Source organism: Sphingomonas trueperi, assembly GCF_040545665.1.
In the GTDB taxonomy this organism is placed as follows: domain Bacteria; phylum Pseudomonadota; class Alphaproteobacteria; order Sphingomonadales; family Sphingomonadaceae; genus Sphingomonas; species Sphingomonas trueperi_B.
On sequence record NZ_JBEPMH010000001.1, the window covers coordinates 455,086 to 510,475 of the forward strand.

A 55,390-nucleotide genomic window follows, 5' to 3' on the forward strand; every position below is an offset into this window, starting at 1 on the left:
AGGAAGACCGCTCGCGCTTCCTGTCCGCGCTCGATGCGGCGCTGGTGCGGGCGAAGCGTGCCGCTGCCGGATAATCTGGAATATAGCCGGCTAAGCTGTTGATCAATTACGGGACAGCGACGCAATCGCTTGTCTTGACTCCACCATGGTTTGGGATACTCCGCCGTTAACTATCGATGCATGGGGATGCATTCCGGGGAGGTTCTGCGATGCAAAGTCGAGTTCTGGCGAGCGCAGCGTTGCTGCTTGCCGCCATTGGCACCACGCCCGCCATGGCGGCGGACTTCTACCTCTTCAACAATTCGCCCAGCGGCTCGGTCAAGCTCACGGTGAACGGCGCCGGCAGCATCAATGCCTTCCAGACCGGTTGGTTCGACAGCAACGGCACGCACTATAACGCGTGGACCAATTACTTCACCGGCAGCGCGACCAGCTGGGGCTCGACGACGGAATATCGCTCCTTTTTCAGCTTCTTCCCGACGGGGACGGTGACCAGTGCATCGCTGACCATCGGCAACGCGCTCGCCGGCGGCTATGGCAATGCGACCGGGCGGCCGCTCGAGCTGACGCTGTACGACGTGACCAGCTCGATCGTCGGGCTGCAGCAGTATAATGGTGCCAAGGGGATTTTCGACGATCTCGGCTCGGGCGCGGTACTCGGCAAGATCACCGTAAGCGCCGCGGCGTCGGGCTATACGATCGAGCTGAACCAGGCCGGCGTCGACGCGATCAACGCGGCCTATGCCGGCGTGGGTCCGTTCACCGTCGGCGCGCGCCTGACCGCCAGCCCGGTACCCGAACCTGCGGCCTGGGCGCTGATGCTCGGCGGCTTCGGGCTGATGGGCGGCGCCCTGCGCGCACGGCGGCGGCGGACGACGGTCCGCTACGCCTGAGCGGGGCGACCCGCCCGGCCGCTCAGTGCAGCTTGGCGATCGACAGCCCGTCGAGCTTGGCGCGCTCCTTCACCGATTCCTCGCTGCGGGTCAGCGCCTTGGCGATGGCGCGCAGCGGCATGCCCTTCTTGGCGAGGGTGTGGAGCTTTTGCAGTTCGTCGGGGCGCCAGGGCTGGCGATGTCGTTCGAAGCGTTCGGCCATGGGGCGTCTTAGTCGATCTTTGCCGCCGGTTCCATGCGGGCGCGCAACATCGCGGCGACGCGCTCTGCGCCCGCCTCGCTCGCGCTGGCGATGTCGATCGGGCGGCCGCCGAGCGTCTCATCCTCGCTGTTGAGGAACAGCAGCGCGGTCTCTCGATCGGGCAGCGACTGAAAGGCGAGCAGCGCGACCCGCGACTGGCGCGCGATGACCTCGGGCGCCAGCTTGGTCTTGGTGGAGCCGCGGAAGCGCTTGCGGTCGATCTCATCGGACGTTGCGCCCACCGCGACCTTGGTGATCGCGCCCATCAGGCGGCGACCGTCATGGCATGCGCTTGCCGATAGGCCGAAATTCGATCGGCATAGATAGCTGCGAACGCGCGGTGCGCCGCGCGCGAGGACACGCACGCGGCAGTGCCAGCGAGCGTCATGGCGTTCTGGTGGCGGGAGAGAAGATAGGCGAGATCCATCGGCATATCCATGCTGTGCAAGCGAGAACATGATGGACCCAGCCGCCGGCGCTTACGGGAGGGGAAGCCGGCGATAGTTCCTAAATGGGGATCGCAAGGACGTTTCGCAACCGTGGCGATCAGTGCAGCGCGCGTTCCCCCTCGCGCAGCGTGAGCACCTCGACTCCGGTCGCGGTCACCGCGACGGTATGCTCGAACTGGGCAGAGAGCTTGCGGTCGTTGGTCACCACCGTCCAGCCGTCGTCGAGCGTGGTCACCTTGCGGGTGCCCTGGTTGAGCATCGGCTCGATCGTGAAGGTCATGCCCTCGCGCAGCTTCATGCCGGTGCCGGGGCGGCCGAAGTGGAGGACCGAGGGCTCCTCGTGCATCTCGCGGCCGATGCCGTGGCCGCAATAGTCGCGCACGATCGAATAGCCGTGCTGCTTGGCGTGGCGCTCGATCGCGGCGCCGATGTCGCCGAGCGTGGCGCCCGGGCGGACCTGGGCGATGCCCTTCCACAGCGCCTCCTGCGTCACCTTCACCAGCCGCCGCGCCTGGGGCGAGACTTCACCCACCATATAGGTCTTGCTCGAATCGGCGATGAAGCCGTTCTTTTCCAGCGTGATGTCGAGGTTGATGATGTCGCCGTCCTGCACGATCGTCCCGGCATCGGGCACGCCGTGGCAGACGACATGGTTGATCGAGCAATTGAGCACGAAGCCATAGCCGTACTGCCCCTTGCTGGCGGGGCGGGCGTGGAGCTCGTCGGTGATGTAGCGCTCGACCAGCGTGTCGATCTCGAGCGTCGACATGCCGGTGAGCGGCTGGCGGTCGAGCATTTCAAATACCTGGGCGAGCAGCCGACCGGCCTCGCGCATCAGGTCGAGTTCGGCGGGCGTCTTGACCATCTCAGGCGGCCTCGAGCGCGGCGGCGCCGACCTGCGCCTCGGCCAACTGGCGGCGGACGAGCTCGTGAAAGGGCAGGGTGGGGTTCGCCTCGGCGAGCATGCCGATCTTCATCCAGTACTCCGCCTGGGCGTTGATCGAGCGGCACATCACCGCGCTGGCGCGGCGGGCCTCCTCGTGGAGGTCGTCGGCGATTTTCACAATGCCCATGGGTGCTCCGGCTTGGTGGTGCTACGGAGCGTATATGGTTCGTATATCGGCAAGGGCAAGTGTTCAAGAAAGCTCAAGCCCCTCCCCTTTAGGGGAGGGGGTTGGGGTGGGGCTGTGTCTCGCAGAGACCAACCAGCGTTCTGGAATCCCTCCACCCCAACCCCTCCTCCAAGGAGGAGGGGCTTAAGAAGTGCGAATTACCGCGGCAGCGCCGCCGCCTCGCGGGCCTTGGCTTCGACCTCTTCGAGCGAGCCGCTGCTGATCCAGCTGCCGCCGACGCAGAGCACCGGATCGAACGCCAGCCATTCCGGGGCGCTCGCCAGGCTGATGCCGCCGGTGGGGCAGAACTTCGCCTGATAGAAGGGCGCGGCGAGGGCCTTCAGCGCCTTGAGGCCGCCCGAGGTCTCGGCCGGGAAGAACTTGAAGTGGCTCAGGCCGAGATCCATGCCGCGCATGATGTCGCCGGCATTGGCGATGCCCGGCAGATAGGGCACGCCGCTGCGGACGATCGCGTCGCCCAGCTTGTCGGTCAGGCCGGGGGAGACGATGAACTCGGCGTCCTCCTTCATGACCTGCTCGAACTGCTGGGTGTTCACGACGGTGCCCGCGCCGACGATCGCGCCGGGGACCTTCTTCATCTCGCGGATCGCTTCGAGCGCCGCGGGGGTGCGCATCGTCACTTCGAGCACGCGCAGGCCGCCCTTCACCAGCGCCTCGGCAAGCGGACGCGCCTTGGCGGCGTCGTCGATCACCAGCACCGGGATGACCGGTGCGGTGCGCATGATGGCTTCGATCGAAAGGCGGGGTTCGCTCACTGTGCATGCTCCTGGGCGAAGGCGGCGGCAGCGCCGTACAGGCCCGGCTGGGGATGGGTGATCAGTTTGACGGGGATCGTCGCCATCAGGGAGCGGAAGCGCCCCTTGGCGACGAATCGCTCGCCGAAGCCCGATTGCAGCAGATGGTCCTTCAGGCGCAACCCCAGACCGCCCGCGATCACCACCGCCGTCGGGCCATGGCCGAGCGCGAGATCGCCGGCGACGGCACCGAGGCTGAGGCAGAACCGGTCCAGCGCGGCCACCGCCAGGCTGTCCTTGCCCTCCAGCGCGAGCGTCCAGATCGCCTTGTCGTCGAGGCGCGCGACCGGCACGCCTTCGAGATCCGCCAGCGTCTCGTAGATCGAGACGATCGCGGGACCGGCGACGATGCGTTCCTTCGAGACGCGCTGATAGGTGCGGCGCAGGCGCTTCACCAGCGCATCCTCGATCGCGTCGAGCGGCGCGAAGTCGCTATGGCCGCCTTCGGTAGCGATGATGTCGTAGCCGCCGCGATGGCGGAACACCTGGGCGACGCCGAGCCCGGTGCCCGGCCCGCAAACGGTGATCGAACCCTTGTCGGGCAGCGGCGCCTCGGGCCCGCAGAGGTGCAGGAACGCCTCGTCGTGCAGCTGGGCCACGGCATGACCGATCGCCTCGAAATCGTTCACCAGCGTCCAGGTATCGGCGCCGAGCCGCTCCGGAATCAGCGGCGGGCGGATGATCCAGGGATTGTTGGTGAGCTTGATCAGGTCGCTGTTGATCGGCGATGCAACCGCGATCGCGGCAGCCTTGGGCAGCGGCCGGCCGAGCTGCTCGCCAAAGGCGCGCCAGGCGAGCTGGAGGCTGGGATGTTCGGCCACCTTCTGGGTGATCGGCTCGCTGAGCGAGACGACGCGGCCATCCGCGACCTCCGCCACTGCGAAGCGCGCGTGGGTCCCCCCGATGTCGACGGCGACGACTTCCATCCGATTCCGATCCTCTCTCTGGCGCCCCTGTCAACGTTGCCAGTGGGCGGCCGTCCTTCTTCCCGTCCGCCGCGCGGATGTAAAGTCCGCGCGGTCGACCCGGGTATGATTTACATACGTTACAGGTTTACAGGCCCGCTTCGTGCAGCATCGCCGACGCGCCCTTTTCGGCCTCGTCGCAGTGATGGCGCAGCATCGCGAACAGCTCGCGGCCGGTGCCGACCGCGGGGGGCGGGGCGACGGCATGCTCGCGCGCGTCCCACTCGTCCGCGGGCACCACCGCCTCCAGTATGCCGTTCTCGGCATCCAGGCGGAGGATGTCGCCGTCGCGCACCTTGCCGATCGGGCCGCCGCCCAAGGCTTCCGGCGACAGGTGGATCGCCGCCGGCACCTTGCCGCTGGCGCCCGACATCCGCCCGTCGGTGACCAGCGCCACCTTGAAGCCGCGGTTCTGGAGCACGCCGAGCTGCGGGGTGAGCTTGTGCAGTTCGGGCATGCCGTTGGCGCGCGGGCCCTGGAAGCGGACCACGACGATCACGTCGCGCTCGAGTTCGCCGGCCTTGAACGCTTCCAGCACGTCCAGCTGGTCCGAGAAGACCCGCGCCGGGGCCTCGATGATCCAGCGCTCGCGCTCGACCGCCGAGACCTTGATGCAGGCGCGGCCGATATTGCCCTTGAGGATGCGGAAGCCGCCCTCGGGGGAGAAGGCGGTCTCGACCGTGCGGACGATATTCTCGTCGTTGCTCTTCTCGCCATGCTCGGTCCAGACCAGCGCATCGCCCTCGATGTCGGGCTTGCGGCCATACGCAGCCATGCCGTCCTTGGCGATGGTCAGCGCGTCGCGGTGCATCAGGCCACCGCGCAGCAGCTCCTTGATGACGAAGGACGGGCCGCCGGCATCCTCGAACTGGTTCACGTCGGCAGAGCCGTTCGGGTAGACGCGGGTCATCAGCGGCACGACGCGCGAGAGGCGATCGAAATCCTCCCAGTCGATGGTGATGCCGGCCGCGCGTGCGAAGGCGGGGACGTGGATCAGGTGGTTGGTCGAGCCGCCGGTGGCGAGCAGGACGATCGCCGCGTTCACGATCGCACGCTCGTCGACGACATGGCCGATCGGGCGATAGTCGTCGCCGTTCCAGCCGATCTCGGCGAGGCGGTGGACGGCGTGGCGGGTCAGTTCCTGGCGCAGCTTGGTGCCCGGATTGGCGAAGGCCGAGCCGGGGACGTGCAGGCCCATCGCCTCCATCATCATCTGGTTCGAGTTGGCGGTGCCGTAGAAGGTGCAGGTGCCCTTGCCGTGATAGGCGGCGATCTCGGACTCGAGCAGTTCCTCGCGCGTCGCCTTGCCCTCGGCATAGCGCTCGCGCACCGCGGCCTTTTCCTTGTTGGGCAGACCCGAGCGCATCGGGCCGCCGGGGATCAGCACCATCGGCAGATGGCCGAAGCGGAGCGCGCCCATCAGCAGGCCCGGCACGATCTTGTCGCAGATGCCGAGCAGCGCCGCGCCTTCGAACACGCGGTGGCTGAGCGAGACGGCGGTGGCCATCGCGATGGTGTCGCGGCTGAACAGCGAGAGCTCCATGCCCTGATAGCCCTGGGTCACGCCGTCGCACATCGCGGGCACGCCGCCCGCGACCTGCGCAGTGGCGCCGGCTTCGAGCGCCCAGACCTTCATCTGCTCGGGATAGCGATAATAGGGCGCATGGGCCGAGAGCATGTCGTTGTACGAGGTGACGATGCCGATATTCATCCGCGCGCCGGTCTTCAGTTCCTCGCGCTGCTCCTCGGTGCCCGCATACGCATGCGCCAGGTTGGCGCAGCCGAGCTTGGGCCGGTCATTGCCCGATTCGCGCTCGCGGCGGATCAGCTCGAGATAGGCCGTGCGGCCGGCCTTGGACCGTTCAAGGATGCGATCGGTGACCGCCGCGATTTCGGCGTGCAGATTGGCCATTTACAGGCTCCAGTGGATATCGACGGGCAGTTCGGTTTCGGCGAGCACGCGGCCGATCGGCAGGGTCGAGCCGGCGCCTTCGGCGATGGCGCGCTCCAGCACGTCCTTCTTCTCCTGGCCGGTGATCGCGATCATCAGCGCACGCGCCGAGACGATCGCGGCGAGCGACAGCGACACGCGGGCGACCGGCGCCTCGGGCGGCAGCGGATCGGGCATCACGCCCAGCGCGCGGCGCTCCTTGGGGCCGGTCAGCGCCTCGGCGAGGTCTGGGCCGGGAAAGATCGAGGCGGTGTGGCCGTCGGCGCCCATGCCGAGCAGGCAGAGGTCGAGCGGCCAGTGGAAGTCCTGCAGGCGCGCGTCCGCCGCGCGGCCGGCGGCCTTATAGTCGTCGGCCTTTTCGCTGACGACCGGGATCACCCGCGCGCCGAGCGGCAGGAACACCTTGGCAAGGCCGGTCACGTTCGACATCGGGTCGCCCATCGGCACGATGCGATCGTCGGTCGGGATGATCGTCACGCGCTTCCAGTCGAGCTTGGCCTTGCTCAGCTTGGCGTAGATCGGGCCCGGCGTGCGGCCGCCGGCGAGCGCGATGACGGCGGCGCCGCGCGCGTCGATCGCGCTCTCGATGATGAACTGTACGTCGCCGGCGAGCGCGTCGCCCATCTCGGCAGCGTCTTCATAGTCCCACCATTCGATTTCGGTCGTCATGTAAGCTCCTTCAATTTGGTGGGACCGCGAGGCGGCCAACGGCCGCGCAGGGTCCAATATAGGGACAGGGAGACGCGTGCGCTCCCCTCCCGATCATTCGTGCCAGTGCACCCCGTCGCGCTCGGTGAGCGCGATCGAGAGCGAGGGGCCCCAGCTGCCCGAGGCATAGGGCTTGGGCTTGAGGTCGTTGGCGTCCCAGCCGGCGCGGATCGCGTCGATCCATTCCCACTGCGCTTCCACCTCGTCGCGGCGGACGAACAGCGTGGGATCGCCCTCGATCAGGTCGAGCAGCAGGCGCTCATAGGCGATGCGGCGGGTGGTGCCGGCGAACTCGGCATCGAGGCTGAGGTTGAGCGGCACTTCGCGCAGGCGATAGCCTTCGCGGTCGAGGCCGGGCTGCTTGGCCATCACCAGCAGCTGGACATACTCCTCGGGCTGGAGGCGGATCACCAACGCGTTGGGCTGGAGCATGCCGCCGCGCTCGGCGAAGATCGAGTGCGGCACCGGCTTGAACTGAATGACGATTTCGGAGCGGCGCTCGGCGAGTCGCTTGCCGGTGCGGAGGTAGAAGGGCACGCCCTGCCAGCGCCAGTTGTCGACATGCGCCTTGATCGCCACGAAGGTCTCGGTGCGCGAGTCCTTGCCGAGATCGGTGGCATAGTCGCGCACGATCTGCCCCTTCACCGCGCCGCCGCCATATTGGCCGACCACGGTGAGGTTGGGCGCTTCCGCCGGCGTGATCTTGCGGAGCGAGCGGAGGACCTTGACCTTCTCGTCGCGGATCGAGGTGCCATCGAAGCGGGCAGGGGGCTCCATCGCGATCAGCGCCACGAGCTGGAGCATGTGGTTCTGCACCATGTCGCGCAGCGCGCCGGTATCCTCGTAGAAGCCGGCGCGGCCTTCGAGGCCGACCGTCTCCGAGACGGTGATCTGCACGCTGTCGATGCCGCGCGCGTTCCATACCGGCTCGAACAGCGAGTTGCCGAAGCGCAGCGCCAGGATGTTCTGCACCGTCTCCTTGCCGAGATAGTGATCGATGCGGAAGGTGCGCTCTTCGGGAAAGGCCTCGGCGACGATGTCGTTGATCTCGCGGCTGGAGGCGAGATCGCGGCCGAGCGGCTTCTCCAGGCTGATGCGGACATTCTCGCCCGCCAGACCGGCCGATTCGAGGCCCTTGATCGTCGGGCCGAACAGCCAGGGTGCGGTCGACAGGAAGATGGCGAGGCCGCCGGAGATGTCGCCCAGCTTTTCCTTCAGCGCGCCATAGCCTTCGGTCTGCGAGGCATCGAGCGTCTGATAGTGCACGCGCTGGAGGAAAGAGGCGACAGCGCTGTCGTCCTTCCGATCGACGGGCAGGAACTGGTCGAGCGCCTTGGCGGCGAAGGCGCGATAGCCCTCGTCGTCATATTCGGAGCGCGCGGTGCCGGTGATGGTGAGGCCATCGGGAAGCAGGCCATCGGCGTGCAGCGCATAGAGCGAGGGGAGCAGCATACGCTGCGCCAGATCACCGGTGGCACCGAACAGAAGCAATTTGCCGACGGGCTGCTGCATCATTTCCCTCTCGATTGGTTCGCCCCGCGAGACACCAATGCGGCCGAAAGATCAAGCCGAAGGGGAGGAATAGGTATGCGACGGCGGCAAATTTTGAAGGATTGTTCTGCTCGATAGCAGCGGGCGGCGCCTTAAATCCCCCTCCCGCTTGCGGGAGGGGTTAGGGGCGGGGGCGTGGGGTTCGCGGGCGACGCCATCGCAGCAAGAGCCTCCACGTCACACCCTCCCCCATCCCCTCCCGCAGGCGGGAGGGGGGATAAGAGGAAGGGGAGGGGCTGTTAAAGCACCAGCCCGGCGGTCGGATCGAGCCCGGCCATGATGTTGAGGTTCTGCACCGCGGCACCGGCGGCACCCTTGCCGAGATTGTCGAGCGTCGCGATCAATCGCGCCTGGCGGGTCTCGTCATTGCCGAACACCCGGACCGACAGGCGATCGGTACCGGCATTTTCCTCGATGCTCACCGTCGCCACGTCGGCGGGGAGCACCTGCACCACCGGCGAGTCGCGATAGGCGTCGCGCAGCACGTTCTCCAGCGCTTCGACCGAGGGCTTGCGGGTGAAGGCGAACAGCGGCAGCGGCACCTCGACGATCATGCCGCGATAGGTGCGCGCGACCGAGGGCAGGAAGATCGGCGGATGCTCGATCCGCGCATGCTTCTGCATCTCGGGCACATGCTTGTGCGCGAGTGACAGGCCATAGGGGCGGAAGGCGGTGTCGGTCGCCTCGGGGCCGTCGCTTTCGAACTCGGCGATCATCGCGCGGCCGCCGCCCGAATAGCCCGAGACGGCGTTGACGCTCAGCGGGAAGTCGTGCGGGATCAGCCCGGCGCGGATCAGCGGACGGACGAGCGCGAGGAAGCCGGTGGGATAGCAGCCCGGATTGCTCACCCGCGCCGCCTCGGCGATCGCGGCGGCCTGGCCGGGCTCCAACTCGGCGAAGCCATAGGTCCAGTCGGCGGCGGTGCGATAGGCGGTCGAGGCGTCGATCACGCGCGTCCGCTCGTTCTCGATCATCGCCACGGCTTCGCGCGCCGCATCGTCGGGCAGGCAGAGGATGACGAAATCGGCGGCGTTGAGCGCCTGCGCGCGCTTCTTGGGATCCTTGCGGTCCTGGTCGTCGAGCACCATCACCTCGATCTCGGCGCGGCCGGCGAGGCGTTCGCGAATCTCGAGGCCGGTGGTGCCGGCGGCACCGTCGATGAAGACATGCGCGATCATTCGGTCTCCCCCAAGGCCGATGCGTCGATATAGCCTACCAAAGCCGGGCCCGGGGCGACACCCCAGGCGTGGCTGCCGGCGATTTCGAGAACCTCGAACACGTCGCCCTTCTGGAGCATGGTCAGCGCCGGCTCGTCGCCCTTGGCGGTCGCGCGCAGCGGCGTCTCGAAATGGATCACCCGCGGCATCGGCGATGCATAATGCGGCGCGAAGACGCGGCCGGCGAGGCGGATGTCGGCGATGTCGGGGCGGACGGCGTCCACCCGAGGATCGATCGCGGCCGAACGGCCGTCCAGCGCCAGACGCTTACGCGTCGGCGCGCTCTGGGACTGGCTCGCTGATGTGGTTGCCAGCGAGGAAATGCCCGAACTCTGCAAGAAACTCTGCCCCTTCCGCGGTACGCGCTACGAAGATGTTGCGCTTGTCGGTGTCGTCGCGCTGGCGGCGCAGATAGCCGAGCGTGCCGAGGCGATTCAAGGCGCGCGTGACCACCGGCTTCGAGACGTTGAGCGCTCGTGCCAGACCGCGCACCGTATGGGGGCCGGGGTCCAGATATACAAGCATCAGCAACGCCATCTGCCGATTGGTGAGATCGGGTTCTCCCGACCGCACATAATCGATCAGCGTATTCTTCCACCCCCACAGGGTCTGTTCGGACATAGCGTTCACAAGCACCACTCGTTCGTTTCAGGCCCGGCACGGCATCGAACCGAAGAAACAAACGCGCATTTTACAACTAGGTTTCAGTGCGCGGGCGAAATGTTGTGCGAAAATCGCGATGAAAATGCCAATCTGCCATGGGGTTGCGGAATGGCGCTGGAGTCGGGGGTGGAACAGGCGGTTGATTGCGTCGGGCGGCTCGCCTATGTCGCGCCCTTCGCTAACGGGCACCGGATTTCATGTTCACCTTCCTCCTCGTCGTACAGTTCATCATCGCCGCCATGCTGGTGGGGGTGATCCTCGTCCAGAAGTCGGAGGGTGGCGGTCTCACCTCGGGCGGCAGCCCGGCCGGTCTCATGTCGGCACGCGGCGCGGCCGATTTCCTGACGCGCATGACCGCGATCCTGGCGACCGCGTTCATCCTGATGAGCATCGTGCTCGCCTTCCTGGCGGCCACCCGGCACTCGACCAAGATCGATGCGGGCCTGCAGAAGGCACCCGCCGCGGTCGCCCCGCTGACGGTCCCGACCGCCCCGGCGCCCACCGGCAACGACACGGCACCCACCGGCAACAGCGCGGTTCCGTTCAGCCAGTAAGCATCCGTAGTTCGCCGCGCTTGCGGCGGATTCACCGTAAAAATTGCGCAACCGGCGGATTCGAACGCTTGCCGGTCTGCGCCCTTTGACGTTAGGCGTTTTCTCCCATGGCGCGGTACATCTTCATCACCGGCGGCGTGGTCTCCTCGCTCGGCAAGGGTCTCATGGCAGCGAGCCTCGCGGCGTTGCTCCAGGCCCGTGGCTATCGAGTCCGCATCCGCAAGTTCGATCCCTATCTCAACGTCGATCCCGGCACGATGTCGCCGCACCAGCATGGTGAGGTGTACGTCACCGACGACGGCGCGGAGACCGATCTCGACCTCGGTCATTATGAGCGCTTCACCGGCGTGACCGCGCGCCAGGCCGACAACGTCACCTCGGGCCGGATCTACAAGACGATCATCGAGCGCGAGCGCCGCGGCGACTATCTGGGCGCCACCGTGCAGGTAGTCCCGCACGTCACCGACGCGATCAAGGCGTTCGCCCAGGCCGAGACCGAGGATCTCGACTTCGTGCTGTGCGAGATCGGCGGCACGGTGGGCGACATCGAGTCGCTGCCGTTCATCGAGGCGATTCGCCAGCTCCGCAACGATCTCGGCCGCGGCCAGACCGTCAGCATCCACGTGACGCTGGTGCCGTACATCGCGGCGGCAGGCGAGCTGAAGACCAAGCCGACCCAGCATAGCGTGCGCGAGCTCGCCGCGCTCGGCGTCCAGCCCGATGTGCTGGTATGCCGCTCCGAACGTCCGCTCCCGGCCGGCGAGCGCGCCAAGATCGCCCAGTTCTGCAACGTGCCGACCTCGGCGGTGATCCCCGCGCTCGACGCCAAGAGCATCTATGCGGTGCCGCTGCAGTATCACGGCGAAGGCCTGGACGGCGAAGTGCTCAAGGCCTTCGGCATCGAACCCGGCCCGTCGCCGGATCTCGCCCGCTGGAGCGGCATCGTCGAGCGGCTGCAGAACCCCGAGGGTGAAGTCACCATCGGCGTGGTCGGCAAGTATATGGGCGTGCCCGATGCCTATAAGTCGCTCACCGAGGCGCTGGTCCATGGCGGCATCGCCAACCGGGTGAAGGTCAACATCCGCTGGCTCGACGCCGAACTGTTCGAGCAGGAAGAGGCCGAAGTCGCCGCGATGCTCGAGCCGATGCACGGCATCCTCGTCCCCGGCGGGTTCGGCGAGCGCGGCAGCGAGGGCAAGATCGCCGGCGTCCGGTTCGCTCGCGAGCGCAACGTGCCATTCTTCGGCATCTGCCTCGGCATGCAGATGGCGTGCATCGAGGGCGTCCGCGCCCAGGGCATCGCCGATGCTTCGACGACGGAGTTCGGCCCGACGCAGGAGCCGGTGGTCGGCATGATCACCGAATGGATGACCGCCGATGGCCTGCAGAAGCGCGAGGAGGGCGGCGACCTGGGCGGCACGATGCGGCTCGGCGCCTATCCGGCGAAGCTGGGCGGCAACAGCGTCGTCGCGTCGATCTACGGCACCGATTCGATCAGCGAGCGCCACCGCCACCGCTATGAGGTGAACACCGCCTACAAGCCGGTGCTGGAAGAGGGCGGGCTGGTCTTCTCGGGCATGTCGCCCGACGGCACGCTGCCCGAGATCGTCGAGCGGCCGGACCATCCCTGGTTCGTCGGCGTGCAGTTCCACCCCGAGCTCAAGTCCAAGCCCTTCGATCCCCACCCGCTGTTCGCGGGCTTCATCGAGGCGGCCGTTAAGCATTCGCGGCTCGTCTAAGGGCGTGCTGCGGCGGGTCTTTGTCGCCGGGCTGGCGCTGCTGGCGGTGTCCGCAGCGCCGGCGCCCCAGCAGCCGCGGCCCGTGCCCGGCCAGGTCCGGGTGCGGCTGGTGACGAGCATGGGGGCAATCACGCTGGCGTTGGACGCGAAGCGCGCGCCCAGGACCGTCGCGAACTTCCTCGCCTATGTCGATGACGGGCGGCTGGAGGGCACCAATTTCTACCGAACCGCCCGGCGCAAGACCGAGCCGACCAAGGGCTTCATCCAGGGCGGCGTCGGCACCGATGCGCGGCGCATGCTCGATCCCTTGCCGCTGGAGCCGACCAGCAAGACTGGGCTGAAGCATCTGAACGGCACCATCTCGATGGCGCACGGGCCGAACCCCAATTCGGCCAACGGCAATTTCTCGATCATGGTCGGCGACAATCCGGGGCTCGACGCGCGCGGCGCGAACCTCGGCTTTGCGGCGTTCGGCCAGGTGATCGGCGGCATGGACGTGGTCCAGCGCATCCTCGCGCTGCCGAGCGGCGGCGGGCGCGACGTGATGAAGGGGCAGATGATCCTCAAGCCGGTGACGATCATCCGCGCCGAGCGGCTGGACGGGGTGGCGAAACCGACGGGCCGGGTGCGGCCTTGGCTGCTGGGGTTGAAGCCGGCCAGTTGAATAAGGCGAACGCCCGTCCGCCCGGTCTCTACCCGCGCCTTGCTAGAGCAGTCCTCCGTCCAGCCGTGCTTCAGGAAATCGCGTAGCGAGTCCGTTGACCTTACCGAACCCGGAAGCTGGTGGAGATTTGCGGAAGCCCACCGTCCACAAACACCATATACTCTCCGGGCGCTAGACGTGCAGCCTTCGAGGTCACTTCAAATTCGGGCGGGACTTGCGGAAATCGGACTTCATAGCGGCACTGTAAGCCATCTGTTGCTGGTCGTGCCGCAATTTTCCAGACCGGCGTCGTCCGCCTGCCGTTGCCGACGCGGCCAATCTCGAGCGCGTTGAGGCAAAACCCTTTGCGGCCGCTCTCGGGCACAACGAAGCGCACGTCGGATGGGGAAACAACCGTCACATCGATCTTGCCGCCGGCCGTACAGCCGGCCAGCAAAACTGCGGTCGAGGCAATAATCCGGGAAAAGCTCGCCTTACTTGCCATACGCCCCTGACCCGCTCGACCAGCGCTCAAGCGCGGCAGCGCCGATCGTCTGGCGCTTGCCATCCACCGCATATACCGGAAGCACACCGGTTTCCTTGTACCGCGCATAGTCGCCGACAATCTGACTTTGGCCTTCGAGCGTTTCGTCTCTGTAGGATCGGTCGCGTGTGAAATACTCGTAGGCACCGTTCTGACCGTACCGTGCCGCCTGCCATATGGCATCCTTGAACACGCTGGCCACACCCGATTGCTGATACTGGCGAACATGATTCATCTCATGGGCGAGGGTATGGACACCTTCAGCAGTTCGAGAGAGATCCTGCGCCTGACCGCTGCGAACAAGCTGGCTGGAAGGATTGAGGTAGATGGTGTCGCCGATCGTGATGGCAGGGTTTCCGTTCGAAAGGCACCCGCGGCGATAAGGTTTCCATTGCTGCCGGTCACCACCGTTACATTGGCCAGGTCGATGCTTTTGCCGAAAATACGCTGCACCGCGGTTACCTCGCTCGCCTGGAGGGTGCGGCCATTGTCACCGACGTTGACCTGACCGGCCTCCAACCTAGCTGTCGCGCGGGCGTCGATCACCTTCATGAACACGTCGTCCGCTGCCGCTTGCGGCATGGGTTGGCCCCGCGTCTGCATCGCGAACAGCCGTTGCCGCTCTTCCATGCGGTCGCGCGCAAATGCCACGTCTTGATCCGTCACCAATCCCTCGGCCTTGAGCGTGCCGGCGGCGGACACTGCCTCACGAGACTGTGCCGTGGGCGCTATCAGGAACTCACCTGCGGCTAGTGCTGCCTCGAACCGGGCAGCATCTACCGGCGGTAAGCGTTGCGCAATCTCGTGGCCGACGGCGGTGTATGTTTCGAGATCGGGGAGGTTCAGGTCACGGAGCTCGGCGGCAAGACGATCGGCACCACCGCCTTCTGCTCGCGACAAAACAGCTTCTGCCGCCTAACGGACCGTATTTGGTCCGTTGAAGATGCCCGAGGCAACACCGGTCAGGCTTTGGATCAAGGTCATAGCGTCCTCCTCTGCCAACCCTGTTTTAAGCCTCTGGGAAGCCCTAGCCATACTCGAAACGTTTAGGTCTGCGGCAGTGCGAGCGCGGTCCCGCGCTCTTTCGAGAAGCCCGAATGCGGCGCACCGCGAAGGAAGCGCTCCCTTTCGGCTGGGTGGGGCATGGGCACAAGGAGATCAGCTTCATTTAGCCGATCAAGTCAGGATCTTCATCGTGACCAGCGTTCGAACGCTTGGGGATCTCTCCCAAAAGAAAAGGCGCCCGGGCCGAAGCCCGGGCGCCCCGTCGCGGCGCCTAAGGGAGGGGGACGCCGCGAGCTCTCAGGCTCGGTTACGCTGCGTTGGCCGTGCGATGGTCGATCGCGGCCGGCTCGCTGCCGGTACCCACCTGGATCTTCTTGGGCTTCATCGCCTCGGGCACTTCGCGCAGCAGTTCGATCGTCAGCAGGCCATCGGCCAGGTTCGCATTCTCCACCCGCACGAAATCGGCGAGTTCGAAGCGGCGCTCGAAGCTGCGGTTGGCGATGCCCAGGTGCAGATAATTGCCCTGGTTGTTCTCATTCTCCCCGGCCTTCTTGCCGGCGACCAGCAGCAGGTTCTGCTGCGCGGTGATGTCGATTTCCTCGGGCTTGAAGCCGGCCACCGCGATGGTGATGCGATAGCGGTCTTCGGCAAGACGCTCGAGGTTGAAGGGGGGATAGTTTTCCGAATTCGCCTGGCGAGCGCTGGCTTCGAGCATGTCGAACAGCCGGTCGAACCCGATCGCCGAGCGACGGAAGGGAGTAAAGTCGAGTTGACGCATCTTCAGATTCTCCTGTGAGCAATTTGAACGTCATGGATCTCGATGTCCGGCCAACTGCCGCGACACCGGTGCGAAGCCCTTTTCGGCGCCTCGCCACGCTGATCTGGTGTTGCGGCTTGCAGTTTCAAGAGGTGCCCCAATCCCGGCTAGGCGGGCCTAAACATCTCCTTCCTCGCTAAACCCCATCGACGCAGTGGAGATTGGGGCCAACGAACTAGGGGAACACCATGAGCTTGCCGCTGATTCCGCTGCTGCTGTTATCCAGCGCGATGCCTGCCGCGCACGATCCCGACGTGCCGGCACCCGCCGCCGCGGAACCGCAGCAGCGTCAGGACGGCGACATCGTCGTGACCGCCCGGCGCCGCGAGGAGCGGGTCCAGGAAGTGCCGGTCGCGATCTCGGTGCTGAGCGGCGCGACGCTGGCGGAGGCGGGGGCGTTCAACGTGTCCCGCATCCAGCAGTCGCAGCCGGCGCTGCAATTCTATTCGAGCAACCCGCGCAACACCGCGATCAACATTCGCGGCCTCGGCGCGCCGTTCGGCCTCACCAATGACGGGATCGAGCAGGGCGTCGGCTTCTATGTCGACGGGGTCTATATCGGCCGGGTCGGCGCCTCGACCTTCGACTTCGTCGATGTCGAGCGCGTCGAGGTGCTGCGCGGGCCGCAGGGCACGCTCTACGGCAAGAACACCACGGCGGGCGCGATCAACATCACCACGCGCAAGCCGAGCTTCACCCCCGAGGTGCGCTACGAGGTGAGCGCCGGCAACTACAACTTCCTCCAGATCAAGGGCTCGGCCTCGGCACCGATTGCCGACGACAAGTTGGCGGTGCGGCTGTCGACCTCGGTGACCAAGCGCCAGGGCACGATCTACGACACCAAGTCGGACAGCAACCTTCACCGCCTCGACAATTACGGGGTGCGCGGCCAGCTGCTGTGGCGCGCGGCGCCCAATCTCGACCTGACGCTGTCGGGCGACTTCAACCTGCAGAACCCTTTGTGCTGCGTACAATACTACGTCCGCACCGGCGCGACCCAGCGGCCGCTCAACCGGCAATATGCCGCGCTGGCGGCGGCGTTCGGCTACAAGCCGCCGAGCACCGATCCGTTCGACCGCCGCACCGATCTGGATGCCGACATCAACTCGCGCCAGGAGATCGGCGGCGCCTCGCTGGTGGCGAACTGGGACCTGGGCCCGGCGACGATCACCTCGGTCAGCGCCTGGCGCTATTGGGACTGGCAGCCGGCGAACGACCGCGACTTCGTCGGGCTGCCGATCACCACCGTGTCGCAGAACCCGTCGCAGCAGAAGCAGGTGACGCAGGAACTGAGGATCGCGTCGAACGGCAAGAACAAGCTTGATTACACCGCGGGCGTGTTCGTCTTCCACCAGACGATCGACACGCAGGGCTCGCAGGTGCAGGGCCCGGCGGCGAGCCGCTGGCTGCTCAACCCGACCAGCGCAGCGGCGAACAATCCCGCGACGCTTAACGGGCTGACCTCGAAGAACACGATCGGGTTCGACAACACCAGCTTCGCGGTGTTCGGAAAGCTCAACTGGGAAGTGGTGCCCAAGCTGCGATTCCAGCCCGGCCTGCGGGTGAACTACGACAAGAAGACCGGATCCTACCTCGCGGTCGTCACCAACGGCGCGGGCAGCACCAATCTCACCGCCGACCAGCGCGGGGTGCTGGCGCCGCAGAATTATTCGGCGCGGTTCAGCGACTGGAACGTCTCGGGCGACGCGACGCTTTCCTATGACGTCGCGCGCGACGTGCATGGCTATGCAACCTATGCGCGCAGCTTCAAGTCGGGCGGCATAAACCTGTCCGGGCTGCCGCTCGATGCGAACAACAACCCGATCCTCGGCGCCGCCTCGGTCAAGCCGGAGAAGGTCAACCATTTCGAGCTGGGCCTGAAGACGCAGTTCCTCGACCGCCGCGCGACCTTCAATCTCGCCGGCTTCTGGACCGAGGTGAAGGACTATCAGGCGACCGTGACCAACGGCCAGCTCGGGGTGATCCGCGGCTATCTCGCCAATGCCGACAAGGTGCGGGTGCGCGGCGTCGAGTTCGATTCGAACTTCCAGCCGACCGATCGCTTCAAGGTCTACGTCAACGGCGCCTATACCGACGCGAAGTACGTCCGCTTCCGCGACGCGCCGTGCCCGCCCGAGCTGGCGGGCGGCACCACCGGCGCGACGCCGAGCGCGCCGGGCACGCCGGGCGGGGTGAGCCCGGCCAATTGCGACATTTCGGGCCAGGTGCTGCCGGGTATCTCGAAATGGGCGCTGGGCTTCGGCGGCGAGGTGAACGTGCCGGTGCAGGAGGGGCAGGTCTATCTCGGCTATGATGGCAGCTGGCGTTCGCGCTTCTCGTCCAACCCGTCGCCTTCGGCCTATACTTGGATCGACGGCTATGCGCTGTCCAGCTTCCGGCTCGGCTATCGCAAGGGCAAGGTGAACGCCTTCGCCTGGGTGCGGAACGCCTTCGACAAGCGCTATTTCGAGCTGCTCTCGGTGCAGTCGGGCAATACCGGGCTGATCGTCGGCCAGCCGGGCGACCCGCGCACCTGGGGTTTCACGATCAGCGGCTCGTTCTGATCGTGACACGCACTGGCCTCCCGCCTTGGCCGGGGGAGGTTAGCGGGCGGGGCGGGGCGACCTGCTCCGCCCGATACGCCTTAGATATCTGCCAGCGTGTTGCATGCGGGCGCGGCTTTCCACCCGCGTCAGCCCGGCGAAAGCCGGGATCCATTCGCCTATCGGTCGAAGAAGAGCGGATCCGGGACCGCAATGGATCCCGGCTTTCGCCGGGAGGACGCTCTGGGGTGAGACCACACCGCGACGGGCGCGCAACAAGTCCACGCGAAGATCGTGCCGAGATGAAACAGGCCGCAGCAGCCCCGGAAAAGCAAACGCCCGGGCCGTTTCCGACCCGGGCGCCTGCGTGACGACTGCTCGTCAGCCCCCTTAGTAGATTCCCGCTTCAAACACTTGCGATTGCTCGCCTGTGGAGCTGGGAACCTTCCCCGAACCGTGGCCTTTTTGCGCCTGCGCTTCGACGGTTTCTTGGTAGAAGGCCGGAGCGCCTTTGTCACCGGTCGACAGCTTGGCGTCAGCCGATTGCGGCAAGCCTGTGTCGAATCGGCAACAGAACGCTTCCCACGCCGCGCAACCGGCCCTAGAGGATCCCCATGCTACTCTCGCGCTACGAGCGAATGATCGCCCGCCGCTATCTGCTGCCCGGGCGCAGCGAAGCCTTTATTGCCGTGGTCGCCGGCTTCAGCCTCGTCGCCGTGATGCTCGGCGTCGCCGCGCTGATCGTGGTGATGAGCGTGATGAACGGGTTCCGCGCCGAGCTGTTCGACAAGATCTCCGGGCTCAACGGCCATGCGGTGGTGCAGGGTTATAACGGCCAGCTGCGCGACTGGCGCCGCATCGCCGACGAGGCCAAGGCGATCCCCGGCGTCACCGCCGCCACCCCGCTGATCGAACAGCCACTGTTCGCCAGCTATAACGGGCGGGTCGAGTTTGCGCTGGTGCGCGGGCTCCGGCTGGAGGACATCCTCAACAACCCGACGCTGAAGGGCAAGGAGATCCTCGGCTCGTTCAAGAACCTCAAGCCGGGCAGCGAGCAGATCGCGATCGGATCGCGGCTGGCGGAATCGCTGGGCGCGTCGATCGGCAGCCAGATCTCGATCATCAATCCGCAGGGTTCCGCGACGCCCTTCGGCACCATGCCGCGCATCGTCCAGTATCGCATCGCCGCGATCTTCGAGGTGGGCGTGTACGATTACGACAAGGCCTATATCCTCATGCCGATGCAGGACGCGCAGACGCTGCTGCTGCTCGGCGATTCGGTGCAGATGATCCGCGTCGACACCAACAAGCCGGAGAAGATCGAGGAAGTGACCCGGCCGCTCGCCGACAAGGTCGCCAATATCGGCCAGATCACCGACTGGCGACAGATGAACCGCGAGCTGTTCGAGGCGATCTCGCTCGACCGGACGGTGACGTTCACCGTGGTGTCGATCATCCTGGTGGTCGCGGCGTTCAACATCATCTCGTCACTGATCATGCTCGTCCAGGCCAAGCGCCGCGACATCGCCGTGCTCCGGACGATGGGCGCGAGCAAAAGCGGGCTGATGCGGATCTTCGTCACGGTCGGCACCACGATCGGTGCGCTGGGCGTGCTGGCCGGCATGATCCTCGGCTTCCTGATCGTGAACTACCGCGAGGGCGTGGCGACCTTCATCGGCCTGGTGACCGGCCAGAAGGTATGGGACCCGCAGATGCGCTTCCTCACCGAGCTGCCCGCCAAGACCGATCCGCTGCAGACCATCGCGATCTGCGCGATGGCGCTGCTCTTCACCTTCCTCGCCACCCTCTACCCTGCGTGGAAGGCGGCGAGCACCGATCCCGTCCAGGTGCTGCGCTATGAATGAACCGGTTCTCCAGACCCGCGACCTGCGGCGCAGCTTCGAGCAGGGCGGGGTGCGGATCGACGTGCTGCGCGGGGTCGACCTGGCGGTGCAGCCCGGCGAGATCGTGGCGCTGCTCGGGCCCTCGGGATCGGGCAAGTCTACCCTGCTCCAGGCAGTGGGCCTGCTCGAAGGCGGGTTCGAGGGATCGATCCGCATCGGCGGCGAGGAGGCGGCGCAGCTGCCCGCCGGCGGACGGACCGAGATGCGGCGCGAGAAGCTCGCCTTCATCTACCAGTTCCACCATCTGCTTCCCGATTTCGACGCGACCGAGAATGTCGTGCTGCCCCAGCTGATCCGCGGCGCGACGCGGGCGGCGGCGCAGGCGCGGGCGACCGAGCTGCTCGCTCAGCTCGGCCTCGGCCACCGGCTGACCCACCGGCCCAACCAGCTTTCGGGCGGCGAGCAGCAGCGCGTGGCGGTCGCCCGCGCGCTCGCCAACCGGCCGCCGCTGGTGCTAGCCGACGAGCCGACCGGCAATCTCGACGAGGCGACGTCGGACCGGGTGTTCGGCGAGTTCCTCAACCTGGTGCGCAACGAAGGCTCGGCGGCCTTGGTCGCGACCCACAATGAACGGCTGGCGGCACGCATGGACCGCGTGGTGCGGCTCCACGAAGGCCGCCTGGAGGAAATGGCATGAGCGAGGCGATCACGCAGATCCCGGTGACGCTGCCCGACGGTACCGCCAGCGACTTGTCCAAGTTCACCGGCCAGGTACTGCTGATCGTCAACACCGCATCGAAATGCGGGTTCACCCCGCAGTACAAGGAGCTGGAGCAGCTCTGGCGCGCCTATCGCGATCGCGGCTTTTCGGTGCTGGCCTTCCCGTGCAACCAGTTCGGGGCGCAGGAACCGGGCAATGCCGAGGAAATCGCCAGCTTCTGTTCGCTCACCTATGACGTGACCTTCCCGATCTTCGCCAAGGTCGACGCCAATGGCAGCAACGCGGCGCCGCTGTTCCAGGCGCTCAAGGCGCAGGCGCCGGGGCTGATGGGCACCCAGGCGATCAAGTGGAACTTTACCAAGTTCCTCGTGAACCGCGCGGGCGAGGTGGTGGCACGCTACGCCCCCACGACCGCGCCGAGCACGATCGGCGCGGATATCGAGGCGCTGCTCTAAGCTGCCTGCAAGGGAAAAAGCACGACCGGAGCGGGAGGTGTGTGGATGCTCCGGCCGCGCGCTTCGTTTACCATATCTTCACATCGGCGAAGGTGTAGATCGATCCGTTTCGGCGGTATCGCTCGGCCGAGCGCAAAAGCTGTGGAGAAGCGCGGCTGCGGGTTGGCAATTGGGCGCGCGCGCTCCTAGGTTCGGGCATGGCGCATTCCGGTTTCGTCCCGCTTCGGGTTTTCTCCTGCTACACCATGCTCGAAGGGGCGATCGACCCCAAGGCGATCGCCAAGCACGCCAAGAACCACGGCTTCCCAGCCATCGCCGTCGCCGACCGCAACGGCCTCTATGCCGCGATGAGCTTCTCGGATGCCGCCAAGAAGGCGGGCGTCCAGCCGATCGTCGGCACGCTGCTGGCGGTGAAGCGCTCCAACCTCGCCGAGGGGCTCAACGTGCCGATCGACTGGCTCGCGGTCTATGCGCAGGACCAGACCGGCTATGAGAATCTCTGCCACCTCGTCTCGCAGGCGCATCTCGATCGCCCGATCGAGGAGGATGCGCATGTCCCCTTCGCGGCGCTGGAAGGGCGGACCGATGGTCTGATCTGCCTCACCGCGGGCGCCGAGGGCGCGCTCGCCCGGCTCTATGCCGAGGGGCAGGACAAGACCGCCGAGGCCTATGCCACCCAGCTTGAGGCGCTGTTCCCCGACCGGCTCTATGTCGAGATCGCCCGCCGCAACAACGAGGTGGAGACCCGCGCCGAGGACAAGCTGGTCGACCTTGCCTATGCGCGGAACCTGCCGTTGGTCGGCACCAACCCGGCCTGCTTCGCCGAGGCCGATTTCTACGACGCGCACGACGCGATGCTGTGCATCGCCAACTCGACCTATCTCGAAACCGACGATCGCCCGCGCTCCTCGCCCGAGACCTGGCTCAAGCCGGCCGAGACGATGAAGACCGATTTCGCCGACCTGCCCGAGGCGATCGAGAACACGCTCGTCGTGGCGCAGCGCTGCGCCTATGCCGCGCCCAAGCGCAAGCCGATCCTGCCCAGCCTCGCCGGCGACCGCGAGGGCGAGGCGAAGATGCTGCGCGACCTGAGCTGGGCGGGGCTGAAGGACCGGCTCGATTTCGCCGGCATCACCGATCCATCGGAAGTGGAGGTATATAACAAACGCCTCCAGTTCGAGCTCGACATCATCATCCAGATGGGGTTCCCGGGCTACTTCCTGATCGTGGCCGACTTCATCCATTGGGCCAAGTCGAACGACATTCCGGTGGGGCCGGGGCGTGGTTCGGGCGCGGGCTCGGCGGTCGCCTGGGCGCTGACCATCACCGATCTCGATCCGCTCAAGCTGGGCCTGCTGTTCGAACGCTTCCTCAACCCGGAACGCGTCTCGATGCCCGACTTCGACATCGACTTCTGCGAAACCCGGCGCGGCGAAGTGATCCGCTATGTGCAGGAGAAATACGGCCGCGATCACGTCGCGCAGATCATCACCTTCGGGACGATGAAGGCGCGCGCGGTGATCAAGGACGTCGGCCGCGTGCTGCAGATGAGCTATGGCCAGGTCGATCGCCTCGCCAAGCAGATCCCGAACCACCCGACCGACCCCTGGACGCTGGAGCGCACGCTGAACGGCGTCAGCGAATTCCTCGCCGAATATAATGGCAACGAGGATGTGAAGCGGCTCGTCGACCTGTCGATGCGGATGGAAGGCCTGCCGCGCCACAGCTCGACCCACGCCGCGGGCGTGGTGATCGGCGACCGGCCGCTGGCGCAGCTGGTGCCGCTGTACCGCGATCCGCGCTCGGACATGCCGGTGACCCAGTTCGACATGAAGAATGTCGAAGGCGCCGGGCTGGTGAAGTTCGACTTTCTCGGCCTCAAGACGCTGTCGGTGCTCAAGAAGGCCGTGGTGCTGCTCGCCAAGCGCGGTGTCGACGTCAACTTGGATCGGCTCGATTGGGACGACGAGGCCGTCTATGCGCTTCTCCAGCGCGGCGACACGGTGGGCGTGTTCCAGCTGGAATCAGAAGGCATGCGGCGCACGCTGACCGCGGTGCGGCCGACCAATTTCGGCGACATCGTCGCGCTCGTCTCGCTCTACCGCCCCGGCCCGATGGACAACATCCCGATGTTCGGCGCGCGCAAGGCCGGGCGCGAGCCGATCGTCTATCCGCACGATCTGCTCGAGCCGATCCTGGGCGAGACCTACGGGATCTTCGTCTACCAGGAACAGGTGATGCAGGCCGCGCAGATCCTCGCCGGCTATACGCTGGGCGGCGCAGACATGCTGCGGCGCGCGATGGGCAAGAAGGTCAAGGCGGAGATGGACGCGCAGCGCAGCATCTTCGTCAAGGGCTGCAAGGAAGTGAACGACATCCCGGCGGCCAAGGCGAACGAGCTGTTCGACTTGATCGACAAGTTCGCCGGCTACGGCTTCAACAAGTCGCACGCGGCTGCGTACGCGCTGCTCGCGTACCAGACGGCGTGGCTGAAGGCGCACCATCCGCACGAATTCTTCGCCGCCTCGATGGCATACGACATCCACCAGACCGACAAGCTGGCGGTGTTCGCCGACGATATGCGGCGGCTCGGCATCGAGGCGACCTCGCCCGACATCAACGCCAGCGAGGCCGACTTCACCGTGCAGGCGAGCGGCGAGGGGCTCGCGGTGCGCTATGCGCTCGGCGCGCTGAAGGGCGTGGGCGAGCGGGCGATGGAGCTGCTGGTCGAGGAGCGCGAGAAGAACGGCCGCTTCGCCAGTCTCGACGATTTCGCCAAGCGCGTCGATCCGCGCGTGCTCAACAAGCGCCAGCTGGAAACGCTCGCCTCGGCGGGCGCGTTCGACAGCATCGAGCCCAACCGCGCGGGCGTGCATGCCGCGGCCGAGACGATCCTCGCGGTGGCCCAGCGCGACCATGCCAGCCGGATGAGCGGGCAGGGCGGTCTGTTCGGCGATGCCGAACCGGCGGGCGGCGGGATCACCGTGCCCAAGGACGCCGTCTGGTCGATGTCCGACAAGATCAACGCCGAGAAGGATGCCTTCGGCTATTATTTCTCGGCGCATCCGCTCGACCGCTACGAGCATCTGTTCCGCGGCCAGGGCGTGCGCGACATCGCGTCGCTCCCGGACATGCAGATCCCCGAGGGCGCGCGGGTCAATGCCCAGATCGCCGCGCTGATCGAGGATTGCCGCTACCGCACCTCGGCGCGCGGCAACCGCTATCTGATGGCGACGATCTCGGACCGCAGCGCGCAGATCCAGACCTCCTGCTTCGAAGAGCTGATCGCCAAGGACATGGAGGCGTGCGCCGCCGGCACCGGCTGCGCGATCCTGACGCTGGAGCTCGACAAGCGCCCCGGCGAGGATACCCCGCGCGCGGCGGTGAAGCGCGTGCAGCCCTTCGATACGCTGGCGGGCACCACCCAGCTGATCCTGGAGATCCGCATCGAGGATCCCACGGTGCCGGCGCAGCTGGCCGCACTGGTCGGCGAGCTGCGCGGCGGGGGCAGGGGCGAAATCCTGCTCCACGCGCCGATCGACGGCGGCGAGGCGACGGTGATGCTCGGCCGCGGCTTCCGGCTCGATACCGAGCTGGCGGCGCAGATCGAGACGATGCCCGGCGTCCAGGCCGCGTCGCTGATCCCGGCGAGCATGAAGCTGCAGGCCGCCGCCTGAACCTGATCGCGCCCGTTTCTCAACTCTCCCGGCCAAAGCCTCTATAATACAGGAGGATCGGAACGGGCGCGCCGTCGGTGGGGCGGCGCGCCTCGGGGGAACACGCTTGGCCTATCATCTCTGCCTGGTGCAGCCCGAGGGCTATGCCCATAGCGGCGCGCTGCTCGAACTTGCCGAACTGGTGTTCCACGGCCTCAGCGATCTCGGCCATCCGGTAACGATCGCGCTCAACGAGATCCGCGAGCCCGGGCGCAACATCCTGGTCGGCGCGCATCTGCTCGATCACGGGGTGATCGATCGACTGCCCGAAGGGACGATCCTGCTCAACAGCGAGCAGTTGCAGGCCGAGGACAGCGGCTGGACCGGGGTGATGCTCCACGCCGCGCGGCGTTTCGAGATCTGGGATTATAGCCCGCGCAATATCGCACGGCTGGAGCAGGCGGCGGGGGCGCATACCAGGCTGCTGCCGATCGGCTATCATGCCGCGCTGGATCGGATCGCGCCGGCGGCCGAGCAGGACATCGACGTGCTCTTCTACGGCTCGATCAACCCGCGCCGCCGGGCGGTGCTGGACGGGCTGGCGGCGGCCGGGCTGCGGGTGGAGCATCTGTTCGGGGTGTACGGGCCTGAGCGCGATGCGGTGGTCGCGCGGTCGAAGCTGGTGCTCAACGCGCATTATTATCCGACGCATATTTTCGAGATCGTTCGCGTCTTCTACCTGATGGCCAACGGCAAGGCGGTGGTGAGCGAAGTCGCGGCCGATACCGCGGTGGACGCGGTATATCTGCCCGGCATGGCGGCGTGTCCGTACGAAGAACTGGTCGGGCGCTGCGTGGCGCTGGTCGCCGACGAGGATGCTCGGCACTCGCTTGAAGTTGCGGCGCGGGCGGCGATCCGCAAGGTGCCGCAGGCCGAGCGCATGGCCGCGATGCTGGCGCTGCCGCTGGATGTCCGCCGCGCGGGGTGAGGGATTGCCCCCTCCACCATTCGCCGCGCGAATGGTCCCCCTCCACCGGAGCAAGCTCCGGTGGAGGAAACACTACTTAGCATGCAGAATTGCGTTTCCTCCACCGCGAAGCGGGGGAGGGGGACCGCGCCGCGCCAGCGGCGTGGTGGAGGGGGCACCCCGCATGTCGACAAACAGGTATGCCGCGCCCGCCCAGCAACAGGATGTAACGGCCGCCCCTCTCGACTCCCGCCGATGAAGGCGTATCCTGCGCCCAAACAGCCACGCAATGGAGAGGCATATGCTGGGCGGCATGCAGGATTTCGAGCTTCGGGTATCCACGTTGCTCGATCACGCGGCACGGGAGCACGGTCCCCGCGAGATCGTCACCCGCTGGGCGGACGGCAGTGAGACGCGCACCAATTGGGCCGGGATCGCGCACGACGCGCGCCGGATGGCGCAGGCGCTGGAGCGGCTCGGCATCCGCAAGGGCGACCGCGTCGCGACGCTGGCGATGAACCATAGCCGCCACCTCGTCGCTTGGTACGGCGCGACCGGCATAGGTGCGCTGATCCACACGATCAACCCGCGGCTGTTCGACGACCAGCTCGCCTTCATCGGCAACCATGCCGAGGACCGGGTGCTGCTCTACGACCGGATGTTCGCGCCCGTGGTCGAGCGCCTCAAGCCGCATTGGACTACGATCGAGCATTATATCTGCTTCGACGATCCCGGCCCGGAGGGCTTCGAGGCATGGATTGCCGCCGAGGACGGCGACTATGCCTGGGTGACCGGCGACGAGCGCGAGCCGATGATGCTCTGCTATACCAGCGGCACCACCGGCAATCCCAAGGGGGTGGTCTACTCGCACCGTTCCACCGTGATCCACGCGCTCACCGAGCTGCAGCCGGCCGAGTTCGACCTCTCCACCCAGTCGGTGGCGATGCCGATCGTGCCGATGTTCCACGCGGTCGGCTGGGGCCTGCCCTGGGCGGCACCGGCGGTGGGGGCGAAGATGGTGTTCTCGGCGGTCAACGACCCCAAGATCCTGTGCGAGCTGATGAACCGCGAGAAGGTGACGCACTCGGCGGGCGTGCCGACGGTGTGGTTCGCGATGTTCCAGCATATCGACGCGACCGGGGAAGCGCCCAAGCACCTCAGGATCGTCACCATCGGTGGCTCGGCGGCGCCGCGCGCGATGATCGAGCGGCTGATGAAGATGGGCATGCGGGTCAACCACGCCTGGGGCATGACCGAGACCAGTCCGATCGGCACGATGGGGGCGCCCTCGCCCGACTGGGACGAGCTTAGCTTCGAGGCGCAGGTCGACCAGGTCAGCAAGCAGGGCAAGGTGCCGTACGGCGTCGAGCTGCGGACCGTCGACGACGAGGGTAATGTGCTGCCGCGCGACGGCAGGAGCTCGGGACGGCTGCAGGTGCGCGGTCCCTGGGTGATCGGGCAATATTATCGCGAGGAAAAGCCGGCGGTAGACGCCGACAACTGGTTCGACACCGGCGACGTCGCGGTCCTGCACCCCGACGGCGTGATGCAGATCACCGATCGCGCCAAGGACGTGATCAAGTCCGGCGGCGAGTGGATCAGCTCGGTCGAGCTGGAGAATTGCGCGGTCGGCTGCGCGGGCGTCGCGGAGGCGGCGGCGATCGGCGTGCACCATCCGCGCTGGGAGGAGCGGCCGATCCTGCTGGTCGTGCGCAAGCCTGGGAGCAGCGTGAGCGAGGCGGAGATCCTCGCGCATCTGGGGGCGCACGTCGCCAAATGGTGGCTGCCCGACGAGATCCACTTCGTCGACAGCCTGCCCCACACGGCGACGGGCAAGCTGCTCAAGATGGAAATTCGCCAGCGCTACAAGGATTATTCGCTCAAGGCGGCGTGAGGGGAGCGCGCCCATCAAGCGTCATCCCGGCGAAAGCCGGGATCCATTCGCCTCTCCGTTCCAGAAAGAACCTGTACGGAGACCCCAATGGATTCCGGCTTTCGCCGGAATGACGATGAATGGAGGGGGAAGTGGGCCCTCCCTCTGATGCTTACTTCCCAGCCATGATCGCCGCGCTCACTTCGCCCGCCTTGGCATCGCGGAAGCGGGCGCAGGTGCGGATCGTCTCGATCGCGCGGTCGAGGTTGAGCGTGCTGCCCTTGGTGGTCGGGCGCAGCTTGGCGTCGACCGCATCGGCCTGCGCGTTCGAGCACAGCGCGCCGAACATCTGCGCGGCCCGGCCCGAGAACACCCCGCCGCCGCCGCCATTCTTCACGAACTCGTCGAAATGCGCGATCATGAAATCGCTGGCAAGGTCTCGGGTATAGGGCGAGCGGAGGAAGCCGGCGACGGTGAACAGCCGCTGGCGGGCATCGACGCGCGGATCCTGGAAGTCGTTGAGGAACCAGCGGGCGATGTCCGGACTGTTCGACGCGGTCACCCCTTGGCCGAGCGCCTGGAACAGCGCGGGCTTGCCGACGCTCTGGGTGAGCAGCGTCTGCGCAAACGGCACGCCCCGCTCGTTGAGCGCGATGCCCGCCGCGACCCCGCGCCAGGCAGGGTCGAGCGCCTTGTCGTCACCCGCCACAAACGCGTCGAACGCGGTCATCAGCTTGCTGCGGAGTGCCGCATCATGGCCGGTGACGGCGACCAGGCCCACCAGGTCCTTGCGCAGCTCGCGCTGGTCGGCCTCTTCCTTGGCATAGGCGCCGGTCGTCGGATCGAAGCCGATCTTGGTCAGCATCGGGCCGTACAGCTCGACGAACAGCTTGCGATAGGCGGGCAGGGCGTCCGCCGTGATCAGCCCGCGCTTCTCCAGGTCGCGCAGGCTATGGGCGTTCTCGAAGACGATCTTGGTCGACGGGTGCTTGGCGGTGGCGCGGGTGAGGGCGATGGTGCGCGTCACCGGGCTGCGACCGGCGTAGAAGCTGGCCCAGGCGCTGTCGTCGATGGCGAGCACCTCGGCGGCGGGCAGGCTGGGGGTGGCGGCGATCAGCGCGTCCCAGTCGGCCGGATCGAGCTCGAAGCGATAATAGCCCCAGCCGCCGGCATTGGGCACCAGCGCGCCGCTGCCCTTGGCCGAGACGGTCATGCTCGGCTTGTCGAGCAGGGTGCAATTCTTGGTGTCGCCCTGGCGGACGCACAGCGGGACGATCCACTGCTCGGCGGGCAGGTTGGCGCCGAAGAAGCCGTAGCGCGACTGGGTGCCGGTGAGCGTGCCGCCCTCGCGGTGCAGCGTCACCAGCGGCACGCCCTGCTGGTCGACGAAGCTCTTGAGCGAGGCCAGCACGCGCGGATCATGCGCGGCATCGGCGAGCGAGGCGAAGAACTGGTCGGTGCTGGCATTGCCGTACGCATGGCGCTTCATGTGCAGCCGCACGCCCTCGCGGAAGGCCTCGTCGCCCATATAGGCGGCGATCATCGCGACGACCTGGCCGCCCTTGCCATAGGTGATCTGATCGAATGCCGCGTCGATATCGCCGTCATTGGGGATCGGCTGGTGGATCGGGCGGCCGGCGGCAAGCGCGTCGAGGTCCATCGCGTCGAAGCCTTCCTCGATCGCGTTGAGTTCGATCTGCAGGCCCGGGCGCCATTCGTTGCCGATGCGATAGCCCATCCAGTTGGCGAAGCTCTCGTTCAGCCAGATGTCGTCCCACCAGGCCGGCGTGACGAGATCGCCGAACCACTGGTGCGCCAGCTCGTGCGCGACGACCATGCCGAACGCCTGCTTGCGCTCGCTCGAGGCCTTTTCGTCGAGGAACAGGATGCCGTCGCCATAGATGTCGGCGCCGGCATTCTCCATCGCGCCAGGCATGATCGGCGAGCCGATCTGGTCGAGCTTGGGGAAGGGGAAGGGCTGGCCGAAATAATTCTCGAGCAGCGAGACGATCTTGCCCGATTCGTCGCGCGCAAAGGCGAGCTGCCCGGCATTGGGCTTGGTGCCGACGACGCCCAGCGGCATCGGCGTGCTGCGCTGCGGCGTCGGCGGGATCATCGTCGCGGCGGTAGCGAAGGGGCCGGTGACCAGCGCGACGAGATAGGTCGGCAGCGGCTTGGTGGCTGCGAACTGGTGGCGGACCAGCGCGCCCGCCTTGCGGCGGCTCGCCTCGGGCGCGTTGCTGACCGCGGTGAAGCCGGGCTTGGTGGTGATCGAGACGGTGAACGGCGTCTTGTAGCCGGGCTGGTCGAAGGACGGGAAGGCGGCGCGCGCCTCGATCGATTCGAACTGGGTCCAGCTGTACCAGGCGTCGTCGACCTTCACATGGTAGAGCCCCTGGGTGCCGGTGCCGAACGCGGCGTCATAGTCGAACACCAGCGTCACGCGGCCGGCGGGCAGCGTCTTGCCGAAGTCGAGCTGGGCGAGCCCCGAGGCGCTCTTCTGGGTGAAGGTGGCGGTCACTGACTTGCCGCCGATGCGCGCGATCGCCTTTGCGACGTGCAGGTCGCGGCCGTGCATCCAGATCGTCTGCGCCGGCGCCTTCAGGTCGATGTCGATCTCGGTATGGCCGTTGAAGCGATCCTTCTCGGGCAGGATGGTGAAATCGAGGCGATAGGCGATCGGCGTCGCGGCATCGGGCAGCTTGCCGGTCGGCTGGGCAGGTGTCTGGGCGAGGGCGGCGACGGGCAGCAGCAGGGCAGAGGAAGCGAAGAGAAGCGCGCGCATCGAGGTTCCTTGGTCGAAGAAGGCAACTGCTTAGGTCTGCCGCTGGGTTGCCGCAATAGCACAGCGGCACGCCCGAGAGGCTTGTCCTGTCTCCGTTCCGGACTATGGTACCGCTATCAATGCGTTACAGGAGAGGGTGTATGGCGAAGATGCTGCGCTGGGTCGCGGTGGGGCTGCTGGCGGCGGCAACCGCGCAGGCCGCGCCGGGGGATCGCTGGACGACGGCCTGGTGGACCTCGCAGCTGGCGCTCGACTCGCAGAATGCCTTGCCCGCCGCCGATCTCACCGATGCGACGCTGCGCCAGATCGTTCGTCTCCAGGGCCCTGCGACGCGGCTGCGCGTGCGCCTCACCAACCGCTTCGGCAGCGCGCCGTTGACCATCGACGGCGCGACCATCGCCCGCGCCGTGGACGTCGCGAGCCCGAAGATCGACGCTGCCACGCTGCGCCCCTTGCGCTTCGGCGGCGCGACGGCGGTGACCATCCCGGCGGGTGCCGATTATTGGAGCGACCCCGTCGAGCTGAAGGGCACGGGCGGCACCGATCTCGCCATCTCGCTCTATGTCGCCAACCCGCCCGCGCAGCAGACCGGGCATCCGGGATCGCGCGCGACCTCCTATCTCGTCCATGGCAATCACAGCGCCGATCCGGATCTCGCGGGCGCCAAGACGGTCGATCACTGGTTCCAGATCGCGGGCATCGAGGCGGTGGCGCCCAAGGCGCGCGCGATCGTGGCGTTCGGGGACTCGATCACCGACGGCTACGGCGTGAAGCCCAACACCAATGCCCGCTGGACCGACGCGCTCCAGCGCCGGCTGCGTGCCGCGCCGGGGATGGGCGAGGTCGCAGTGCTCAACGCCGGGATCGGCGGCAACCGGCTGCTCAATGACGGGCTGGGCCCGAACGCACTCGCCCGGTTCGATCATGACGTGATCGGCCAGCCGGGCGTGACGCACCTTATCGTGCTGGAGGGGGTGAACGATCTCGGCACGCTCACCCGCGAGGCGCCGGTGCCGGCAGCGGCCCACACGGCATTGGTCTCGCGAATGATCGACGCCTATCGCCAGATCGTTGCCCGCGCGCACGCTCGTGGGATCAAGGCGATCGGCGCGACGATCATGCCCTATGCGGGCTCGGGATATTACCATCCCGACGCGCAGAACGAGGCCGATCGCCAGGCGGTCAATCGCTGGATCCGCACGCCCGGCAATTTCGACGCGGTGATCGACTTCGACGCGGCGATGCGCGATCCGGCCGCCCCCAAGCGGTTGCGCAAGGACTATGACAGCGGCGACGGGCTGCATCCCTCGGTCGCGGGCTATGCCGCGATGGCGGAGGCCGTGCCGCTCGCGCTGCTGCGCTAGCCGGGGCTGCTTGCCGAACCTGCCGGGCATGGTGCAACCTCCTCGGCCTTGGCCGGATAGAGGGGCGGTTGCAGCATGACCGGGGTGATCACGGACGCCTGCATCAAGTGCAAGCACATGGATTGCGTGGAAGTCTGCCCCGTCGACGCCTTCTATGAAGGCGAGACGATGCTGGTGATCAACCCGCGCGAGTGCGTGGATTGCGACTGTTGCATCGAGGCCTGTCCGATCGACGCGATCGTGTTCGACACCGAGCCCCGGACGGCGCCCTGGCTGGAAGTCAACGCCACCTATTCCGAGATCTGGCCCAACGTTACGGTCAAGGCCGGCCAGACGCCTGCGGATGCGGCCGACTTCCACCACGTCGCTGACAAATATCCGCGCTATTTTTCGGCCGATCCCGGATCGGGCGACCCGGACGATCGCGTTGCCGCTGTGCGTGCGGCGTGTGGCCATTGCCGCCGCGAGACGCTGCTGGATCGCTGGAGAAAGACTATCCGGCGCTGGTTCGGCGCGACCGGCTGAGGCATCTCTGCGGGCGGCCCGCTAGAACAGCTCCCCCTGTGGCCCGGCGGGTGGGCGGAACAGGTCGGTGCGGAGCCGCATCCGCTCACCGTCGAGACCGTAGCGCTTTACGGCGCGATTGAAGCGCGTGCGCAGCAGTTCGGCCCAGGGACCCTGGCCGCGCATCCGGGTGAAGAAGCCGGGATCATTGTCCTTGCCGCTGCGGATCGACTGGATCGTCGCCATCACCTTGCCCGCGCGATCGGGGAAATGCGCGTCGAGCCAGGCGCGGAACAGTGGGGCGACTTCCCAGGGTAGCCGCACCGGCAGGAAGAAAGCGCCGCGTGCGCCCGCTTCCGCCGCGCGCTCAAGGATATGCTCCATCTCGTGGTCGGTGACGTGCGGGATCACCGGCGACATCGAAACGAACACCGGCACGCCCGCGTCGGTGAGCGCGCGGATCGCCGCCAGTCGGCGTTCGGGATGGGGGGCGCGGGGCTCGATTGTCATCGCGATCTTCGGGTCGAGCGAGGTGACCGACAGCATCACCGCCGCCAGCCCCTGCGCCGCCATCGGCGCCAGCAGGTCGAGGTCCTTCACCACGCGGTTGGACTTGGTGGTGATCGTCACCGGGTGGCGGCACTCGGCGAGCAGTTCGAGGCAACCACGGGTGATCCGCCAGGTCGATTCGATCGGCTGATAGGGATCGGTGTTGGTGCCGAAGGCGATCGGCTTGCAGACATAGCCGCGCTTGCCGAGTTCGGCACGGAGGAGCGCGGGTGCGGTCGGTTTCACGAACAATTTGCTCTCGAAATCCAGGCCGGGCGAGAGGTCTAGATAGGCGTGGCTCGGGCGGGCGAAGCAATAGATGCAGCCATGCTCGCAGCCGCGATACGGGTTCACCGATTGCTCGAAGCTGATATCGGGCGACTGGTTGCGGCTGATGATCGTGCGCGGCGTCTCGACCGTCACCGTGGTGCGAAGCGGCGGCGGGGCACCGTCGATGGTTTCCTGCGCGTCGAGCCAGTCGCCGTCGGCCTCGCGAGCGGGGAGGTTGAAGCGCGCGCTCGCGTCGTTGAACGTGGCACCGCGGACGGGGCGACTCTTTGCCATTGCGTGATGCTAGGCTGTCCGTTAGAACAAAGCAAGAACATTGAGGGGAATGGATGATGGCGCGACTGAATTATCTCGAACTGCCCGCCGGCGATGTGGGGGCGCTCAAGGGCTTCTATGGCGCGGTGTTCGACTGGCAGTTCACCGATTTCGGACCGAGCTATGCCGCGACGATGAGCGGGGATACCGATGTCGGGATCGACGGCGATGCGCAGGGGCGGATACAGCTGCTGCCGGTGATCGCGGTCGACGATCTGGAGGCAACGCTGGCGGCGGTGGAAGCGGCGGGCGGAGTCGTGACGGTGCCGATCTTCAGCTTTCCCGGCGGGCGGCGGTTCCATTTTCGCGATCCGCAGGGGCATGAGCTGGCGGCTTGGGTGATGGAGGACTGAAGCGCGCGCTTTGGTTTTCGTGCCCCTGCGAAAGCAGGGGCCCAGGGCCACAAGCGATGTCCTCTCCAACCCTGGGCCCCTGCTTTCGCAGGGGCACGGTAAGCGCAGGGGCGGGGGAGCGGCTTATCGCTCCTGCAGCCGCCCCATCAGCTCGACGAAGTTGCAGGGCTTGTGGCGGATGTCGAGCTGGGTGGCGAGGATGCCGTCCCAGGCGTCGGTGACCGCGCCGGTCGAGCCCGGCAGCGCGAAGATATAGGTGCCACGGGCGACCCCGGCGGTGGCGCGCGACTGGATCGTCGAGGTGCCGATCTTGGCGTAGCTCAGCCAGCGGAACAGCTCGCCGAAGCCCGGGATCTCCTTGTCCCACACCCGGGCGAGCGCCTCGGGCGTCACGTCGCGGCCGGTGACGCCGGTGCCGCCGGTGGCGAGGATCACCTCGACGCCGGGTGCGGCGATCCACGCCTCGAACTGCGCCGCGATCGCATCGACATCGTCGCGCAGGATCGCGCGGTCGCTGAGCAGATGACCCGCCTCGGTCAGCCGCTCGACGAGCCGGTCGCCCGAGCGATCTTCGGCCAGCGTGCGGGTGTCGGAGACGGTGAGGACGGCGATGCGGACGGGGCGGAAGGCGATGCTCTCGTCAGTTGCCACGCGCGACCTCGCTCGGCAGCTTGGCGGCGCTTATCGTCACCGCGGTACCCGTGGCCGGCAGCTGGAACTGCTGTTGGATCGGCGCGGGCTCCACCGGCTGCGGCGCCGGGAAGGTAAGCGTGGGCGCGCGCTGGGTCTTGAGCTTGACCGCCTTGGCGCCCGCCATGCCGGGGAAGCGCGGCCACATGCCGCCGGCGAGCGCCACGCGGCTCGGCGAGGGCTTGCCGTCGTGCAGCTCGTACATCCAGTAGTTGCGCAGCACCGTCACGACATAGCCGCGCGTCTCCCAGTACGGGATGCTCTCGATATAGAGGAGCGGATCGCCGCCGTCGCGCGAGGCCTGGTTCCAGGCGTCGACCGGGCTCGGGCCGGCATTGTACGCCGCGATCACCTTGGGGAGCAGGCCCTGGGTCTGCGGCATGTCGCGCAGCTGCTCGAGATAGGACTGGCCGATCTCCATGTTGACTGACGGCTTGGTCAGGTCGCTGGCGGCATAGGTCACACCGCGCCGGCGGCCTACGTCGATCGCGGCGCCCGTCTTCACCTGCATCAGCCCCATTGCGCCCGCGGCGCTGCGCACCTCGGTGCGGAAGCTCGACTCCTGCAGCGTGTGCGCGAACACCAGCGAACGGTCGACCCGCCAGCCGCCGTCGGGCGACCAGTTCGGCACCGGATAGCGGGCCTCGACGATCGGCTTGGCGCCCGCCGGGCCGTTATGCGCGAGCCACAGCTCGGTCTGGGGCAGGCTCAGCTCGGCGGCGAGGCGGGTGAGCGCACCGTGATCGTCGGGGGTGCAGAACTTGGCCTGGTGGCGCAGCACCTGGTCGGCGAGCGAAGTTTCGCCGATCTCCGACAGCGCGGCGGCGACGCGGACGTTCGGCCGGCGCTCGAGCGCGGTCCAGTCCTTGCTGACCATCCGGTCGCCTTCGAGCCGCTGTTCCTCGAGGCCGAGGCTGGAGCGCGCGAGCAGGCCGTAGAAGGTTTCGCCATATTGGCTGGCGGCGCGCAGCTTGGCGGCGACGCGATCGGGGCGGCTGCACGCCATCTCGGCGCGCGAGCCCCAGAACAGGCCGGCGGCGCGCAGCTCGGTATCGCCAGCGCGAGTGGCGACGCGCTCGAAGGCGGCGGTGGCGCCTGCGCAATCCTGCTGGCGCCAGGCGGCGAGGCCATCGGCCCAGTCGGCCTGCGCGGCCCATTCGCCCAGACCCTGCTCGGCCTTGGCGGCCATGCGGCGGGCATTGGCGTCGTCCCCGGCGACATAATAGATCCAGGCGACCTTCTGCTGCCATTCGGTCAGCGCCTCGGGCGTCAGATCATTGGCGAAGCGCGCGACCACCGCCTCGGCGGCGGGGCCGTTGTCGGTCTTCACATAGGGCGCCATCAGGATCGCGACTTCGGTCGCGGCATTGTCGCTGCGGACCGAGCGGGCGCGCTTGCGGATCGGCGCGCCGTCGAACCAGATCAGCCGCTGGGCGACCGGCAGCGTGGGCAGGTCGCTGACCCCGCGGGTCTTGGCGAGGCGGACGAGCTGTTCGGCCTGGGGCAGCTCCGGCGCCTCGGTGATCAGCGCGACCAACTGGTCGGCCTCGACGCGGGGCGAGCCCTTGGCGGTGTAGAGCTGGGCGCGGGCGATCGCGTGGAGCGGGCCCGGCTTCATCGAGTCGAGCTTGATCTGCGCGTCCGCCCAGCGGCCGTTGCGGATGGCGTCGAAGACGAAGCGATAATCGGCGCGCTGGTCGGCGTCGAGCTGCGGCGGGATGCCGTCGCCCTTGTGCTTGGTGGCGGCGGGCGTTGGGGCGTCCTCGTCGATGACCGCGGGGCTGGTGTCGTCGGGCAACGCGGCCAGGGCCGGCGTGGCGATCGGCGCCGTCATCAGCGTGGCGGCAAGCAGGATGCGCAAGGTCAAAGGCTCGGTCCCCGGCTCAGCAGCAACAGATGTTTCCAGGTTTCGCTCTTGGCGGCCGGGCGCTCGATCAGCGAGCGCGGATGGTAGGTCGCCACCACCTGGGTATTGGCTTGGTAGCGGTTAACGTCGTGCAAACGAAGTTCCGGCGGCCAGGCTTCCGCCCCGAGAACCGCACGGGTCGCCGCATGGCCGAGCAGCAGCAGCTTCTGCGGCTGCACGAACGACAGGAAATGGGTGGCGAGCTCGACCAGCTTCGGCGCGGCATCGGCGGGCACCTGGCCGGTGGCGGGACGCGCGAAGCAGAGCGGAACCAGCTGCACCGAGTCGCGCGTAAGACCCACAGCGGCCAGCATCCGGTCGAGCAGGGCGCCGGCCGGGCCGCTCCACAGCGTTTCGCCGTCCTCGGGCTCGGGCATGTCGACGAAAATCGTCCAGGCCGGGTTTTCGACGATCGGCGGCGCAATCAGCGGGCTGTGCCAGCCGGCTTCGGGCGCCGCGTCGCCGGTGCGCCAGGCGAGGAATTCGGGCAAAGTCTGCGGGAGTGCGGCGGGCGCCGCCGCTACGGCAGGCTCGGGCTGCGGCTCGGCGCGGAGCGGCGCGGGCTTGGCGAACCAGTCGCGCACGTCGTCTTCCACGAGCACGTCGACCCCGGCGGAATCCCACCATTCGAGCGCGCTCGCGAGCGACTTGTGCCAGCTATTGTCTGGTTCTGCCCCCATACCCATTCTTTGAATCCCAGTTGACGGCGAGGTCAATCTGGCTTCATCGCCGGATAGACGGAACGTTGCGCGGGCGCGACGACAGGTGGCCGCGAGGGCCGTGTTAGTACGAAGGACTTAGGGGAACAAGGATGAGCGAACGGGAGTCGATGCCCTATGACGTCGTGATCGTCGGCGCGGGGCCTGCCGGTCTTTCCGCTGCGATCCGGCTCAAGCAGCTGGCGAACGAGGCGGGTGCCGAGCTCTCGGTGTGCGTGCTGGAGAAGGGCTCCGAGGTCGGTGCGCACATCCTCTCTGGTGCGGTGGTAGACCCCAAGTCGCTCGACGAGCTGATCCCGAGCTGGCGCGACGATGGCTGCCCGCTGGCGCGCACGCCGGTGACCGAGAACCATCACTGGGTACTGAGCGAGAAGGGCAAGTCCGCCTATCCGGAGCTCCTCACGCCCCCCTATCTCCACAACAAGGGCACCTATACCGGCAGCCTGGGCAATCTCTGCCGCTGGATGGCGGAGAAGGCCGGCGAGCTGGGCGTGGAGATCTTCCCCGGCTTCGCCGCCGCCGAAGTGATCTACAACGAGGACGGCAGCGTGAAGGGCGTCGCGACCGGCGACATGGGCGTCGCCAGGGACGGCGAGCACAAGCCCGATTATCAGCCGGGCCTGGAGATCCACGCCAAATACACCTTCCTCTCCGAAGGCTGCCGCGGACACCTCTCGAAGCAGATGATCCGCCAGTTCGCCCTCGACGCGGAGAGCCAGCCGCAGGTCTACGGCATCGGCATCAAGGAATTGTGGGACATCGATCCGGCCAAGCATGTGCCGGGCCGGGTGATCCACACCCAGGGCTGGCCGCTGACCGACGGGAGCAACGGCGGCGGGTTCATCTATCACCAGGCCGACGGCCAGGTCGCGATCGGCTTCGTCGTGTGGCTGGGCTACAAGAATCCGTGGCTCTCGCCCTTCCAGGAGATGCAGCGCTGGAAGACGCATCCGGAGATCGCCGAGCTGCTCAAGGGCGCCAAGCGCGTCTCCTATGGCGCGCGCGCGATTTCGGACGGCGGCTGGCAGTCGGTGCCGAAGCTGGTGGCGCCGGGCCTGGCGCTGATCGGCGACAGTGCCGGCTTCCTCAACGTGCCGCGGATCAAGGGCACGCATACCGCGATGAAGAGCGGGATGATGGCAGCCGAGGCGGCCTTCGCGGCGATCCAGGCGGGGCGCACCAGCGACGAACTGACGGCGTATCCGGAATCCTATGAGGCGAGCTGGGTCTACAAGGAGCTGCGCGGCGTCCGCAACGTGGCGCCGCTGGTCAAGAAGTTCGGCGACACCTGGGGCACGCTGCTCGCAGGCGCTGCGATGTGGAGCGAGCATCTGGGGCTCCGCTGGCCGCTCACCATGAAGCACAAGCCCGATAACGAGGGACTGCTGCGTGCCGACCAGGCGCCGAAGATCGACTATCCCAAGCCCGACGGCGTGCTGACCTTCGACCGGCTGTCCTCGGTGTTCGTCTCGAACACCAATCACGAGGAGGACCAGCCGGTCCATCTGACGCTGAAGGACAAGGATATTCCGATCGGCTACAATCTGCCGATGTACGCCGAGCCTGCGCAGCGTTATTGTCCCGCGGGTGTGTATGAGGTCGTAGGGGAAGGCGATGATCTGCGGTTCCAGATCAACGCGCAGAATTGCGTGCACTGCAAGACCTGCGACATCAAGGATCCCACCCAAAACATTAACTGGGTGGTGCCAGAAGGCGGCGGTGGCCCCAATTATCCGAACATGTAGCACGGCGCTCGCGCTGCTGCTGGCGGTGCCCGCGGCGGCGCAGACCGCGGACCTGTCCGACTATGTCCGCGCCCGTGCCGCCGATGCGGCGGGCGCGGCGGGTGTTGCCGCGCAAGGCTATGGCCGCGCGCTGGCGGCGACCCCCGACGATCCGGTGATCGCCCTGCGCGCCTATCGCCAGGCCCTGATGGTCGGCGACATGGCGCTCGCCACCCGCGCTGCGGCGGTCATGGAGAAGGCGGGCGTCGCGCCGCCCGACACCGCGCTGGTCGACATGGCGGTGGCGCTTGCCGCCGGCAACCAGCCCGGCGCTGCCGATGCGGTCAAGCGGCTCAAGGGCACCCCGTTCGACTTTCTGATGCCGATCTTCACCGCCTGGCTCGCCCAGGCGCGCGGGCTGGACGGCGTCGCGGTGATCGACAGCCTGGATCTGGGCGCACTCGGCCGCCGCTATGCGGCGCCGCAACGCGCGCTGATGCTGCTGGCGCAGGGCAAGGATACTTCCGCCGCGCTGGAGTCGATGGCGACGCTGGTCAGCGACGGGGATGCCGACACCCGGATCGACCTGGCGACGGTGCGCGGCCGCGAGGGCGGGCGGTTTCTGCTCGGCGGTGGTGGCCCGGAGCTGGAGGCGGTCGCGCGCTCGCTCGGCGCGCCGCAGCCGGTGACGATCGCCTATGGCCTCTCGCGCATGTTCCGCGCGATGGCGAGCGACCTGGGCGGCGATCGGATGGCGACGCTGACCATCGTGCTCGCCCGCTGCGCGCTGATCCTCGATCCCGGCGAGACCCGGGCGCGCATCGTGCTTGCCGATGCGATCAACGGCGCCGGGGCCCCGGACCTCGCGCTTCAGACGCTGGCGTCGGTCCCCAAGGACAGCCCCTTTGCCCGTCGCGCCGCCGGCGTCCGCGTCGCCGTGCTGCGCGATGCCGGTCGCGCTGATGCCGCGCTCGCCGATGCCAAGGCGCTTGCCGAGGATCGTAGCGCCACCCCGCTGGAGGTGGAGCGCTATGCCCAGCTGCTAACCGATACCGGTCGCCACGATGCTGCCGCCCGCGTTTATGCCGAGGCGTTGCGCCGCGGCGGCGAGGGCAGTGCCGACCTCCACCTCGATTATGGGTTGGCACTCGAAAATGCGGGCCGCTGGGACCAGGCGCTGCCCGAACTGCGAAAGGCCGCAGAGCTCGCGCCCAACCGCGTCGAGATGCTGCGGACGCTGGGCGTCGCGCTGATCACCCATGGCGGCGACGGCGCCGAGGCGCTGCGGCTGCTCGAACGCGCCCGCAAAATCGCGCCCGAGGATGCCGAGGTCGCCAATGCGCTGGGCTGGGCCTATGTCCGCCAGGGCGAGGTCGCCCGCGGCGCGGCCTTGCTCGAAACGGCGACTCGCAGCGACCCGGCCGCGACGGCCGCCAACGAGCATCTGGGCGATGCCTATTGGCGGCTCGGGCGCCGGTTCGAGGCGCGCTATGCCTGGCGGGCGGCGGCGATTCATGCAGCGCCTGCCGATGCCGAGCGGATCGCGCGCAAGCTGCGAGAGGGGCTGACGGCCGCCTCCTGATCGCGCTAGGGGCAGCGGCGATGCAAGATCCTCGCACCGTCACCGAGCCCGCGCGCGCCAAGCTCAACCTCGCGCTTCACGTCCGCCATCGCCGCCCCGACGGCTATCACGCGCTGGAGACGCTGTTCGCCTTTGTCGAGCATGGCGATGTCGTACGGGTGACGCCGGCGGCGAGCGACAGCTTCACGCTGACCGGCCCCTTCGCGGCGGTGCTGGCGGGCGAGGGGGACAACCTCGTCACCCGCGCGGCCGTGCGGTTCCGCGAGACGTTCGGCGGCGGCGCGCACGCGATCGAGCTCGAAAAGCATTTGCCGGTTGCCTCGGGCATCGGCGGCGGCTCCGCCGATGCGGCGGCGACGCTCCGTGCACTGGCTGCGCTCCACGGGGTGGATCTCGCGGACCCACGGCTGTTCGCGATTGCCGATGCGCTCGGCTCCGACGTGCCCGCCTGCCTGCTCGGCCGCACGGCGCTGGGCCAGGGGCGCGGCGAGCAGCTGGCGCCGCTGGAGGGGCTGGCCGGCACGCCGACCTTGCTGATCAACCCTGGCGTTGGCGTGTCGACGGCGGCGGTGTTCAAGGCGTGGGATGGCGAGGACCGTGGCCCAATCGGCGCGGGCGACTTGCTCGCCGTTGCACAGGCCGGGCGCAACGACCTCGAGCCGCCGGCGCGCGCCATCGCGCCTGCGATCGATGCGGTGCTGGCGGCACTTGCCGTGCAGCCGGGCGTGCTGCTCGCCCGCATGTCCGGTTCCGGCGCGACCTGCTTCGCGCTGTTCGAGACCGACGCGGCGCGGGACGCGGCGGCGGCAGCCGTGCAGCGGCCCGCATGGTGGCTCGCCGCGACCCGACTTTGCTGAGCCGGTAAGCGAATCTTTACCGTTTTACGACAAGGCTGTGCGCGGCGGATCTGACGCGCTCGCGAACGTCTGCCCTTGGCCCGCGGGTGCGCTTCCCTCTGGGAAGTCCCCCCGCGCGCCATCGCGTGACTTGGGCGCGCGGATCGGGCACAGCCGCTCCATGATCGAAGTTCGTTGGGATGGGCCGATCGCCACGATCGCGCTCGCACGCGGATCGGCGCGCAATGCGGTGCCGATCGCCGGCTGGGAGCAACTCGCCACCGCCACCACCGGCCTGGAGGCTGCCCGGGCGGTGATCCTCCGCTCGGATATGGCGGGCATCTTCTCGGCCGGGGCCGACATCGGCGAGTTTCCGCAGCTGCAAAGCGATCCCCACACGCGCACCCGCTTCCGCCTGGCGATGCGCGCGGGGATCGAGGCGCTGGCCGCGCTGCCGATGCCGGTGCTCGCCGCGGTCGACGGCGGCTGTTTCGGCGCGGCGGTGGCGCTGATCCTCGCCGCGGACCTTCGGCTTGGCGGGGACGGCGCCCAGTTCGCGGTGACGCCGGCCCGCCTCGGGCTCGGCTATCCCCGCGAGGACGTCGCCCGGCTGGCCGCGCAGGTCGGGCAGGGGCGGGCGGGCGAACTGCTCTTCACCGGTGAAGCGATCGACGCCGATGCGGCCGCGCGGATCGGTCTGGTCGAGCGCCGCGTGCCCGATGCCGGTGCCGCCGCCCTCGACTTGGCCCGGCGCATCGCGGAGAACGCACCCGCCGCCGTCCGCCAGCTCAAGCGGGCCCTGCGCAATCCGAGTGAGGCCGACCTGGACGCCGCCTTCGAGGCTGCGTTCGGTGGTGCTGAGCTCGCCGAGGGGCTGGCCGCGTTCCACGCGCGTCGGCGGCCGGTGTTCGCATGAGCGTCGCGGAAATCCTGCCCGGTGGCGCGCAGGACGTGCTGCTGCTGTGCGACCATGCCTCGAACGCAGTGCCGCCCGACATCGATCTGGGCATCGACCCGGCGCTGCTCGACCTGCATATCGGCATCGACATCGGCGCCGCCGACGTGACCCGCGCGCTTGCCGCCCGGCTCGACGCCCCGGCGATCCTCGCCACCGTCTCGCGGCTGGTGATCGACCTCCACCGGGAGCCCGATCATATAGGCCTGATCCCCCATCGCAGCGACGGCCATGCGATCCCCGGCAACGAGACCGCCGATCGCGCCGCGCGCATCGCCCGCTTCCACGCGCCCTATCACCGCGTGCTGCGCGACCAGGTCCGCCGCCAGCGCCCCGCGCTGATCCTGTCGATCCACAGCTTCACGCCCTGCCTCGAACATGGCGGCACGCCGCGCCCCTGGGAAATCGGGATCCTCTACAATCGCGACACCCGCGCTGCCAGGCCCACGCTGGAATGGCTCCGCGCGCAAGGCTGCGTCACCGGCGACAACGAGCCCTATTCGGGGCGGCTGGTGAACACCACGCTCAACCGCCATGCCGAGGCGCGGGGCATCCCGTCGATCGCGATCGAGATCCGCAACGACCTGATCCGCGACACGGCGGGCGTCCAGCGATGGGCCGAGCATCTCCAGCAACTTACGCTTTTTCTGCGCAACACTCTTGCGTCAAAGGGTGTTCCCGCGACATAGGCTTGCGCGCCATGACCAACCGATTCGACAAGTCCAAGCTCCCCAGCCGCCACGTCTCCGTGGGGCCCGAGCGCGCGCCGCACCGCAGCTATTACTATGCCATGGGGATTCCCGAGGAGGATATCGCCAAGCCCTTCGTCGCCGTGGCGAGCGCCGGTAACGACAGCGCGCCGTGCAACACCACCCTCGATTTCCAGGCCGACGCCGCGCGCCAGGGCGTGATCGCCAATGGCGGCATGCCGCGCCGGTTCAACACCATCACGGTGACCGACGGCATCGCCATGGGCCATCAGGGGATGAAGTCCTCGCTGGTCAGCCGCGAGGTGATCGCGGATTCGGTCGAGCTCAGCGTGCGCGGGCATTGCTATGACGCGCTGGTTGCGTTCGCCGGCTGCGACAAGTCGCTGCCCGGCATGATGATGGCGATGCTCCGCCTCAACATCCCGTCGATCTTCGTCTATGGCGGTTCGATCCTGCCGGGCCGGTTCGAGGACCGCGACGTCACCGTGGTCGACGTGTTCGAGGCGGTGGGCAAGTTCGCCGCCGGTAACTGCCCGCTCAAGGACCTGACCGCGCTCGAGAAGGTCGCGTGTCCGGGCCATGGCGCCTGCGGCGGCCAGTTCACCGCCAACACCATGGCCTGTGTCGGCGAGGCGATGGGATTGTCCTTGCCGAACAGCAACATGGTGCCTGCTCCATACAAGAGTCGTGAAGAGATCGCGATCGCGGCGGGGCATCAGGTGATGAACCTGCTCGAGATCAACTTGCGCCCCCGCGACATCGCGACGCGCGCCGCCTTCATCAACGCCGCCCGCGTGGTGGCGGCGACCGGTGGTTCGACCAACGCGGCGCTGCACCTGCCGGCGATGGCCAACGAGGCGGGCATCGAGTTCGACCTGCACGACGTTGCCGAGGCTTTCAAATCAACGCCTTATATCGCAGACCTCAAGCCCGGCGGGAAGTATGTCGCCAAAGACATGCACGCGGCTGGCGGCGTCTACATGCTGATGAAGACGATGCTGACCAATGGCCTGCTCGACGGAAGCTGCATGACGGTGACCGGCAAGACGCTGGGCGAGAATATCGACCAGGTTACCTGGAACCCCGACCAGAAGGTGATCTACGACGTGAAAACGCCGATCACCCCGACGGGCGGCGTCGTCGGCCTGCGCGGCTCGCTGGCGCCCGAAGGCGCGATCGTGAAGGTCGCGGGCATGCACCGGCTCCAGTTCACCGGCCCGGCGCGGGTGTTCGACTGTGAGGAGGATGCCTTCCAGGCGGTCGAGAACCGGCAGATCAACGAGGGCGAAGTCATCATCATCCGCTATGAAGGGCCGAAGGGCGGCCCCGGCATGCGCGAGATGCTGTCGACCACCGCCGCGCTCTACGGCCTCGGCATGGGCGAGAAGGTCGCGCTGATCACCGACGGCCGCTTCTCGGGCGGCACGCGCGGCTTCTGCATCGGCCATGTCGGCCCCGAGGCAGCCGAGGGCGGCCCGATCGCGCTGGTCGAGGACGGCGACACCATCCGCATCGACGCCGAGGCGGGCACGATCGACCTCGACGTTGCCGAGGACGTGCTGGCTGAGCGCCGCGCACGCTGGCAGCCGCGGGTGAACGACTATCAGTCGGGCGCGCTCTATCGCTACTCGCAGAATGTCGGCCCAGCCTATCAGGGGGCGGTGACGCACCCCGGCGCCAAGGCCGAGCGCCATGTCTACGCGGACATCTAGTTTCGCGCTGATGCTGCTTGTGGCGGGCTGCGGTGCCGATCCGGCGTCGCAGCCCGCTGCGCAAGCGGGGGAGACGGTGGCGTGCGGGCCGGTCGACGAGGCATTGCTGCCGGTCTGCACTGTGGAGCGCGACGGCGCGGTGCTGATCCTGCATCACCCGGATGGCGGTTTCCGACGGCTGCAGGTCCAGGGCAATGTGATCACCGCGGCAGACGGTGCCGAGGTGGCGACCGTGACCCACCTTGTGAACGCCATCGAGGTGACGATCGGCGGGATGCGCTATCGTCTTGCGGGCAAGGGCGTTACAGCGGGACCATGATCCCGCCCGGCGCCCCCATCCTCACTGCCGACGCGATGCGAGCCGCCGAAGAGGCGGTGTTCGCGCGCGGCACTTCCCAGGACGAACTGATGGAGCGGGCCGGCGCCGCTATCGCCCGCGAGGCGGTACGCTTTGCGATGGGTCGGCCAGTGCTGGTGCTCGCAGGCCCCGGCAACAATGGCGGTGATGCCTATGTCGTTGCTCGGTATTTGCGCGAATGGGGCCTCGACGTGCTCGTCGCGGCCTCGGGCGCGCCCAAGCAGGGTGCTGCCGAACGTATGCATGCCCGTTGGGAGGGGCCCACGACCTCGCTGTACGGCGCGCCGGCACGGCCCGTGGTGATCGACGGGCTGTTCGGCATCGGGCTCACCCGCCCGCTGGAGCGCAGCACTGCTGCCGTATTGAGCGAGCTGGTGCGTGGGGCGGATTTCACGCTCGCGATCGACCTGCCTTCGGGCATGGACACCGACAGCGGCGAGGAGCTGGGCGCGCCGCGCGGGGTGGGCGCCACCGTGGCGCTCGGCGCGCTCAAGCCGGCGCATATGCTCGGCGAGGGGCTGTCGCGCTGTGGCCATGTGTTGCTCGCCGATATCGGTATCTCGGTCGACAGTGCCTGGCACACCGTCGCCCGGCCGCGGCTGGAAACGCCGGGTCCGCAGAGCCACAAATATAGCCGCGGACTGGTCGCGGTGGTGGAAGGCGCAATGCCCGGCGCGGGGCGCTTGGCCGCGCGGGCGGCGATGGCGAGCGGTGCGGGCTATGTGATGCTCGCCGGGCCCGAGCCCGCGGGGCCGGCGCCCGACGCGCTGGTCCGCCGGACGATCGACGATGCCGATGATCTGGCCGACTTTCTCGCCGGCGACCGGATCGACGCGATCGTGCTGGGGCCGGGACTCGGTCGCGATCGCCGGGCCGAGGCATTCCTGCGGGTGGGGCTCGCCGCCGACAAGCCGCTGGTGCTGGACGGCGACGCGCTGAGCCTGCTCGGCATCACCGCGGCGGCGACGCTCGCCGCGCGTGAGGCGCCGGTATGGATCACCCCGCATGGCGGCGAGTTCGACCGGATGTTCGGCGGCTCGGGCAGCAAGATCGATCGCACGCTGCAGGCGGCGGCTGCCAGCGGCACGACCGTGGTCCACAAGGGCGGCGACACGGTGATCGCCGGTCCGGACGGCAGCGTTCGCGTGCTCGCGGGGGCCTCGCCCTGGCTGTCGACCGCCGGCACCGGCGACGTCCTCGCCGGCGTGCTCGGCGCGCAGATCGGGCAGGGCGGCAGCGGGGTCGATCCGGCTGCGGCGGCGGTGTGGCTGCACGGCCGTGCGGCGCAGCTTGCAGGGCCCGCCTTTTTCGCCGATCAGCTCGTCGCTCAACTGGCGGAAGCGTGTTCGGAATGTCTGTGAGCGAAGTGGAAGTGGTGCGCGTCGCGGCGCGGGGCGATGGGGTGACCAGCGACGGCCGGCATTTCCCGCTCACTGCGCCCGGCGACTGGGTCGGCGAGGATGGCGCCATACGCTTCGGCCCGCACCACCAGACGCCGCCCTGCCGCCATTTCCCGGTCTGCGGCGGCTGCCAGCTCCAGCATCTCGACGACGAAGCATGGAGCCACTTCCTCGCCGAGCGCGTGCGGACCGCGCTGGCAGCGCAGGGACTGGAGACGGAGATCCGCACGCCCTTGCTCTCGCCGCCGCGGACGCGCCGCCGGGCGACGCTGCATGCCGAGCGACGCGGCAAGCAGGTGCGGATCGGCTTTACCGAGGCGGGCAGCCACAAGCTGATCGACCTCGCCGAATGCCATGTCCTCGCACCCGAGCTGTTCGCGCTGCTGGCACCGCTCCGCCGGCTGTTCGCGACGTTGCTGCCCGATGCGCGGCGGGTAAACGTGCATCTTGCGCTGAGCGATCAGGGCCGGGACGTGCTGGTCGAGGGAATCGACCCGCAGGGGCTCGAGGCAGCCGAGGCGATCACCGCCTTTGCCGAAGCTGAAACGTTGGCGCGGTTCGCGATAGACGAAGGCTTCGGCCCCACTGCGCGCTGGGAGCCGGTGCCGGTGACGATCACACTGGGCGGCGTCGCGGTGCCCTTGCCGAGCGGCAGCTTCCTCCAGGCCACGCCCGAGGGCGAAGCGGCGCTGGTGGCGGCGGTGCGCGAGATCGTGGGCGGGGCGGGGACGGTTGCGGATTTGTTCGCCGGGCTGGGCACCTTCACTTTCGCGCTGGACAAGGCGCGAGTCTATGCCGGCGAGGCGGCGCGCGACGCGATCCTGTCGCTCAAGACGGCATCCGGGGCGGCGGGACGCCAGGTGTTCGGCGATCATCGGGACCTGTTCCGCCGTCCGCTCGCCACCGCCGAACTCGACCGGTTCGATGCGGTAGTGCTCGATCCGCCGCGGGCAGGTGCGCGCGAGCAGGTGGGGGAACTTGCCGGCTCCAAGGCGCCGATCCTTGCCTATGTTTCCTGTAATCCCAGTACCTTCGCGCGCGATGCGGAGATCTTGTCCAAGGGCGGCTATCGGCTCGACTGGGTGCAGCCGGTGGGCCAGTTCCGTTGGTCCACCCATGTCGAACTTGCGGCGAAGTTCACGCGCTAGGATATTCTGCCTGAAGGAAAAATAGGCCGTCGGGTGGCGCATTCAGGCCCAGTTCGGTCCGGTCGCGCGCCTCCAGCGCCTCGCGCACATCCTCCGGCGCCCATTTGCCCTGGCCGACCAGCGACAGACAGCCGACCATCGACCGCACCTGGTGGTGCAGGAAGGAGCGGGCGGAGGCGAACACGCTGATCCGCTCGCCGGTCTCCACGACATCCAGCCGGTCGAGCGTTCGCACCGGGCTCTCGGCCTGACAGTGTGCCGAGCGGAAGGTGGTGAAATCATGCCGGCCGACCAGATAGGCCGCCGCCGCCTGCATCGCGGGCACATCGAGCGGCCCGGACAGGCGCCAGGCGAGCCCCTTTTCCCAAGTGAGCGGCGCGCGCCGGGTTACCATCCGATATTCATAATGGCGGCTAAGACACGAAAATCGTGCGTGCCAATCCTCTGAAACCTCCTCGCACGCGAGGATTGCGACCGGGTTGGGCCGGATGCGGGCGTTGAGCGCCTCCATCAGCCGGAACGGGGCGATCGGCTTGGCGATGTCGAGATGCGCGCGCATGCCGAGGCCGTGCACGCCCGCATCGGTCCGACCTGCCGCATGGACCACCACATCTTCGCCGGTCACCGCATAAGCGGCATCCTCGATCGCCTGCTGCACGCTCGGGCCGTGATCCTGTCGCTGCCAGCCCATGAACGGGCGGCCGTCGAACTCCACCGTGAGCGCGAAGCGCGTCAAAGCTGGGTTCCCGCCGGGATGGGGAAGCCACGCAGCAGTTCGCCGACGGTCATCACGCCGCGACCGGCGCGCTGGATCGAGGTCGGTCGGATCGCGCCTTCGCCGCAATGGATCAGCAGGTCTTCGCCCACCGTGCCTGCCGGGCCATGCGCGTCGACAAGATCGGCGGCATGGACGCGGAAGCGTTCGCCGTTCAGTTCGAAGAACGCGCCCGGTGCCGGGTTGAACGCGCGTACCGCACGCTCGACCTCGACCGCGCTGCGGGTGAAGTCCAGCCGCGCCTCGGCCTTGTCGATCTTGGAGGCGTAGGTGATGCCCTCCTCGGGCTGCGGCACGGCAGGGTAAGCGTCGAAATCGGCGAGCACGGCCACCATCAGCCGCGCGCCCATCGCGCTCAGCTCGGCGCGCAGGTCGCCCGCGGTCTTGCGATCGATCGGCGTGCGCCCCTCCAGGCGTACCGGGCCGGTATCGAGCCCGATCTCCATCTGCATGATGCCGACGCCGGTCTCGGCATCGCCGGCGAGGATCGCCCGCTCGATCGGCGCCGCGCCGCGCCAGCGGGGCAGCAGCGAGCCATGGACGTTGAGGCACCCCAGCCCCGGCGCCGCCAGCACCGCCTTGGGCAGGATCAGCCCGTATGCCGCGACCACCGCGACATCGGCATCTAGCGCCGCCAGCGCCGCCTGTTCCTCGGGGCCCTTGAGGCTGAGCGGCGTTCGCACTTCGATCCCCAGCGCTTCGGCGCGGGCATGGACCGGGGAGGGGGTCAGCGCCTTGCCGCGCCGGCCGCCGGGGCGGGGCGGCTGGCTGTAGGCGGCGGCGATATCGTGCCCGGCCTCGACCAGGGCATCGAGCACTGGCACGGCGAAATCGGGAGTTCCCATAAAGAGGATGCGCATGTGTCCCCTCAACCGCTTGGCAGGCGCGCATGCAAGCCCCTATGTGTCGCACATGGCCTCTCCCGAAATCGAAGCGCTGACCCAGGCCCTGTCGCGGCTGCCCGGTTTCGGGCCGCGATCGGCGCGGCGGGCCGTGCTCCATTTGCTCAAGAAGCGCGAAACGACGCTCGACCCGCTGCTCGCGGCGCTGAGCGCGGTCAGCCAGAAGCTCACGACGTGCCATATCTGCGGCAATGTCGACACGCACGACCCCTGCGCGATCTGCGCCGACCCGCGCCGCGACGACCGGTCGCTGTGCGTGGTGGAGGAAGTCGCCGACCTCTGGGCGCTCGACCGCGCGCGGCTGTTCCCCGGCCGCTTCCATGTGCTGGGCGGCAAGCTCTCCGCGCTCGACGGGGTGCGCCCCGAGGATCTGCGCATCGACGCGCTGGTCCGCCGGGTGGGGGCGGGCGGCATCGACGAGGTCGTCCTCGCGATGAACGCCACGCTCGAAGGCCAGACCACCGCGCATTACGTCTCCGAACGGCTGGAGGCCTTCCCAATCCGCGTCACCCAGCTCGCGCACGGCCTGCCGGTGGGCGGCGAACTGGACTATCTCGACGAGGGCACGCTCGCCCAGGCGCTCCGCGCGCGCCGGCCGGTTGCTTGACGCTGGAGGGCTGCTCTCCTAAATTTGAGCGATGGCCATCCTCCCTATCGTCGAAGTACCCGATCCGCGTCTGCGTCTCGTCTCCACCCCGGTCGAGGCGGTCGATGACGACGTTCGCACGCTGATCGGCGACATGTTCGACACGATGTACGATGCGCCGGGCATCGGCCTCGCCGCCATCCAGGTGGGCGTGCCCAAGCGGCTGATCGTGATGGACCTGCAGGAGGAAGAGGATGAGGAAGGCAAGCCGATCCGGCACCCGCGCGTCTTCATCAACCCCGAGATCCACGAGCCGGCCGAGGAATACTCGGTTTACACCGAGGGCTGCCTGTCGGTCCCCGACCAGTTCGCCGATGTCGAGCGCCCCGCGCGCTGCCGGGTGACCTGGCTGGACGAGAAAGGCGAAGCCCATGACGAGCTGTTCGAGGGCCTGCTCGCCACCTGCATCCAGCACGAGATGGACCATCTGGAGGGCATCGTGTTCCTCGACCATCTCTCGCGGCTCAAGCGCGACATGCTGCTGAAGAAGCTCAACAAGGCGCGCAAGGCGGCCTGATTTAGCGCGTTGCGCTGGGCCTGAAGTGTTTCCTCCCCCGTTAGGGGGAGGTGGCAGGCGCAGCCTGACGGAAGGGGGAGGAACCCCTGCCGCCAGTTGGTCGCTGCCCTCCCCCTCCGTCGCCTTCGGCGCCACCTCCCCCAAGCGGGGGGAGGATACGGCTTTGTAACGCTCGCGCCGCAATCCTCTGCCACTTATTCACCGAACCCTCTGCAACCCGCGGCCAACCGACCGCCCGCACCCTTGCGGCCCCGTCGCGCCAAGGGTAAGTTCGCGTCCTGTTCCCCGGGAGATATGGTGTTGGATCCGTTCGTTGTTGCCTTCGTGATGGTTGCCCTGGTTGGGGGCGTGGTGGTCGGCTGGCTGATCGGCGCGCGCGGGACGAGCGAGGCGCGGGCGGAGAGCGCCCGGCGCGAGGCCGATTTCAAGGCCGCGATCACCGATCTCGCCATGGCCGAGGAACGCGTCGCCCAGCTCCCCCGCCTGCGCGAGGAGGCCGCGATGCTCCGCAACGAGCGCGACGCCGCCCGCATCGAGCTGGCCGAGCTCAAGGCCAAGGCCGGCGCCTTCGAGGAGCGGCTGACCGAATTCGTCAATGCGCGCGAGATGATGGCCGGCCAGTTCCGCGAATCCGCCGCCAGGATGCTCGACGAGACGCAGCGCGCCTTCCTGGAGCGTGCCGAGGCGCGCTTCCACCAGGCGGGCGAGAAGAACGAGGAGCGGCTGCGCACGCTGCTCCAGCCGATCGACACCACGCTCAAGCGCTATGAGGAAGGGCTGCACCGCGTCGAGAAGGACCGGAACGACAGCTATGGCCAGCTGCGCGAGGCGATCAGCGCCGTGCAGGCCGGGCTGGGCGAGACCCGCGCGGAAACCTCCAAGCTGGTCAATGCCCTGCGTGCCGCCCCCAAGACGCGCGGCCGCTGGGGCGAGCAGCAGTTCCGCAACCTGATCGAGATCGCCGGGCTTTCCGGCCATGTCGATTTCGCCGCCGAAGTCTCTGTCACCACCGAGGACGGCATGCTGCGGCCGGACTTCATCATCCGCCTGCCGGGCGACCAGCAGCTGATCGTCGACGTGAAGTGCGTGCTCGACGGCTATCTCCAGGCCGCCGAGGCGACCAGCGCCGAGGAGCGCACCGCGGCGCTCAAGGCCCATGCCAAGGCGATGAGCACCCATGCCGACGCGCTGTCGCGCAAGGCCTATTGGGCGCAGTTCGAAAAGGCGCCCGATTTCGTGATCATGTACATCCCCGGCGACAATTTCCTGTCGAGCGCGCTGGAAGTGGACATGGAGCTGTGGGAGCGCGCGGCTCGCAACCGGGTGATCATCGCCGGCCCCTCGGCGTTCCTCCCACTCGCCCGCACCGTCGCGTCGATGTGGCGCCAGCAGAAGCTGACCGAGGATGCCCGCGAAGTCGGCAAGCTGGGCAAGGAACTGTATGAGCGGCTGGCGACGGCGGCGGGCCACCTTAAGCGCGTCGGCGGCGGGCTGAACAGCGCGGTGGAGAATTACAACAAGTTCGTCGCGAGCTTCGAAGGCCGGGTGATGGTCTCCGCGCGGCGCTTCCAGGCGCTCAACGTGGACACCGGCAACAGCGCGCTGGACGCGATCGACACGGTCGACGTGATCGCGCGGGCACCGACGGCGGAACTGCCGGCGCCGGGTGAGGGTGAGGTGGAGGAAGCGGCTGCGGCGGAGTGATGCTGGGTTGACCGTCGGGCGTAGCCGCGCCTGATCGCCGTCAGTCGCGGTGGTGTGTCGGGTCGTCTGCCACGTTCACATAACGGGTATCGGTTGGGCCCAGCCCGGTGATGTAGACCGTAGCACCTTCCTTGCCCGTCCAGGCGAAATGCGCATCCCCGGCGGGTTCCGTGTAGAAGCTGCCGGCAGCGAGCGCGCGGGAGTCGCGCGGGGAGGCGGTGGATCCGTAGCCGAAATGCCATACGCCCTGCGCCACCACGGCGGTGCGATCGTCGCGATGCGTGTGGGCGGCGATATGGGTGTTGGGCGGCACGCGGATCGCGATGGTATAGAGGCCGGGCGCACGCGGGTCGCCCTTGAGCATCCGCGTTTCGATCGCGCCAAGCCCTGATGTGCCGGGACCGGCCGGGATCACCGGCAATGCCAGGGCCTCGGCAGGGGTCAACCGGCGCTGGTCCGTCTGCCCGCTGGCGCCGATGAGCAGCACGGCCACCAGCACGAGGATTACACGGGCCGGGCCCACCGGGTTCACTTGCCGGTGTCCAGGAAATCCCGAACCAGTTTGACCGTGGCTGCGGGTTGTTCTTCCATGAGCCAATGTCCGGAATCGGGCACGACGGCTTCGGTGACGTTGGTTGCTGCCGAGCGCATCACAACGGCCATGGTGGTCCCGAAGGATTTGGCGCCGCCGATCGCGAGCACCGGCATGGTGAGCTTGCCAGTCGCGAGAAAGGCACGGTCGTCGATCGCGTCCTGATCGAATGCGGCAAACTGGGCGAAACCGGCGTGCATTGCGCCCGGCAACGCATAGAGCTGTGCATAATGTTGTCGGGAAGCTTCGCTGAACTTGGCAGGTGTGGCGGAGAATTCGTTCCAGAACCGGTCGAGATAGATGCGCTCCCTACCGGCCACCAGCCGTTCCATGTCCGGACCGCCGAACCGGAAATGCCAGAGCAGCGGGTTCTTCAGGATTTCCTCCCAAGGACCCACACCGGGTATCGGCGCATCCATCAGCACGAAATGTCGCACGCGCGCCCGGTTCTCCGCGGCGAAGGAAAAGCCTACCATATTGCCGATATCGTGAGTGACCAGATCGACCTGCCCGACATGCAGCGCATCCAGCACGCCGGCAATGTCGGCGCCCTGGGTCTTCTTGTCATAGCCTCCGGCCGGACGTTCCGAGAGACCGAGGCCGCGCAGATCCGGGACGATCACCCGATGATCGCGCGCAAGTTCTACGGCAAGCGGCGCCCACATATCGCCGGTCTCGCCGTAGCCGTGCAACAGTATGACCGCCGGTCCGCTGCCCCCGACGCGAACGTGAAGCGTCGTGCCGTTGGTGTTGATTTCACGGGTGGTGAAGGTCGTCGGGAAGGGTTGCACCTGCGCGACGGCGGGCGCGGCCGCCATCAGTCCCAGTGATGCGAGTACGATTCGTAGCATGGTCATTCCCCTGTTGCGCGCTTATCCCCAGCGTTGGACGGGAAGGTGCGCGCTGCCTCGCGGGATCACTAGACGGCAAAGCCCGATTTCTATGTTCGGGGAGGGCGAACGATATGAAGCTCGACGGGATAGCCGCGTTCCTCGCCATCGCCCAGGCCGGCTCGATCAGCGCGGCCGCGCAACGGCTTGGTCTCGCCAAGTCGGTGGTCAGCGAACGGTTGGCCGAGCTCGAGCGCATGCTGGGGGGCTGCCTTGTGCAGCGAACGACGCGAAAGCTGGCGTTGACCCAGGATGGGGAGCGCTTCTTGCCGCGCGCACAGCGTATTCTGTTCGAGGCGCGTGAGGCCCAGAGCGAGATCGCCGAACGCGGCAACACGCTCACCGGTCCGCTGCGGATATCCGCGCCGGTGAGCTTTGGGTATCTCCATCTCGGATCGGCGCTCTACGGATTTCTGACGAAACATCCCGGCATCGAACTGACGCTCGACCTAGATGACCGCTTCGTCGATGTGGCGGCGGACGGATATGATGCCGTACTGCGGCATGGCCCGATTGCCGATGCGCGCATCGTCGCCAAGCGGCTCGCCACCACGCGCCGCATCCTTGTCGCCTCTCCCGGCTATCTTGAACGACAGGGCCGGCCCATCTCCGCGGGGGACCTCGAAGGCCATTTCGCCATATTGTATTCCAATCGCGATGCCGATTGGCGGTTCGCCGGGCCCACCGGCTGGACGGTCGTGCGCCCTCGCCGCAATTTTCGCGTGAACAATGGGTTGATCATGCGGGACGCGGCGCTCGCCGGCCTTGGCATAACGCTGCTGCCGACCTTCTTTGTCTACGAGCAGGTCCAAGCTGGATCGCTCGTCCACATCGACATCGCCGCCGAGGCGGAGGGTGCTGAGCTCTTCTTGTGCTACCCGTTGTCGCGGAGCGCGCCGGCCAAGGTTGCAGCGCTGCTCGACTGGCTCCGCCACGCCTTCGGAAATCCGCCCTATTGGGATGGTGTGGAAGCCGGGATGGCCGTCACCAAGGCCTAGGCGGGCGCGGACGCGGCGCCGGTTACCTGCCTTGTTTGCACGGACATGTCACTTCGCTGCCACCCGCACCAGCACCAGCGACTTCCCATCCCGCCCCGTCAGCAGCAGCCGGCCGCGATGGCTCTGGCGGACCGCCAGGCGCTGGTCGAGCAGCGCGAGCAGCGCCTTTTCCTGCCGCATCAGCGCCGCCGAGCAGGCGCGGCGGGTGGTGATCACGCCGCCGGTGGTGAGGTAGCCGCGCTCCACCCGGTAGTTGCCGCCCAGCGCATTGCAGCCGGTATAGCCGCTGATCCGCAGGCCCTCCAGCTTCAGCCGGGCGCGGCTGCCGGGGACGGTCGGGTGGCCGTCGACCCCGGTCACGCGCCAGTCGCCGAGCAGCAGCTGCTCCTCGGCGTCGAGCGGGGGCGTCCCGGCGCGGGGCTGCTCGCGGACCGTCGGCGGCGTGGGCGCCTGCGCGGCGGCGGGGAGGACGGCGCCGAGGCCGCACGCCAGCGCGAGGGCTGCGGCGGCGCGCCGCGCGCGCTCAGGCCTGCCGGAACTGG

The 55,390-nt window shown here is 67.8% G+C and carries 55 protein-coding genes and 1 pseudogene (3 of these 56 only partly in view); 28 read left to right on the forward strand and 28 right to left on the reverse strand.

What is annotated here, in order from left to right; translation table 11 throughout:
* Positions 1-74: the 3' end of a YaiI/YqxD family protein gene (locus ABIC65_RS02000; RefSeq protein ID WP_354306518.1), read on the forward strand. Its footprint begins 397 nt before the window's first position; the window shows 74 of its 471 coding nt (coding positions 398-471); the start codon falls outside the window, past its left edge; the stop codon is at positions 72-74.
* Between the two features lie 135 nt (positions 75-209).
* A complete protein-coding gene (locus tag ABIC65_RS02005; RefSeq protein WP_354306519.1) occupies positions 210-893 on the forward strand; it encodes a PEPxxWA-CTERM sorting domain-containing protein in 684 nt (227 codons plus the stop codon).
* Between the two features lie 22 nt (positions 894-915).
* Here the strand turns inward: ABIC65_RS02005 and ABIC65_RS02010 are convergent, their stop codons facing one another.
* The 13 genes from ABIC65_RS02010 to ABIC65_RS02070 all read right to left on the reverse strand — a co-directional run bounded on the left by ABIC65_RS02010 (position 916) and on the right by ABIC65_RS02070 (position 10,523).
* A complete protein-coding gene (locus tag ABIC65_RS02010; protein WP_010543827.1) occupies positions 916-1,095 on the reverse strand; it encodes a hypothetical protein in 180 nt (59 codons plus the stop codon).
* A gap of 8 nt (positions 1,096-1,103) precedes the next feature.
* Positions 1,104-1,400: a hypothetical protein gene (locus tag ABIC65_RS02015; RefSeq protein WP_354306520.1), complete on the reverse strand. Its 297-nt coding sequence runs from the start codon at positions 1,398-1,400 to the stop codon at positions 1,104-1,106.
* On the reverse strand, positions 1,400-1,561 hold the full coding sequence (locus ABIC65_RS02020) for a hypothetical protein (RefSeq protein ID WP_354306521.1): 162 nt from the start codon (positions 1,559-1,561) through the stop codon (positions 1,400-1,402). The genes ABIC65_RS02015 and ABIC65_RS02020 overlap by 1 nt, the downstream gene beginning before the upstream one ends.
* A 119-nt stretch (positions 1,562-1,680) precedes the next feature.
* A complete protein-coding gene (gene map, locus ABIC65_RS02025) occupies positions 1,681-2,448 on the reverse strand; it encodes a type I methionyl aminopeptidase (RefSeq protein WP_354306522.1) in 768 nt (255 codons plus the stop codon).
* A 1-nt stretch (position 2,449) separates the two neighbouring features.
* Complete coding sequence (locus tag ABIC65_RS02030) at positions 2,450-2,656, reverse strand: ParD-like family protein (RefSeq protein ID WP_064312933.1); 207 nt, start codon at positions 2,654-2,656, stop codon at positions 2,450-2,452.
* A gap of 197 nt (positions 2,657-2,853) precedes the next feature.
* A complete protein-coding gene (eda, locus tag ABIC65_RS02035; protein WP_354307756.1) occupies positions 2,854-3,438 on the reverse strand; it encodes a bifunctional 4-hydroxy-2-oxoglutarate aldolase/2-dehydro-3-deoxy-phosphogluconate aldolase in 585 nt (194 codons plus the stop codon).
* 29 nt (positions 3,439-3,467) lie between these two features.
* Complete coding sequence (locus tag ABIC65_RS02040) at positions 3,468-4,436, reverse strand: glucokinase (RefSeq protein ID WP_354306523.1); 969 nt, start codon at positions 4,434-4,436, stop codon at positions 3,468-3,470.
* A 127-nt stretch (positions 4,437-4,563) separates the two neighbouring features.
* A complete protein-coding gene (gene edd / locus ABIC65_RS02045) occupies positions 4,564-6,387 on the reverse strand; it encodes a phosphogluconate dehydratase (RefSeq protein WP_354306524.1) in 1,824 nt (607 codons plus the stop codon).
* A complete protein-coding gene (gene pgl, locus ABIC65_RS02050; RefSeq protein ID WP_294254634.1) occupies positions 6,388-7,095 on the reverse strand; it encodes a 6-phosphogluconolactonase in 708 nt (235 codons plus the stop codon). It lies immediately after the preceding gene.
* Positions 7,096-7,188: 93 nt separating this feature from the next.
* On the reverse strand, positions 7,189-8,649 hold the full coding sequence (gene zwf / locus ABIC65_RS02055) for a glucose-6-phosphate dehydrogenase (protein ID WP_354306525.1): 1,461 nt from the start codon (positions 8,647-8,649) through the stop codon (positions 7,189-7,191).
* 275 nt (positions 8,650-8,924) lie between these two features.
* Complete coding sequence (gene argC / locus ABIC65_RS02060) at positions 8,925-9,863, reverse strand: N-acetyl-gamma-glutamyl-phosphate reductase (protein WP_354306526.1); 939 nt, start codon at positions 9,861-9,863, stop codon at positions 8,925-8,927.
* Complete coding sequence (locus tag ABIC65_RS02065; protein ID WP_354306527.1) at positions 9,860-10,126, reverse strand: SH3 domain-containing protein; 267 nt, start codon at positions 10,124-10,126, stop codon at positions 9,860-9,862. Before ABIC65_RS02065 ends, argC begins: the two co-directional genes overlap by 4 nt.
* Positions 10,127-10,169: 43 nt before the next feature.
* Entirely contained in the window at positions 10,170-10,523 is a 354-nt protein-coding gene (locus ABIC65_RS02070; RefSeq protein WP_354306528.1) for a MarR family transcriptional regulator, read from the reverse strand.
* A gap of 239 nt (positions 10,524-10,762) precedes the next feature.
* On the opposite strand from ABIC65_RS02070, the gene secG reads away from it, so the two are divergent.
* From secG to ABIC65_RS02085, 3 genes are all read left to right on the forward strand, one after another.
* Complete coding sequence (secG, locus tag ABIC65_RS02075) at positions 10,763-11,119, forward strand: preprotein translocase subunit SecG (RefSeq protein ID WP_093295312.1); 357 nt, start codon at positions 10,763-10,765, stop codon at positions 11,117-11,119.
* 107 nt (positions 11,120-11,226) lie between these two features.
* Complete coding sequence (locus ABIC65_RS02080) at positions 11,227-12,858, forward strand: CTP synthase (protein WP_315381703.1); 1,632 nt, start codon at positions 11,227-11,229, stop codon at positions 12,856-12,858.
* A gap of 4 nt (positions 12,859-12,862) precedes the next feature.
* Positions 12,863-13,522, forward strand: a complete 660-nt coding sequence (locus tag ABIC65_RS02085) for a peptidylprolyl isomerase (RefSeq protein WP_354306529.1) — start codon at positions 12,863-12,865, stop codon at positions 13,520-13,522.
* Between the two features lie 100 nt (positions 13,523-13,622).
* On the opposite strand, the gene ABIC65_RS02090 is transcribed toward ABIC65_RS02085, so the two are convergent.
* The 4 genes from ABIC65_RS02090 to ABIC65_RS02105 all read right to left on the reverse strand — a co-directional run bounded on the left by ABIC65_RS02090 (position 13,623) and on the right by ABIC65_RS02105 (position 15,828).
* Positions 13,623-14,006, reverse strand: a complete 384-nt coding sequence (locus ABIC65_RS02090; protein ID WP_354306530.1) for a hypothetical protein — start codon at positions 14,004-14,006, stop codon at positions 13,623-13,625.
* A complete protein-coding gene (locus tag ABIC65_RS02095) occupies positions 13,996-14,391 on the reverse strand; it encodes a hypothetical protein (RefSeq protein WP_354307757.1) in 396 nt (131 codons plus the stop codon). The genes ABIC65_RS02090 and ABIC65_RS02095 overlap by 11 nt, the downstream gene beginning before the upstream one ends.
* Positions 14,277-14,945, reverse strand: a complete 669-nt coding sequence (locus ABIC65_RS02100; protein ID WP_354306531.1) for a hypothetical protein — start codon at positions 14,943-14,945, stop codon at positions 14,277-14,279. Before ABIC65_RS02100 ends, ABIC65_RS02095 begins: the two co-directional genes overlap by 115 nt.
* A gap of 412 nt (positions 14,946-15,357) precedes the next feature.
* Positions 15,358-15,828 carry an Hsp20 family protein gene (locus ABIC65_RS02105; RefSeq protein WP_354306532.1) on the reverse strand — a complete coding sequence of 157 codons (471 nt, stop codon included), beginning with the start codon at positions 15,826-15,828 and terminating at the stop codon, positions 15,358-15,360.
* 227 nt (positions 15,829-16,055) lie between these two features.
* Between ABIC65_RS02105 and ABIC65_RS02110 the strand changes: the two genes are divergently transcribed.
* The 7 genes from ABIC65_RS02110 to ABIC65_RS02140 all read left to right on the forward strand — a co-directional run bounded on the left by ABIC65_RS02110 (position 16,056) and on the right by ABIC65_RS02140 (position 27,947).
* On the forward strand, positions 16,056-18,431 hold the full coding sequence (locus tag ABIC65_RS02110; RefSeq protein WP_354306533.1) for a TonB-dependent receptor: 2,376 nt from the start codon (positions 16,056-16,058) through the stop codon (positions 18,429-18,431).
* A 593-nt stretch (positions 18,432-19,024) separates the two neighbouring features.
* Complete coding sequence (locus ABIC65_RS02115; protein WP_354306534.1) at positions 19,025-20,275, forward strand: lipoprotein-releasing ABC transporter permease subunit; 1,251 nt, start codon at positions 19,025-19,027, stop codon at positions 20,273-20,275.
* Positions 20,268-20,951, forward strand: coding sequence for an ABC transporter ATP-binding protein (locus tag ABIC65_RS02120; protein ID WP_354306535.1), 684 nt, complete (start codon positions 20,268-20,270; stop codon positions 20,949-20,951). Before ABIC65_RS02115 ends, ABIC65_RS02120 begins: the two co-directional genes overlap by 8 nt.
* The gene (locus ABIC65_RS02125) at positions 20,948-21,430 is read left to right on the forward strand and encodes a glutathione peroxidase (RefSeq protein WP_354306536.1); all 483 of its coding nucleotides are present in this window, start codon (positions 20,948-20,950) and stop codon (positions 21,428-21,430) included. The genes ABIC65_RS02120 and ABIC65_RS02125 overlap by 4 nt, the downstream gene beginning before the upstream one ends.
* Before the next feature lie 197 nt (positions 21,431-21,627).
* Positions 21,628-25,107, forward strand: a complete 3,480-nt coding sequence (dnaE, locus tag ABIC65_RS02130) for a DNA polymerase III subunit alpha (protein ID WP_354306537.1) — start codon at positions 21,628-21,630, stop codon at positions 25,105-25,107.
* 106 nt (positions 25,108-25,213) lie between these two features.
* Positions 25,214-26,074: a hypothetical protein gene (locus tag ABIC65_RS02135; protein ID WP_354306538.1), complete on the forward strand. Its 861-nt coding sequence runs from the start codon at positions 25,214-25,216 to the stop codon at positions 26,072-26,074.
* A gap of 280 nt (positions 26,075-26,354) precedes the next feature.
* Positions 26,355-27,947: a long-chain fatty acid--CoA ligase gene (locus tag ABIC65_RS02140; protein ID WP_354307758.1), complete on the forward strand. Its 1,593-nt coding sequence runs from the start codon at positions 26,355-26,357 to the stop codon at positions 27,945-27,947.
* Positions 27,948-28,098: 151 nt separating this feature from the next.
* On the opposite strand, the gene ABIC65_RS02145 is transcribed toward ABIC65_RS02140, so the two are convergent.
* Positions 28,099-30,711, reverse strand: a complete 2,613-nt coding sequence (locus ABIC65_RS02145) for a M1 family metallopeptidase (protein WP_354306539.1) — start codon at positions 30,709-30,711, stop codon at positions 28,099-28,101.
* A 140-nt stretch (positions 30,712-30,851) separates the two neighbouring features.
* Between ABIC65_RS02145 and ABIC65_RS02150 the strand changes: the two genes are divergently transcribed.
* A complete protein-coding gene (locus tag ABIC65_RS02150) occupies positions 30,852-32,075 on the forward strand; it encodes an SGNH/GDSL hydrolase family protein (protein WP_354306540.1) in 1,224 nt (407 codons plus the stop codon).
* Between the two features lie 75 nt (positions 32,076-32,150).
* Positions 32,151-32,489 (forward strand): annotated as a pseudogene (locus ABIC65_RS02155) (DUF3470 domain-containing protein); the annotation flags it as partial.
* Between the two features lie 132 nt (positions 32,490-32,621).
* Here ABIC65_RS02155 and ABIC65_RS02160 read toward each other — a convergent pair.
* Entirely contained in the window at positions 32,622-33,692 is a 1,071-nt protein-coding gene (locus ABIC65_RS02160; RefSeq protein ID WP_354306541.1) for a PA0069 family radical SAM protein, read from the reverse strand.
* Positions 33,693-33,748: 56 nt separating this feature from the next.
* Between ABIC65_RS02160 and ABIC65_RS02165 the strand changes: the two genes are divergently transcribed.
* Positions 33,749-34,084, forward strand: a complete 336-nt coding sequence (locus ABIC65_RS02165; RefSeq protein WP_354307759.1) for a VOC family protein — start codon at positions 33,749-33,751, stop codon at positions 34,082-34,084.
* 123 nt (positions 34,085-34,207) lie between these two features.
* On the opposite strand, the gene moaB is transcribed toward ABIC65_RS02165, so the two are convergent.
* From moaB to ABIC65_RS02180, 3 genes are read right to left on the reverse strand one after another with little or no spacing between them, the layout of a single operon-like run.
* A complete protein-coding gene (moaB, locus tag ABIC65_RS02170) occupies positions 34,208-34,735 on the reverse strand; it encodes a molybdenum cofactor biosynthesis protein B (RefSeq protein ID WP_354306542.1) in 528 nt (175 codons plus the stop codon).
* On the reverse strand, positions 34,725-36,641 hold the full coding sequence (locus tag ABIC65_RS02175) for a lytic transglycosylase domain-containing protein (protein ID WP_354306543.1): 1,917 nt from the start codon (positions 36,639-36,641) through the stop codon (positions 34,725-34,727). Before ABIC65_RS02175 ends, moaB begins: the two co-directional genes overlap by 11 nt.
* Positions 36,638-37,366, reverse strand: coding sequence for a uracil-DNA glycosylase family protein (locus ABIC65_RS02180; RefSeq protein WP_354306544.1), 729 nt, complete (start codon positions 37,364-37,366; stop codon positions 36,638-36,640). The genes ABIC65_RS02175 and ABIC65_RS02180 overlap by 4 nt, the downstream gene beginning before the upstream one ends.
* Before the next feature lie 125 nt (positions 37,367-37,491).
* Between ABIC65_RS02180 and ABIC65_RS02185 the strand changes: the two genes are divergently transcribed.
* The 9 genes from ABIC65_RS02185 to ABIC65_RS02225 all read left to right on the forward strand — a co-directional run bounded on the left by ABIC65_RS02185 (position 37,492) and on the right by ABIC65_RS02225 (position 47,824).
* Positions 37,492-39,144 (forward strand): electron transfer flavoprotein-ubiquinone oxidoreductase, encoded by a 1,653-nt coding sequence (locus ABIC65_RS02185; RefSeq protein WP_354306545.1) that lies wholly within the window; start codon positions 37,492-37,494, stop codon positions 39,142-39,144.
* Positions 39,119-40,705, forward strand: a complete 1,587-nt coding sequence (locus ABIC65_RS02190; protein WP_354306546.1) for a tetratricopeptide repeat protein — start codon at positions 39,119-39,121, stop codon at positions 40,703-40,705. Before ABIC65_RS02185 ends, ABIC65_RS02190 begins: the two co-directional genes overlap by 26 nt.
* Positions 40,706-40,725: 20 nt before the next feature.
* Positions 40,726-41,562, forward strand: coding sequence for a 4-(cytidine 5'-diphospho)-2-C-methyl-D-erythritol kinase (locus tag ABIC65_RS02195; RefSeq protein ID WP_354306547.1), 837 nt, complete (start codon positions 40,726-40,728; stop codon positions 41,560-41,562).
* 160 nt (positions 41,563-41,722) lie between these two features.
* Positions 41,723-42,457, forward strand: coding sequence for an enoyl-CoA hydratase/isomerase family protein (locus ABIC65_RS02200; RefSeq protein WP_354306548.1), 735 nt, complete (start codon positions 41,723-41,725; stop codon positions 42,455-42,457).
* Positions 42,454-43,185, forward strand: coding sequence for an N-formylglutamate amidohydrolase (locus ABIC65_RS02205; protein ID WP_354306549.1), 732 nt, complete (start codon positions 42,454-42,456; stop codon positions 43,183-43,185). Before ABIC65_RS02200 ends, ABIC65_RS02205 begins: the two co-directional genes overlap by 4 nt.
* A gap of 11 nt (positions 43,186-43,196) precedes the next feature.
* On the forward strand, positions 43,197-44,918 hold the full coding sequence (gene ilvD / locus ABIC65_RS02210) for a dihydroxy-acid dehydratase (protein ID WP_354306550.1): 1,722 nt from the start codon (positions 43,197-43,199) through the stop codon (positions 44,916-44,918).
* A gap of 10 nt (positions 44,919-44,928) precedes the next feature.
* Complete coding sequence (locus ABIC65_RS02215) at positions 44,929-45,237, forward strand: hypothetical protein (protein ID WP_354306551.1); 309 nt, start codon at positions 44,929-44,931, stop codon at positions 45,235-45,237.
* On the forward strand, positions 45,234-46,637 hold the full coding sequence (locus ABIC65_RS02220) for an NAD(P)H-hydrate dehydratase (protein ID WP_354306552.1): 1,404 nt from the start codon (positions 45,234-45,236) through the stop codon (positions 46,635-46,637). The genes ABIC65_RS02215 and ABIC65_RS02220 overlap by 4 nt, the downstream gene beginning before the upstream one ends.
* Positions 46,634-47,824 carry a class I SAM-dependent RNA methyltransferase gene (locus ABIC65_RS02225; protein ID WP_354307760.1) on the forward strand — a complete coding sequence of 397 codons (1,191 nt, stop codon included), beginning with the start codon at positions 46,634-46,636 and terminating at the stop codon, positions 47,822-47,824. The genes ABIC65_RS02220 and ABIC65_RS02225 overlap by 4 nt, the downstream gene beginning before the upstream one ends.
* Here the strand turns inward: ABIC65_RS02225 and truA are convergent.
* The gene (gene truA / locus ABIC65_RS02230) at positions 47,814-48,560 is read right to left on the reverse strand and encodes a tRNA pseudouridine(38-40) synthase TruA (RefSeq protein WP_354306553.1); all 747 of its coding nucleotides are present in this window, start codon (positions 48,558-48,560) and stop codon (positions 47,814-47,816) included. The two genes, ABIC65_RS02225 and truA, sit on opposite strands and share 11 nt — an antisense overlap.
* Positions 48,557-49,459: a methionyl-tRNA formyltransferase gene (gene fmt / locus ABIC65_RS02235; protein ID WP_354306554.1), complete on the reverse strand. Its 903-nt coding sequence runs from the start codon at positions 49,457-49,459 to the stop codon at positions 48,557-48,559. The genes truA and fmt overlap by 4 nt, the downstream gene beginning before the upstream one ends.
* 52 nt (positions 49,460-49,511) lie before the next feature.
* Between fmt and recR the strand changes: the two genes are divergently transcribed.
* The 3 genes from recR (at position 49,512) to ABIC65_RS02250 (ending at position 52,368) form a co-directional block, all read left to right on the forward strand.
* Complete coding sequence (gene recR / locus ABIC65_RS02240) at positions 49,512-50,108, forward strand: recombination mediator RecR (RefSeq protein ID WP_064312102.1); 597 nt, start codon at positions 49,512-49,514, stop codon at positions 50,106-50,108.
* A gap of 31 nt (positions 50,109-50,139) precedes the next feature.
* Complete coding sequence (def, locus tag ABIC65_RS02245) at positions 50,140-50,664, forward strand: peptide deformylase (protein ID WP_333571874.1); 525 nt, start codon at positions 50,140-50,142, stop codon at positions 50,662-50,664.
* Between the two features lie 300 nt (positions 50,665-50,964).
* A complete protein-coding gene (locus ABIC65_RS02250; RefSeq protein WP_436286691.1) occupies positions 50,965-52,368 on the forward strand; it encodes a DNA recombination protein RmuC in 1,404 nt (467 codons plus the stop codon).
* 40 nt (positions 52,369-52,408) lie between these two features.
* On the opposite strand, the gene ABIC65_RS02255 is transcribed toward ABIC65_RS02250, so the two are convergent.
* Positions 52,409-52,861 (reverse strand): cupin domain-containing protein, encoded by a 453-nt coding sequence (locus ABIC65_RS02255; protein WP_354306556.1) that lies wholly within the window; start codon positions 52,859-52,861, stop codon positions 52,409-52,411.
* Positions 52,862-52,896: 35 nt separating this feature from the next.
* Entirely contained in the window at positions 52,897-53,778 is an 882-nt protein-coding gene (locus tag ABIC65_RS02260; RefSeq protein WP_354306557.1) for an alpha/beta fold hydrolase, read from the reverse strand.
* A 146-nt stretch (positions 53,779-53,924) separates the two neighbouring features.
* On the opposite strand from ABIC65_RS02260, the gene ABIC65_RS02265 reads away from it, so the two are divergent.
* A complete protein-coding gene (locus ABIC65_RS02265; RefSeq protein WP_354306558.1) occupies positions 53,925-54,848 on the forward strand; it encodes a LysR family transcriptional regulator in 924 nt (307 codons plus the stop codon).
* Between the two features lie 48 nt (positions 54,849-54,896).
* On the opposite strand, the gene ABIC65_RS02270 is transcribed toward ABIC65_RS02265, so the two are convergent.
* A protein-coding gene (locus ABIC65_RS02270; protein WP_354306559.1) for an META domain-containing protein crosses the window boundary here: on the reverse strand, positions 54,897-55,390 show its 3' portion. Its footprint extends 13 nt past the window's final position; 494 of the gene's 507 nt are visible here — the last part of the coding sequence; its start codon lies beyond the right edge, outside the window; it ends in the stop codon at positions 54,897-54,899.
* Positions 55,372-55,390, reverse strand: the end of a protein-coding gene (locus ABIC65_RS02275; protein ID WP_354306560.1) for a TrmH family RNA methyltransferase. Its footprint extends 785 nt past the window's final position; only the last 19 of its 804 coding nucleotides appear in the window; its start codon lies off the right edge, out of view; the stop codon is at positions 55,372-55,374. Before ABIC65_RS02275 ends, ABIC65_RS02270 begins: the two co-directional genes overlap by 32 nt.

What these genes read in the sequence shown, in the direction of transcription:
- ABIC65_RS02195 (WP_354306547.1), top strand. Translation starts at nt 40,726, where the DNA reads ATGCAAGATCCTCGCACCGTCACCGAGCCCGCGCGCGCCAAGCTCAAC.
- secG (WP_093295312.1), top strand. Translation starts at nt 10,763, where the DNA reads ATGTTCACCTTCCTCCTCGTCGTACAGTTCATCATCGCCGCCATGCTG.
- ABIC65_RS02160 (WP_354306541.1), bottom strand. Translation starts at nt 33,692, where the DNA reads ATGGCAAAGAGTCGCCCCGTCCGCGGTGCCACGTTCAACGACGCGAGC.
- edd (WP_354306524.1), bottom strand. Translation starts at nt 6,387, where the DNA reads ATGGCCAATCTGCACGCCGAAATCGCGGCGGTCACCGATCGCATCCTT.
- ABIC65_RS02090 (WP_354306530.1), bottom strand. Translation starts at nt 14,006, where the DNA reads ATGGCAAGTAAGGCGAGCTTTTCCCGGATTATTGCCTCGACCGCAGTT.
- def (WP_333571874.1), top strand. Translation starts at nt 50,140, where the DNA reads ATGGCCATCCTCCCTATCGTCGAAGTACCCGATCCGCGTCTGCGTCTC.
- ABIC65_RS02150 (WP_354306540.1), top strand. Translation starts at nt 30,852, where the DNA reads ATGGCGAAGATGCTGCGCTGGGTCGCGGTGGGGCTGCTGGCGGCGGCA.
- dnaE (WP_354306537.1), top strand. Translation starts at nt 21,628, where the DNA reads ATGGCGCATTCCGGTTTCGTCCCGCTTCGGGTTTTCTCCTGCTACACC.
- recR (WP_064312102.1), top strand. Translation starts at nt 49,512, where the DNA reads ATGGCCTCTCCCGAAATCGAAGCGCTGACCCAGGCCCTGTCGCGGCTG.
- ABIC65_RS02165 (WP_354307759.1), top strand. Translation starts at nt 33,749, where the DNA reads ATGGCGCGACTGAATTATCTCGAACTGCCCGCCGGCGATGTGGGGGCG.
- ABIC65_RS02145 (WP_354306539.1), bottom strand. Translation starts at nt 30,711, where the DNA reads ATGCGCGCGCTTCTCTTCGCTTCCTCTGCCCTGCTGCTGCCCGTCGCC.
- ABIC65_RS02125 (WP_354306536.1), top strand. Translation starts at nt 20,948, where the DNA reads ATGAGCGAGGCGATCACGCAGATCCCGGTGACGCTGCCCGACGGTACC.
- ABIC65_RS02030 (WP_064312933.1), bottom strand. Translation starts at nt 2,656, where the DNA reads ATGGGCATTGTGAAAATCGCCGACGACCTCCACGAGGAGGCCCGCCGC.
- ABIC65_RS02005 (WP_354306519.1), top strand. Translation starts at nt 210, where the DNA reads ATGCAAAGTCGAGTTCTGGCGAGCGCAGCGTTGCTGCTTGCCGCCATT.
- fmt (WP_354306554.1), bottom strand. Translation starts at nt 49,459, where the DNA reads ATGCGCATCCTCTTTATGGGAACTCCCGATTTCGCCGTGCCAGTGCTC.
- ABIC65_RS02260 (WP_354306557.1), bottom strand. Translation starts at nt 53,778, where the DNA reads ATGGCGGCCGCGCCCGCCGTCGCGCAGGTGCAACCCTTCCCGACGACC.
- ABIC65_RS02080 (WP_315381703.1), top strand. Translation starts at nt 11,227, where the DNA reads ATGGCGCGGTACATCTTCATCACCGGCGGCGTGGTCTCCTCGCTCGGC.
- zwf (WP_354306525.1), bottom strand. Translation starts at nt 8,649, where the DNA reads ATGATGCAGCAGCCCGTCGGCAAATTGCTTCTGTTCGGTGCCACCGGT.
- ABIC65_RS02200 (WP_354306548.1), top strand. Translation starts at nt 41,723, where the DNA reads ATGATCGAAGTTCGTTGGGATGGGCCGATCGCCACGATCGCGCTCGCA.
- ABIC65_RS02185 (WP_354306545.1), top strand. Translation starts at nt 37,492, where the DNA reads ATGAGCGAACGGGAGTCGATGCCCTATGACGTCGTGATCGTCGGCGCG.
- ABIC65_RS02215 (WP_354306551.1), top strand. Translation starts at nt 44,929, where the DNA reads ATGCTGCTTGTGGCGGGCTGCGGTGCCGATCCGGCGTCGCAGCCCGCT.
- ABIC65_RS02015 (WP_354306520.1), bottom strand. Translation starts at nt 1,400, where the DNA reads ATGGGCGCGATCACCAAGGTCGCGGTGGGCGCAACGTCCGATGAGATC.
- ABIC65_RS02180 (WP_354306544.1), bottom strand. Translation starts at nt 37,366, where the DNA reads ATGGGTATGGGGGCAGAACCAGACAATAGCTGGCACAAGTCGCTCGCG.
- ABIC65_RS02010 (WP_010543827.1), bottom strand. Translation starts at nt 1,095, where the DNA reads ATGGCCGAACGCTTCGAACGACATCGCCAGCCCTGGCGCCCCGACGAA.
- map (WP_354306522.1), bottom strand. Translation starts at nt 2,448, where the DNA reads ATGGTCAAGACGCCCGCCGAACTCGACCTGATGCGCGAGGCCGGTCGG.
- ABIC65_RS02120 (WP_354306535.1), top strand. Translation starts at nt 20,268, where the DNA reads ATGAATGAACCGGTTCTCCAGACCCGCGACCTGCGGCGCAGCTTCGAG.
- ABIC65_RS02140 (WP_354307758.1), top strand. Translation starts at nt 26,355, where the DNA reads ATGCTGGGCGGCATGCAGGATTTCGAGCTTCGGGTATCCACGTTGCTC.
- ilvD (WP_354306550.1), top strand. Translation starts at nt 43,197, where the DNA reads ATGACCAACCGATTCGACAAGTCCAAGCTCCCCAGCCGCCACGTCTCC.
- ABIC65_RS02110 (WP_354306533.1), top strand. Translation starts at nt 16,056, where the DNA reads ATGAGCTTGCCGCTGATTCCGCTGCTGCTGTTATCCAGCGCGATGCCT.
- pgl (WP_294254634.1), bottom strand. Translation starts at nt 7,095, where the DNA reads ATGACGACCGAAATCGAATGGTGGGACTATGAAGACGCTGCCGAGATG.
- eda (WP_354307756.1), bottom strand. Translation starts at nt 3,438, where the DNA reads ATGCGCACCGCACCGGTCATCCCGGTGCTGGTGATCGACGACGCCGCC.
- ABIC65_RS02070 (WP_354306528.1), bottom strand. Translation starts at nt 10,523, where the DNA reads ATGTCCGAACAGACCCTGTGGGGGTGGAAGAATACGCTGATCGATTAT.
- ABIC65_RS02115 (WP_354306534.1), top strand. Translation starts at nt 19,025, where the DNA reads ATGCTACTCTCGCGCTACGAGCGAATGATCGCCCGCCGCTATCTGCTG.
- ABIC65_RS02205 (WP_354306549.1), top strand. Translation starts at nt 42,454, where the DNA reads ATGAGCGTCGCGGAAATCCTGCCCGGTGGCGCGCAGGACGTGCTGCTG.
- ABIC65_RS02265 (WP_354306558.1), top strand. Translation starts at nt 53,925, where the DNA reads ATGAAGCTCGACGGGATAGCCGCGTTCCTCGCCATCGCCCAGGCCGGC.
- ABIC65_RS02220 (WP_354306552.1), top strand. Translation starts at nt 45,234, where the DNA reads ATGATCCCGCCCGGCGCCCCCATCCTCACTGCCGACGCGATGCGAGCC.
- ABIC65_RS02105 (WP_354306532.1), bottom strand. Translation starts at nt 15,828, where the DNA reads ATGCGTCAACTCGACTTTACTCCCTTCCGTCGCTCGGCGATCGGGTTC.
- ABIC65_RS02020 (WP_354306521.1), bottom strand. Translation starts at nt 1,561, where the DNA reads ATGGATCTCGCCTATCTTCTCTCCCGCCACCAGAACGCCATGACGCTC.
- argC (WP_354306526.1), bottom strand. Translation starts at nt 9,863, where the DNA reads ATGATCGCGCATGTCTTCATCGACGGTGCCGCCGGCACCACCGGCCTC.
- ABIC65_RS02040 (WP_354306523.1), bottom strand. Translation starts at nt 4,436, where the DNA reads ATGGAAGTCGTCGCCGTCGACATCGGGGGGACCCACGCGCGCTTCGCA.